Genomic DNA, 57,671 nt, shown 5'->3' with positions numbered 1-57,671 from the left:
TGTTTTTAGCGTAATAAACCGACGTAAATCCATCCGCACCAACCCATCGAAAATATCGAACTCAGAATGCAAAAACATTCATTTTTTTAAATGTTTTATCTCGGGTACTGTCTACCAAAACAGAGGAGATAACAAGTGACCCCCACCCTTTTAAGTGCATTCTGGACCTATACATTGATTACCGCGTTAACTCCCGGGCCAAACAACATCCTTGCGCTCAGTGCCGCAACGTCACACGGTTTTCGTCAGAGTACGCGCGTTCTGGCCGGAATGAGTCTTGGTTTTTTAATCGTCATGCTGATGTGCGCCGGGATTTCGTTTTCGCTGGCGAATATAGACCCGGCCATCATCCATTGGCTCAGTTGGGCCGGAGCCGCTTATATTCTGTGGCTGGCGCTGAAGATTGCCACCAGCCCGGCGACAAACGATGGTTTACAGTCAGAACCCATTAGCTTCTGGGCGAGTTTTGGCCTGCAGTTTGTTAACGTCAAAATTATTCTGTACGGCATTACCGCGTTATCCACATTTGTATTGCCGTATACGCAGGACGCGCAGTGGTTGATTGGAGTGAGTCTTCTTCTGGCGCTTATCGGCACCTTCGGGAATGCCTGTTGGGCGCTGGCGGGCCATCTTTTTCAGCGCATCTTTCGCCGTTACGGTCGGCAGCTGAATATCATTTTGGCATTACTGTTGGTGTATTGTGCGGTGAGGATTTTTTACTAACGGATATAAAAAAGCGGAAGACGCACTGGCATCTTCCGCTTATAGATTCTCTGCTGGACGGGGTTATTCCCCGTGAACCTTACAGGCTCTCAGTAAAGGTACGGGCAATAACGTCGCGCTGCTGCTCTGGAGTCAGAGAGTTGAAACGCACTGCATAACCTGAAACACGAATGGTCAGCTGCGGATATTTTTCCGGATGCTTAACCGCATCTTCCAGCGTTTCACGACGCAGAACGTTTACGTTCAGATGCTGACCACCTTCCACACGGACTTCCGGCTGTACGTCTACCGGTACTTCACGGTATTCGATTTCACCCAGTTTGCTGACGGCAACGACTTCATCGGCATTGAAACCTGCTTTCGCAACGATGCAGCGTGCTTCGCCTTTTTCGCTGTCCAGCAGCCAGAAAGAGTTCAGCAGGTCGTCGTTTGCAGCTTTAGTAATCTGGATACCTGTAATCATTTGATGCCTCCCCGGCAAAATTATTTGATCTCGGTTGGCCGTCATCCGGCCAATTGGTAAAACCATTGTTGCTTGAGTGTATATATACCCCTCACCCACCCTTGAATCTTTGATTTAAATCAACAAAAACCACACATCAAAAGTGGTGATAGGTGGATTTTATTGTTTTACATCAACTTACGCCTTATTCAGCACTAAACTTTTTACATAAATTTTCAACTATCCTTAAGGGGTAGCCCCTTGAGAAACGTACAGAATTTTGCGACGCCGAAAGAAGCAGTTAAGCTAGAGGGATTGAAAATTCGCAGGAGAGCGAGATGGCCACCGAATTAACCTGGCACGATGTGCTGGCTGAAGAAAAACAGCAGCCTTATTTTGTTAACACGCTGCATACAGTAGCGGGCGAGCGTCAGTCGGGTATGACTATTTACCCTCCGCAAAAAGATGTATTTAACGCATTTCGCTTTACCGAACTTGGCGACGTTAAAGTCGTCATTTTGGGACAAGACCCCTACCACGGTCCAGGCCAGGCACACGGTCTCGCGTTCTCTGTTCGTCCGGGGATTGCCACTCCGCCTTCGTTGCTGAACATGTACAAAGAGCTGGAAGCAACAATTCCCGGCTTCACCCGCCCCACGCACGGATATCTGGAAAGCTGGGCACGCCAGGGCGTACTGTTACTCAACACCGTGCTTACCGTCCGCGCCGGCCAGGCTCATTCGCATGCCAGTCTCGGGTGGGAAACATTTACCGATAAAGTGATTAGCCTGATTAATCAACATCGGGAAGGCGTGGTTTTCCTGCTCTGGGGTTCTCACGCACAGAAGAAAGGCGCGATTATAGATGCGCAGCGTCACCATGTGTTGAAAGCGCCACACCCATCACCGCTCTCTGCGCATCGCGGGTTCTTTGGTTGCAATCACTTTGTACTGGCTAATAAATGGCTGGAACAACGAGGTGAAAAACCGATTGACTGGATGCCGGTATTACCCGCAGAAAGCGAGTAAAAAAATGCCAGCGATTCGCTGGCATTTTTATTATCAGGCTTTGTTCTGACGCCACCATTCCGCGAGCAGTACGCCGGTCGCGACAGAAACGTTGAGTGTTTCTACCTTGCCGGTACCGTCAATCGCCACGCACAGGTCGTCGGCTGAACATGCCGCTTCTGGCAGAGCTTCACGCTCACGCCCTAATACCAGCACCATTTTTTCCGGCAGCGTGGTCGTAAACAGCGGTTTGCCTTTCACGCTTGAGGTCATCACTACCGTGTAACCTGCGTTACGGAAATCGTCCAGCACATCGACAATACTGTCACCGGTAATCGGCTGAACGTGCTCTGCTCCACCTTCAGCAGTACGGATAGCCGCACCCGATTCCAGCAGCGCCGCATCCTGCACCACCACGCCTTTCACACCAAAGTGCGCACAGCTACGCATCATGCCGCCCAGGTTATGCGGGTTGGCGATGTCTTCCAGCGCCAGTACGCAATCCTGCGCCCCCGCCTGACTCACCCACTGCTTAACGGTAGTACCGTTACGTTTTTTGATCAGGAAACAGACGCCACCATGGTGTTCAGTGCCGGAAGCTTTCGCCAGTTCGGCTTCGTCAACCACGTGGTAGGCTTTGCGGTTTGCCGCCATCCAGCGTAATGCTTCTTTAAAACGCGGGGTTACGCTCTGAACAAACCAGGCGCGGACGATAGCGTCCGGACGACTCTGGAACAGAGCCTGGCAGGCATTCTCACCGTAAACGCGCGTTTCTTCCGCGCGCTGGCGACGTAATACTTCCGGATCGATAAAGCTTTTGCCGCTGATACCGCCGTGATCGGCTTTTTCCGGTGCATCATCACTCGGTGCGCGGGACACGGTACGCCATGGTGAATCTTCACGTCTGCGGTCGCGTTCTACATCGCGGTCACGGCCACGTTCACGGCCTCGTTCGCTGTTCGGACCCTTTCTGTCATCACGGGCAGGGCGACGACCGCCTTCGGCTCGGGAAGTACCGGGGCGACCGCCGCCTTTACCAGTACGTGGATTTTGGGTGCGTTTGTCCGAGTCATCGTCACTGCGGACGTACATCACTTTGACCTTGCCGTTTTTGTTCTTCAGTTCGTCGCTCATGTTTTTCTCCACCTGCTCTGCGCGAAGCGCGCAGATTACCCGATGTGCACGTCGTTAGCCATTATTTCATTTAAAAGCTAAGGACTATTGTACTCATTGAATAAAACGCATTGTTGTTTAGAACAGACTCCCTGATAATATGTAACATAATAGAAACATACTGGCATTACTGCCGGGAAGTCCACTCCACTCATCCAGAGGTTAGTTATGAATACCGTTTGTACCAGCTGCCAGGCTATCAACCGCATCCCCGACGATCGTGTCCAGGAAGCGGCTAAATGCGGACGCTGTGGTCACGATCTGTTTGATGGGGAGGTGATCAATGCGACCGGTGAAACACTGGATAAACTGTTAAAAGACGATCTCCCGGTGGTGGTTGATTTTTGGGCCCCCTGGTGTGGTCCATGCCGCAACTTCGCCCCAATTTTTGAAGATGTCGCGGAAGAGCGTAGCGGTAAAGTACGTTTTGTGAAAGTGAATACGGAAGCCGAACGTGAGCTCAGCGCCCGTTTCGGTATCCGCAGCATTCCGACCATCATGATCTTCAGAAAAGGTGAAATCGTCGACATGCTTAATGGTGCCGTACCTAAGGCCCCGTTTGATAGCTGGCTTAACGAATCATTATAAACTCTGCGGGGCACATCTTGTGCCCCGTTTTGTCCTTTGAGACAATAGCATTTTTCAACGTGCTTCCCCATGACCAATAACGCCGTTCTCCAGTTACGTGCCGAGCGTCTTGCGCGCGCCACGCGCCCTTTTCTTGCCCGAGGTAATCGCATCCGTCGCTGTCAGCGCTGCCTGCTACCGCTGAAACTGTGCCTGTGTGAAACGCTGACACCAGCTCAGGCGAAAAGCCGTTTTTGCCTGGTGATGTTTGATACTGAACCGATGAAACCCAGCAATACCGGGCGTTTAATTGCCGATATCCTCCCCGAAACAACGGCTTTTCAGTGGTCACGTACCGAGCCACCGCAGGCGCTGCTGGAACTGGTGAAAAATCCGGATTACCAGCCGATGGTTGTATTCCCGGCCTCCTATGCGGGTGAAGAGCGTGAAGTGATTTTCACGCCACCAGCCGGTAAGCCCCCATTGTTTATCATGCTCGACGGCACCTGGCCTGAGGCACGCAAAATGTTTCGCAAAAGCCCGTACCTTGATAACCTGCCGGTGATCTCCGTCGATTTGTCACGCCTTTCCGCTTACCATCTGCGCGAAGTTCATGCCGAGGGGCAATATTGCACTGCCGAAGTGGCAATCGCTTTACTGGATCTGGCAGGCGATACGCAGGCAGCCGAAGGATTAGGTGAGCACTTCACGCGTTTTAAAACACGCTACCTGGCAGGAAAAACGCAACATCAGGGAAGCGTCACAGCAGACTCGTCAGAAAGCGTTTAGAATCATTCGGTCACTGGTGTCATTAAGGAAGCCGATATGAGTCAGCGTGGTCTGGAAGCACTCCTGCGACCGAAATCTATTGCGGTGATTGGGGCATCAATGAAGCCTAATCGCGCGGGTTACCTGATGATGCGTAATCTGCTTGCAGGTGGTTTCAACGGACCTGTTTTACCTGTGACGCCCGCCTGGAAAGCGGTGTTGGGCGTACTGGCCTGGCCCAATATCAGCAGCCTGCCTTTTAGCCCCGATCTCGCTGTGTTGTGCACCAATGCCAGCCGCAACCTGACGTTGCTCGAAGCGCTTGGCGAGAAAGGCTGTAAAACCTGCATTATTCTCTCGGCTCCCACGACGCAACACGCGGAGCTGCTGGCCTGCGCTTCACGCTACAACATACGTCTGTTGGGTCCCAACAGTCTGGGGCTTCTCGCTCCCTGGCAGGGGCTTAACGCCAGCTTTTCCCCCGTCCCCATCAAGCGCGGTAAGCTGGCATTTATTTCCCAGTCGGCGGCGATTTCTAACACCATTCTGGACTGGGCACAGCAGCGCGACATGGGTTTTTCCTGGTTTATCGCGCTGGGTGACAGCCTGGATATCGACGTTGATGAGTTGCTTGATTACCTTGCCCGCGACAGCAAAACCAGTGCGATCTTGCTGTATCTCGAACATTTAAGCGATGCCCGCCGCTTTGTCTCCGCCGCACGTAGCGCGTCGCGCAACAAACCCATTTTGGTGATCAAAAGTGGTCGCAGTCCGGCGGCTCAGCGCCTGCTGCATACCAGCGCAGGGATGGATCCGGCGTGGGATGCAGCTATTCAGCGCGCCGGTTTATTACGCGTACAAGACACTCACGAGCTGTTCTCAGCAGTGGAAACCCTGAGCCACATGCGCCCGCTGCGTGGCGACAGGCTGATGATCATTAGCAATGGAGCCGCGCCTGCCGCACTGGCATTAGATGAACTGTGGTCAAAAAATGGCAAGCTGGCGACATTGAGTGAAGATACCTGCCAGAAATTACGCGATGCGTTACCTGAACACGTTGACATCGCCAACCCGCTGGATCTGCGGGACGACGCCAGCAGCGAGCACTATGTTAAGACAGTGGATATTTTGCTTGCCAGCCAGGATTTCGACGCGCTAATGGTGATTCACTCACCCAGCGCAGCCGCCCCAGGAACCGAAAGCGCGCAAGCGTTGATCGAAGCAGTAAAGCATCATCCGCGCGGCAAGTTCGTCTCGTTGCTGACCAACTGGTGCGGAGAGTTTTCCTCACAGGAAGCACGCAGACTGTTTAGCGAAGCCGGATTACCAACCTACCGCACGCCAGAAGGCACCATCACGGCGTTTATGCATATGGTGGAGTACCGGCGCAACCAGAAGCAACTGCGTGAAACGCCTGCGCTGCCCGACAATCTGACCACCAACACCGCCGAAGCGCATAATCTGTTACAACAGGCGATTGCAGAAGGCGCAACGTCGCTGGATACCCATGAAGTGCAGCCAATTTTACAGGCCTATGGCTTACACACACTGCCGACATGGATCGCCAGCGACAGTGCAGAGGCCGTACACATCGCGGAGCAAATCGGCTACCCAGTGGCGCTCAAGCTGCGTTCTCCTGATATCCCGCATAAATCGGAAGTTCAGGGGGTAATGCTCTACCTGCGTACAGCAACAGAGGTGCAGCAGGCAGCCAATGCGATTTTTGATCGAGTGAAAATGGCCTGGCCGCAGGCACGCATTCACGGTTTATTAGTACAAAGTATGGCAAATCGCGCTGGCGCTCAGGAGCTACGCGTTGTCGTTGAACACGACCCGGTATTTGGCCCGTTGATTATGCTGGGCGAAGGCGGAGTTGAGTGGCGACCAGAAGAGCAAGCCGTGGTGGCTTTGCCGCCATTGAACATGAATCTGGCGCGTTATCTGGTTATCCAGGGAATCAAAAATAAAAAGATCCGCGCTCGCAGCGCACTACGCCCGCTGGATATCGCCGGGTTAAGCCAGCTTCTGGTGCAGGTCTCCAACCTGATCGTCGATTGTCCGGAAATTCAGCGGCTGGATATTCATCCGCTGCTGGCCTCCGCCGGTGAATTTACCGCCCTGGATGTCACACTGGACATTGCCCCTTTTACGGGGGACAACGAAAGCCGACTGGCTGTCCGTCCCTACCCCCATCAGCTTGAAGAATGGGTGGAGTTGAAAAACGGGGAACGCTGCCTGTTCCGTCCCATTTTACCGGAGGACGAACCTCATCTGCAGCAGTTCATATCTCAGGTAACCAAAGAAGATCTTTATTATCGCTATTTCAGTGAGATCAACGAATTTACCCATGAAGATTTAGCCAATATGACGCAGATCGACTACGATCGGGAAATGGCCTTCGTTGCAGTACGCTGTAAAGATAATCAGCAAGAGATCCTCGGCGTAACGAGGGCAATCTCGGATCCTGATAACGTTGACGCCGAGTTTGCCGTGCTGGTACGTTCAGATCTCAAAGGGCTCGGGCTGGGTCGTCGGTTGATGGAAAAGTTAATTTCATATACCCGAGATCACGGACTTATACGTTTGAATGGTATTACGATGCCAAACAATCGTGGGATGGTCGCCCTGGCCCGAAAACTCGGGTTTGTCGTTGACGTCCAACTCGAAGAGGGAATTGTTGGGCTAACGCTTGATCTGGCCCAATTCGAGGAATCGTGAGTAAGGTACTGGAAATGTTGACCACATTAATGGGTACTGGTGGTATCATTGCCCGCTTATGTCGTCTGCATAGCACAGAGGACCCTCCAATGAACAGAGAAGAAATGCACTGTGATGTTGTCAAAATTTAAGCGTAATAAACATCAACAACACCTTGCCCAACTACCCAAGATTTCTCAGTCAGTTGATGATGTAGATTTCTTTTATGCTCCCGCTAATTTCAGGGAGACTCTGCTGGAAAAAATAGCCAGCGCGACGCGACGGATCTGCATTATAGCGCTGTACCTGGAACAGGATGACGGTGGCAAAGGCATTCTCGACGCGCTCTATGCGGCAAAACGGCAGCGTCCAGAGCTGGATGTACGGGTGCTTGTCGACTGGCACCGAGCCCAGCGTGGACGTATTGGTGCCGCGGCATCGAATACCAACGCTGACTGGTATTGCCGAATGGCGCAGGAAAATCCGGGTATTGATATCCCTGTCTACGGCGTTCCGATTAACACCCGCGAAGCGCTTGGCGTCCTGCATTTCAAAGGCTTTATCATCGATGATAGCGTCCTGTACAGCGGGGCCAGTCTGAACGATGTTTATCTGCATCAGCATGATAAATATCGCTATGACCGTTATCAGTTGATTCGCAACGCACAAATGGCCGATATTATGTTCGATTGGGTTACGCAGAACCTGATGAACGGTCGTGGCGTTAATCGCCTTGATGATATCAATCGCCCTAAAAGCCCGGAAATTAAAAATGACATCCGCCTGTACCGTCAGGAACTGCGTGATGCGTCATTCCATTTTCAGGGGGATGCGGATAATGAACAGCTTTCGGTTACGCCTCTGGTGGGCCTTGGAAAATCCAGTCTGTTAAATAAGACCATTTTCCACCTTATGCCCTGCGCGGAGCACAAGCTGACAATCTGTACCCCTTATTTCAACCTGCCAGCTATACTGGTGCGCAATATCATTCAGCTGCTGCGTGAAGGGAAAAAGGTCGAAATTATTGTCGGTGATAAAACCGCCAACGACTTTTTCATTCCCGAAGATGAGCCATTTAAGATCATCGGCGCGCTGCCTTATCTGTATGAAATTAACCTACGCCGTTTCCTGAGCAGACTGCAGTATTACGTGAATACCGACCAGCTGGTCGTGCGCTTATGGAAAGATGATGACAACACTTATCATCTGAAAGGCATGTGGGTTGATGATAAATGGATGCTGCTGACTGGCAACAACCTTAACCCTCGCGCCTGGCGTCTGGATCTGGAAAACGCCATTCTTATCCACGATCCTAAGCAAGAGCTGACTCCCCAGCGCGATAAAGAGCTGGAGCTCATCCGCACGCATACCACCGTCGTTAAGCACTATCGCGACCTGCAGAGCATTGCCGACTATCCAGTCAAAGTACGTAAGCTCATCCGTCGACTACGCCGTATTCGTATCGACAGATTAATTAGCCGTATTCTGTAACCAAGACCCCGTCCAGTGACGGGGTTTTTCCTATGGAGGCCACGGTGCGTCTGTTGATTCTTACCAGTATCCTGGTCATTTCTGGCTGCAGCCACATGGCTAACGACCGCTGGAGTGGGCAAGACAAGGCTCAACACTTTATCGCCTCCGCCATGCTTGCCGCAGCCGGAAACGAATATGCCCAACATCAGGGCAACAGCCGCGATCGCAGTGCGGCTATCGGCCTGATGTTTTCAGTCAGCCTGGGCGCGTCAAAAGAGCTGTGGGACAGCCGCCCCGCAGGGAGTGGCTGGAGCTGGAAGGACTTCGCCTGGGATGTTGCTGGCGCGTCTACCGGCTATGCGGTCTGGCAATTGGCACATTACTAGAGGCGCAGACCTTTCCCCTTCCCATGCAGCATCAATGATACCAAAAATGCGACGACTGCCAGCGCAGTAACGTACCAGAAGAATGTCGTTTCCATACCGACAGACTTCAGGGATAACGCAACATATTCGGCTGAACCACCAAACAGGGCATTAGCCACCGCATAAGATAACCCAACCCCCAGAGCGCGCACCTGCGCTGGGAACATTTCAGCCTTCAGAATACCGCTGATTGATGTATAGAAGCTCACGATCAACAAGGCACACATCACCAGAGTAAACGCCATGTACGGGGACGTCACGCTTTGCAATGCTGTCAGAATGGGAACAGTAAAAATCGCGGCCAACGCGCCGAAGCACAGCATTGAAGTACGTCTGCCAATCTTATCTGACAGAGCACCAAACAGCGGTTGCACCAGCATAAACACGCACAGCGCGGCTGTCATAATCCCACTGGCTACGTTGGCATGCATGCCGGCGGTGTTAACCAAATATTTTTGCATGTAGGTTGTGAACGTGTAAAAACACAGCGAGCCAGCAGCGGTAAAGCCAAGCACCATGATAAACGCTTTACGATTACGCCACAGACCTTTCAGAGATCCCGCTTCTTTCAGCGCGCGAACATCCTGTTTCGAGGTTTCATCCAACTGGCGACGCAACCATAGCGCAACAATAGCCAGCACGGCTCCCAGCGCAAAGGGAATACGCCACCCCCACGCTCTTAGGGCTGAATCTTCTAACGTTTGCTGTAATATGACCACAACCAGCAATGCCAGTAACTGCCCGCCAATTAACGTCACATACTGGAATGAAGCATAAAAACCTTTCTTACCTTCAACGGCCACTTCACTCATATAAGTTGCACTGGTTCCGTATTCCCCCCCGACAGACAGCCCCTGAAAGAGTCTTGCCAGCAGCAATAGCGCAGGAGCCCATGTGCCGATGGTTTCATATCCCGGAAGACAAGCGATCACCAACGATCCCATACACATCATACAAACGGACAGTAGCATAGATTTTTTACGCCCATGCTTATCTGCGATGCGGCCAAACAGCCAACCGCCAATCGGTCGCATCAGAAAACCTGCAGCAAAAACGCCGGCGGTTTGTAAGAGTTGCGTTGTGGTGTTTCCAGATGGAAAAAAGATATGAGCAAAGTAGAGAGAGCAGAAAGAATAAATATAGAAATCAAACCATTCGACCAGATTCCCTGATGATGCTCCGACAATCGCCCATATACGGCGACGGGTATCGCCGTCTGTCAGCGCCCCGTTATCAGTTACACTGCTATCAGCCATTAAAATTGTACCCCTGCCAACGATCGCATGAATTTATCAATGATGGTTGTGTATTTTTTGGTGAATCAAATGTTATACATTTGTTATGCTTTATTGTGCGAGAAAGATCACGGTTTTAATTAGCAGAGAAAGGATTCAGATATGTTCGAGGAATAGATCCGAGTTATCGATCAGATATAGTGCGGACTTTTGTGGGCCGGATAAGGCAGGCACGCCGCAGCCGGCGGATTTCACGGCGCACAGACGCAAAAAAGCCCATCCGGCAGGATGGGCTTCTTCACTTTATTTGATGCCTGGCAGTTCCCTACTCTCGCATGGGGAGACCCCACACTACCATCGGCGCTACGGCGTTTCACTTCTGAGTTCGGCATGGGGTCAGGTGGGACCACCGCGCTACAGCCGCCAGGCAAATTCTGTTTATCAACACACTTTTTAGTCTGTCGATGTCATCTGTAATCAGGCTGAATCTTGTGTCTGTCTCTTCGCCAAAACATCTTCGGCGTTGTAAGGTTAAGCCTCACGGTTCATTAGTATCGGTTAGCTCAACGTATCGCTACGCTTACACACCCGACCTATCAACGTCATCGTCTTTAACGTTCCTTCAGGAGACTTAAAGTCTCAGGGAGAACTCATCTCGGGGCAAGTTTCGTGCTTAGATGCTTTCAGCACTTATCTCTTCCGCATTTAGCTACCGGGCAGTGCCATTGGCATGACAACCCGAACACCAGTGATGCGTCCACTCCGGTCCTCTCGTACTAGGAGCAGCCCCCTCAATTCTCCAGCGCCCACGGCAGATAGGGACCGAACTGTCTCACGACGTTCTAAACCCAGCTCGCGTACCACTTTAAATGGCGAACAGCCATACCCTTGGGACCTACTTCAGCCCCAGGATGTGATGAGCCGACATCGAGGTGCCAAACACCGCCGTCGATATGAACTCTTGGGCGGTATCAGCCTGTTATCCCCGGAGTACCTTTTATCCGTTGAGCGATGGCCCTTCCATTCAGAACCACCGGATCACTAAGACCTGCTTTCGCACCTGCTCGAGCCGTCACTCTCGCAGTCAAGCTAGCTTATGCCTTTGCACTAACCTCCTGATGTCCGACCAGGATTAGCTAACCTTCGTGCTCCTCCGTTACTCTTTAGGAGGAGACCGCCCCAGTCAAACTACCCACCAGACACTGTCCGCAACCCGGATTACGGGTCCACGTTAGAACACCAGCCATTAAAGGGTGGTATTTCAAGGTTGGCTCCACGCAGACTGGCGTCCACGCTTCAAAGCCTCCCACCTATCCTACACATCAAGGACCAGTGTTCAGTGTCAAGCTATAGTAAAGGTTCACGGGGTCTTTCCGTCTTGCCGCGGGTACACTGCATCTTCACAGCGAGTTCAATTTCACTGAGTCTCGGGTGGAGACAGCCTGGCCATCATTACGCCATTCGTGCAGGTCGGAACTTACCCGACAAGGAATTTCGCTACCTTAGGACCGTTATAGTTACGGCCGCCGTTTACCGGGGCTTCGATCAAGAGCTTCTCCTTACGGATAACCCCATCAATTAACCTTCCGGCACCGGGCAGGCGTCACACCGTATACGTCCACTTTCGTGTTTGCACAGTGCTGTGTTTTTAATAAACAGTTGCAGCCAGCTGGTATCTTCGACTGATTTCAGCTCCATGAGTAAATCACTTCACCTACATATCAGCGTGCCTTCTCCCGAAGTTACGGCACCATTTTGCCTAGTTCCTTCACCCGAGTTCTCTCAAGCGCCTTGGTATTCTCTACCTGACCACCTGTGTCGGTTTGGGGTACGATTTCGTGTTACCTGATGCTTAGAGGCTTTTCCTGGAAGCAGGGCATTTGTCACTTCAGCACCGTAGTGCCTCGTCATCACACCTCAGCGTTAAAAGGTACCGGATTTACCTGGAACCTCCGCCTACATGCTTAAACCGGGACAACCGTCGCCCGGCCGACATAGCCTTCTCCGTCCCCCTTCGCAGTAACACCAAGTACAGGAATATTAACCTGTTTCCCATCGACTACGCCTTTCGGCCTCGCCTTAGGGGTCGACTCACCCTGCCCCGATTAACGTTGGACAGGAACCCTTGGTCTTCCGGCGTGCGGGTTTTTCACCCGCATTATCGTTACTTATGTCAGCATTCGCACTTCTGATACCTCCAGCATGCCTCACGACACACCTTCAACGGCTTACAGAACGCTCCCCTACCCAACAACACATAGTGTCGCTGCCGCAGCTTCGGTGCATGGTTTAGCCCCGTTACATCTTCCGCGCAGGCCGACTCGACCAGTGAGCTATTACGCTTTCTTTAAATGATGGCTGCTTCTAAGCCAACATCCTGGCTGTCTGTGCCTTCCCACATCGTTTCCCACTTAACCATGACTTTGGGACCTTAGCTGGCGGTCTGGGTTGTTTCCCTCTTCACGACGGACGTTAGCACCCGCCGTGTGTCTCCCGTGATAACATTCTTCGGTATTCGCAGTTTGCATCGGGTTGGTAAGTCGGGATGACCCCTAGCCGAAACAGTGCTCTACCCCCGAAGATGAGTTCACGAGGCGCTACCTAAATAGCTTTCGGGGAGAACCAGCTATCTCCCGGTTTGATTGGCCTTTCACCCCCAGCCACAAGTCATCCGCTAATTTTTCAACATTAGTCGGTTCGGTCCTCCAGTTAGTGTTACCCAACCTTCAACCTGCCCATGGCTAGATCACCGGGTTTCGGGTCTATACCCTGCAACTTAACGCCCAGTTAAGACTCGGTTTCCCTTCGGCTCCCCTATACGGTTAACCTTGCTACAGAATATAAGTCGCTGACCCATTATACAAAAGGTACGCAGTCACACCCGAAGGTGCTCCCACTGCTTGTACGTACACGGTTTCAGGTTCTTTTTCACTCCCCTCGCCGGGGTTCTTTTCGCCTTTCCCTCACGGTACTGGTTCACTATCGGTCAGTCAGGAGTATTTAGCCTTGGAGGATGGTCCCCCCATATTCAGACAGGATACCACGTGTCCCGCCCTACTCTTCGAGTTCACAACCTGTGCATTTTGGTGTACGGGACTATCACCCTGTACCGTCGGACTTTCCAGACCGTTCCACTAACACACAAGCTGATTCAGACTCTGGGCTGCTCCCCGTTCGCTCGCCGCTACTGGGGGAATCTCGGTTGATTTCTTTTCCTCGGGGTACTTAGATGTTTCAGTTCCCCCGGTTCGCTTCATTACGCTATGTATTCACGCAATGATAGTGTGACGAATCACACTGGGTTTCCCCATTCGGAAATCGCCGGTTATAACGGTTCATATCACCTTACCGACGCTTATCGCAGATTAGCACGTCCTTCATCGCCTCTGACTGCCAGGGCATCCACCGTGTACGCTTAGTCGCTTAACCTCACAACCCGAAGATGTTTCGTAAAACACCATCGTGTTGCGAAAATTTGAGAGACTCGAACACACCCTTTTTCATTTCTTATTACGGAGAAATGAAACAGTGTGTCGTTTCAATTTTCAGCTTGATCCAGATTTTTAAAGAGCAAATATCTCAAACGTCACCCGAAGATGAGTTTTGAGATATCAGGGTACGCGTCTTTCACTCACGAACCAGCAAGTGGCGTCCCCTAGGGGATTCGAACCCCTGTTACCGCCGTGAAAGGGCGGTGTCCTGGGCCTCTAGACGAAGGGGACGTGTAAGTCTCAATCGCAAGACGCCTTGCTATTTACTTTTCATCAGACAATCTGTGTGAGCACTACAAAGAACGTTTCTTTAAGGTAAGGAGGTGATCCAACCGCAGGTTCCCCTACGGTTACCTTGTTACGACTTCACCCCAGTCATGAATCACAAAGTGGTAAGCGCCCTCCCGAAGGTTAAGCTACCTACTTCTTTTGCAACCCACTCCCATGGTGTGACGGGCGGTGTGTACAAGGCCCGGGAACGTATTCACCGTGGCATTCTGATCCACGATTACTAGCGATTCCGACTTCATGGAGTCGAGTTGCAGACTCCAATCCGGACTACGACATACTTTATGAGGTCCGCTTGCTCTCGCGAGGTCGCTTCTCTTTGTATATGCCATTGTAGCACGTGTGTAGCCCTACTCGTAAGGGCCATGATGACTTGACGTCATCCCCACCTTCCTCCAGTTTATCACTGGCAGTCTCCTTTGAGTTCCCGGCCTAACCGCTGGCAACAAAGGATAAGGGTTGCGCTCGTTGCGGGACTTAACCCAACATTTCACAACACGAGCTGACGACAGCCATGCAGCACCTGTCTCAGAGTTCCCGAAGGCACCAAGGCATCTCTGCCAAGTTCTCTGGATGTCAAGAGTAGGTAAGGTTCTTCGCGTTGCATCGAATTAAACCACATGCTCCACCGCTTGTGCGGGCCCCCGTCAATTCATTTGAGTTTTAACCTTGCGGCCGTACTCCCCAGGCGGTCGACTTAACGCGTTAGCTCCGGAAGCCACGCCTCAAGGGCACAACCTCCAAGTCGACATCGTTTACGGCGTGGACTACCAGGGTATCTAATCCTGTTTGCTCCCCACGCTTTCGCACCTGAGCGTCAGTCTTTGTCCAGGGGGCCGCCTTCGCCACCGGTATTCCTCCAGATCTCTACGCATTTCACCGCTACACCTGGAATTCTACCCCCTCTACAAGACTCTAGCCTGCCAGTTTCGGATGCAGTTCCCAGGTTGAGCCCGGGGATTTCACATCCGACTTGACAGACCGCCTGCGTGCGCTTTACGCCCAGTAATTCCGATTAACGCTTGCACCCTCCGTATTACCGCGGCTGCTGGCACGGAGTTAGCCGGTGCTTCTTCTGCGAGTAACGTCAATTGCTGAGGTTATTAACCTCAACACCTTCCTCCTCGCTGAAAGTACTTTACAACCCGAAGGCCTTCTTCATACACGCGGCATGGCTGCATCAGGCTTGCGCCCATTGTGCAATATTCCCCACTGCTGCCTCCCGTAGGAGTCTGGACCGTGTCTCAGTTCCAGTGTGGCTGGTCATCCTCTCAGACCAGCTAGGGATCGTCGCCTAGGTGAGCCGTTACCCCACCTACTAGCTAATCCCATCTGGGCACATCCGATGGCAAGAGGCCCGAAGGTCCCCTCTTTGGTCTTGCGACGTTATGCGGTATTAGCTACCGTTTCCAGTAGTTATCCCCCTCCATCGGGCAGTTTCCCAGACATTACTCACCCGTCCGCCACTCGTCACCCAAGGAGCAAGCTCCTCTGTGCTACCGTTCGACTTGCATGTGTTAGGCCTGCCGCCAGCGTTCAATCTGAGCCATGATCAAACTCTTCAATTTAAGTTTGATGCTCGTGAATTAAACTTCGTAATGAATTACGTATGTTCACTCAGAGACTTGGTATTCATTTTTCGTCTTGCGACGTTAAGAATCCGTATCTTCGAGTGCCCACACAGATTGTCTGATAAATTGTTAAAGAGCAGTGCCGCTTCGCTTTTTCTCAGCGGCGCGGGGTGTGCATATTACGCCATCCCGCTACGAAGTCAAGCATTTAATTGTGCTTTCTTCGCCGAAGTTCTCAGTGGAACCCCGCTGACCCGGCGGCTTGTAATCCGTTGTTCCGTGTCAGTGGAGGCGCATTATAGGGAGTTATTTGAGGCTGACAAGTTAAAAATACAAAAAACTTATCAAGCGATTACTTTTCAATCGATCACTCTGTTTTTGCCTGGTTATTAAACAAAAACGAGCCCCGCAGGGCCCGTTTATGGTCATTTAGTGACTTACTGCACTGCCACAATGCGATCGTCGTTAACTTCCAGGCGAATCGTTTTGCCAGGAATCAGCTCACCAGACAGGATTTGCTGAGCCAGCGGGTTTTCGATCTGTTGCTGGATAGCGCGTTTCAATGGACGTGCGCCATATACTGGATCGTAACCATTCGCGCTCAGCAGTTTAAGCGCCTCGTCAGAGATGTGAATTTCATAACCACGCTCTTCCAGACGTTTATACAGACGCTGCAGCTGGATCTGAGCAATAGAAGCAATGTGCTGCTCACCCAATGGATGGAATACAACGACCTCATCTATACGGTTGATGAATTCCGGACGGAAGTTATGGCTCACAACGCCCAGCACCATATCCTTCATGTGGCCATAATCCAGCTCCCCGAAGCGTTCCTGAATCAGGTCCGATCCCAGGTTTGAGGTCATGATGACAACCGTGTTACGGAAATCGACCGTTCTCCCCTGCCCGTCAGTCAGACGACCATCGTCAAGCACCTGCAACAGGATGTTGAACACATCCGGATGCGCTTTCTCCACTTCATCGAGCAGGATGACAGAGTAAGGACGACGGCGTACCGCTTCCGTCAGATACCCACCTTCCTCATAGCCGACATATCCCGGAGGCGCCCCGACCAGACGAGAGACAGAGTGTTTCTCCATAAACTCGGACATATCGATACGCACCATTGCGTCGTCGCTGTCGAACATAAAATTAGCCAGCGCCTTACACAGTTCGGTTTTACCGACACCGGTTGGGCCAAGGAACAGGAATGAACCAATCGGACGATTCGGGTCGGACAACCCTGCACGGCTACGACGGATGGCGTTAGAAACCGCTTCCACCGCTTCATTCTGGCCAATCACGCGGCTGTGCAGTTCCTGCTCCATACGTAACAGTTTTTCCCGCTCGCCTTCCAGCATGCGGGCAACCGGGATCCCGGTCCAGCGCGCCAGCACTTCTGCAATTTCTGCATCCGTCACTTTATTACGCAGCAGACGCATGGTTTTGCCTTCAGACTGGGTGGCGGCTTCGAGCTGTTTTTCCAGTTCAGGAATTTTGCCATACTGCAGTTCGGACATCCGCGCCAGATCGCCGACACGACGCGCCTGTTCAATGGCGATTTTCGCCTGTTCCAGCTCAGCCTTGATAGTTTGCGTTCCAGAAAGGGAAGCTTTTTCAGCTTTCCACTCTTCTTCTAACTCAGAATACTGGCGCTCTTTATCATCCAGCTCTTCGTTGAGCATATCGAGACGTTTTTTACTCGCCTCATCAGACTCTTTCATTAATGCCTGCTGTTCCAGTTTGAGCTGGATAATACGGCGGTCGAGTCTGTCGAGTTCCTCCGGCTTGGAGTCAATCTGCATACGAATGCTGGATGCCGCTTCGTCAATGAGGTCGATAGCTTTATCAGGCAACTGACGATCGGCAATATAGCGGTGAGACAGCGTAGCTGCCGCGACAATCGCCGGGTCAGTAATCTGCACGTGGTGGTGCAGTTCATAACGCTCTTTCAGACCACGCAAAATCGCGATGGTATCTTCTACTGAAGGTTCGGCCACAAACACTTTCTGGAAACGACGTTCCAGCGCAGCATCTTTTTCGATGTACTGGCGATACTCATCAAGCGTTGTTGCGCCTACACAGTGCAGTTCCCCACGTGCCAGTGCAGGTTTCAGCATATTTCCGGCGTCCATTGCGCCATCGGCTTTACCCGCCCCAACCATGGTGTGTAACTCATCAATAAACAGGATGACATTGCCTTCCTGTTTAGAAAGATCGTTCAGCACACCTTTTAAGCGTTCTTCAAACTCACCACGATATTTGGCTCCAGCCACCAGCGCACCCATATCCAGCGCCAGCACACGGCGGCCTTTTAAGCCTTCCGGCACTTCACCATTGATGATGCGTTGAGCCAGCCCTTCAACAATCGCGGTTTTACCGACCCCGGGCTCACCGATTAACACCGGGTTGTTTTTAGTACGACGCTGCAGCACCTGAATGGTGCGGCGAATTTCTTCATCACGACCGATAACCGGATCGAGTTTGCCCTGCTCGGCACGTTCGGTCAGATCGACGGTATATTTTTTCAAGGCCTGACGTTGGTCTTCAGCCCCCTGGTCATTCACGCTTTCACCTCCACGCATTTGTTCAATTGCCTGAGTGATATTGGCGGTCGTCGCGCCTGCTGATTTTAATAAATCGGTCAGCGTACCGCGTGACTCAAGCGCTGCCAGAACGAACAGTTCTGACGAAATAAAGTTGTCCCCACGTTTTTGCGCCAGCTTGTCGCAAAGATTCAGAACACGCACCAGATCCTGAGAAGGCTGCACATCACCACCGGTACCTTCTACCTGCGGCAAACGGCTCAACGCCTGGTCAATAGCTGTACGTAACTGGCCAGCATTAATGCCAGCGGACGTTAATAAAGGACGTACCGATCCCCCTTCCTGATTCAGCAAGGCGCTCATTAGATGAAGTGGTTCGATGAATTGATTGTCGTGCCCCAATGCGAGTGACTGGGCATCGGCAAGAGCAAGCTGGAATTTATTGGTAAGACGATCCAGACGCATAACTCCTCCCATAACAGGTCAAAATTGCTACTGGAGATTAAATGAGGTCATCCCTCAATTATTCAAGGTTAATGACCTGAATTATGTGAAAAGAAAATTACACGTACCGGATCGTCTTGATTCTTTAGGTTATATCAGCCAAATAAAACTTGCCATACGCCCCGTGGTATTGTCGCGACGATAAGAGAAGAACGTCTCACTTTCGCTGAAGGTGCAACGGTCGCCGCCGTAAAGGTTCTCCACACCGACATTTGCCAGACGTTGGCGCGCAAGCTGATAGATATCCGCCAGATATTTGTCATCACGCGGGACAAATGCGATGTCCGCTTGCGGATCTTTCTCCATAAACGCTTCGCGGACTTCTGCTCCCACTTCAAACGCGTCCGGGCCAATCGCCGGGCCTAGCCAGGCGATAATGTTTTCAGGTTTGTCGGCAAAACACGCCACCGTCTCTTCCAGCACACCTGCGCATAATCCTCGCCAACCCGCATGGGCCGCCGCAACCTCCGTTCCTGCGCGATTGCAAAACAGCACCGGCAAACAGTCAGCCGTCATCACCGCACACACGGTGCCCGGCATGTTGCTGTATGAAGCATCTGCACGTTTGGAGGCGTAAGGCTCGCCAGTCAGTTTCAGAACGTCCTTACCGTGGACCTGTTCCAGCCAGACGGGCTTTGCAGGCAGATTGCCCGCAGCAAACAGCCGCATGCGGTTCTCCTCAACATGCTCCGGGTTATCACCGCAATGGGCCCCCAGATTCAGCGAATCGTAAGGCGACATACTGACACCGCCAATACGAGTAGAACTACACGCCGCGACACCCTGCGGTATCGGCCACTGCGGGACAATTAGCTTACTCATAGCCAGGCAATATCATCCTTATGTTCTTCGAAATCAGCACGCATCACTTCAATCAACTGCACCATATCTTGTGGAATTGGCGCGTGCCATTCCATTTCGATACCGGAAATTGGGTGATACAAACGCAGCATGGTCGCGTGCAGCGCCTGACGATCGAACTTACGCAATACGGAGATAAATTCGTCAGAAGCGCCTTTCGGTGGACGCGGACGACCGCCGTAGACCTGATCGCCCACCAGCGGATGGGTGATATGCGCCATGTGCACGCGGATCTGGTGCGTACGTCCGGTTTCCAGACGCAACCGCAGACGCGTGTGCACACGGAAGTGTTCCATGATGCGATAGTGCGTCACCGCAGGTTTCCCCATCGGGTGTACCGCCATGTGCGTACGCTTAGTCGGGTGACGGCTAATCGGCTCCTCAACGGTTCCGCCTGCCGTCATGTGACCAATCGCCACGGCTTCGTACTCACGGGTAATTTCACGCAGCTGCAGCGACTCCACCAGTCGCGTTTGCGCAGGAACGGTTTTTGCCACCACCATTAATCCCGTCGTGTCTTTATCCAGACGGTGCACAATACCGGCACGAGGAACATCCGCGATCGGCGGGTAGTAATGCAGCAATGCATTCAAAACCGTGCCATCAGGATTACCGGCGCCCGGATGCACCACGAGATCACGGGGTTTGTTGATGACAAGAATGTCGTCATCTTCATAAACGATATCCAGCGGGATATCCTGAGGTTCAAAACGCACCTCTTCGTCAATTTCTGCATTGATGGAGACGCGTTCTCCACCCAACACTTTTTCTTTCGGTTTATCGCAAAGATTGCCATTTACCAGCACGCGCTGATCAAGGATCCATTCTTTTATGCGCGATCGTGAATAATCAGGGAACAATTCGGCCAAAGCCTGATCTAAGCGTTGACCGAGCTGATTTTCGGAGACTGTTGCGGTGAGTTCTACTCGTTGTGCCATAAACTGCTTCTTCGTTTAACGTTGGGTTTTACGGCTTTGCCGTTTAATATAGTGTGCTATTGTAGCTGGTCTTAACCGGGAGCAGGAACAGAGAATCTCCCGTAATACATTTTGAGGAAAGTCAAAACGTCATGACGCGCATGAAATATCTGGTGGCAGCAGCCACGTTGAGCCTGTTTTTGGCGGGTTGCTCTGGTTCAAAGGAAGAGGTGCCCGATAATCCGCCAAATGAAATCTACGCGACTGCTCAGCAAAAGCTGCAGGACGGTAACTGGAAACAGGCAATAACGCAATTGGAAGCGTTGGATAACCGTTATCCATTTGGACCGTATTCTCAGCAGGTGCAATTAGATCTCATCTACGCCTACTACAAAAACGCCGATCTGCCGCTTGCTCAGGCTGCCATCGATCGTTTTATCCGTCTTAATCCGACACACCCTAACATTGATTATGTCATGTATATGCGTGGCCTGACCAATATGGCGTTGGACGATAGCGCACTGCAAGGGTTCTTTGGTGTTGATCGCAGCGATCGCGATCCGCAACACGCCCGAGCTGCGTTTAATGACTTTTCCAAACTGGTACGTGGCTATCCGAACAGCCAGTACACTACTGACGCCACCAAACGTCTGGTATTCCTGAAGGATCGTCTGGCGAAGTATGAATACTCCGTTGCGCAATACTACACTGCCCGCGGAGCATGGGTCGCTGTGGTAAACCGTGTGGAAGGTATGCTACGCGACTACCCTGATACTCAGGCAACACGTGATGCTCTGCCGTTAATGGAAAAAGCTTATCGCCAGATGCAGATGAATGCGCAGGCAGAAAAAGTAGCGAAAATCATTGCCGCTAACAGCAGCAATACCTGATTTACCTCAGAATGCAAAACGGCAGCCCTTGGGCTGCCGTTTTTTTACCCGTTAACGCCACAACTGAAGCGGTTTAGCTGCAACGCATCTCATCAAATATGGCCTGCTTTCTGGTATTCCTCAAGTAAAATATCGCCTGTTCCTGCTGTGCCTCACAAAAAGGTTTTCTTGACAAAAAGCGACAAAATAATGTGATTTAAATCACACATTTTGACATTAGGAACGGTATGCTGGAATCACCAAGACGGGAAAGACAAGAGGTAAAATTTATGACAATGAACATTACCAGTAAACAAATGGAAATTACTCCGGCAATTCGCCAGCATGTCGCAGACCGTCTCGCCAAACTTGAAAAATGGCAAACTCATCTGATTAATCCACATATCATTCTGTCTAAGGAGCCACAGGGTTTCATTGCTGATGCCACCATCAATACACCGAACGGACATCTGGTCGCCAGCGCAAAACACGAGGATATGTACACCGCAATTAACGATTTGATCAACAAGCTGGAACGGCAGCTCAATAAAGTGCAGCACAAAGGCGAAGCCCGTCGTGCAACAGCTTCAGTAAAAGACGCCAACTTCGTCGAAGCAGAAGAAGAGTAGTCCCTTACATTGAGTGTATCGCCAACGCGCCTTCGGGCGCGTTTTTTGTTGACATGGTGAAAACAGTACGGGTACTTTACTGATATAGCCAAAGGAAAATTACATGAAACTTGTCCCGTTCTTCTTCGCATTCTTTTTTACCTTCCCCTGAATGGGAGGCGTTTCGTCGTGTGATAAAGAATGCGAAGACGAACAATAAGGCCTCCCACAACGGGGGGCCTTTTTTATTGATAACAAGAAAGGCAACACTATGACATCGGAAAACCCATTGCTGGCGCTGCGCGATAAGATCAGCACGCTGGATGAAAAATTACTGGCCCTGCTGGCTGAGCGACGTGGACTGGCCGTAGAAGTTGGCAAAGCAAAACTGCTTTCGCATCGTCCGGTTCGTGATATCGACCGTGAGCGCGACCTGTTAGACCGCCTGATTCAGCTTGGCAAAGCACATCATCTTGATGCTCATTATATTACTCGCCTGTTCCAGCTGATTATCGAAGACTCCGTCCTGACACAACAGGCACTGCTCCAGCAGCATCTGAACAAAATCAATCCGCACTCTGCGCGCGTAGCCTTCCTCGGCCCAAAGGGTTCATATTCTCACCTCGCCGCCCGTCAGTATGCCGCCCGCCACTTTGAACAATTTATTGAAAGCGGCTGCGCAAAATTTGCCGATATCTTTAATCAGGTTGAAACCGGACAAGCTGACTACGCGGTGGTTCCGATTGAAAACACCAGTTCCGGCGGGATTAACGACGTTTACGACCTGCTACAACACACCAGCCTGTCTATCGTTGGCGAGATGACCATCACAATTGACCACTGTGTGTTGGTATCCGGCACAACGGATCTCGAGACTATTGAAACTGTTTACAGCCATCCGCAGCCGTTCCAGCAGTGCAGCAAATTTCTGAGTCGCCATCCACACTGGAAGATTGAGTACACCGAAAGTACCTCTGCGGCAATGGAAAAAGTTGCGCAGGCTAACTCGCCGCGCGTGGCGGCTCTGGGGAGCGAAGCCGGAGGCGTACTGTATGGTTTGCAGGTTCTTGAGCACATTGAAGCTAACCAGACGCAAAACATCACCCGCTTCGTGGTACTGGCGCGCAAAGCAATCAATGTTTCTGACCAGGTTCCGGCAAAAACCACGCTGCTGATGGCGACAGGACAACAGGCGGGTGCGCTGGTTGAAGCGCTGCTGGTATTGCGCAACCATAATCTGATTATGACCAAACTGGAGTCACGCCCAATTCACGGCAATCCGTGGGAAGAGATGTTTTACCTGGATATTCAGGCCAACCTGGAATCGCCTCAGATGCAAAAAGCATTGAAGGAACTGGGTGAGATTACGCGTTCGATGAAAGTACTTGGCTGCTATCCAAGTGAAAATGTGGTGCCGGTCGATCCGAGCTAACGTTTTATAATGCCGGATAGCGCTAAGATTATCCGGCATTCTATTTACTGGCGGCTATCGTTAGCCTGGCGCAACAACGTACGGCTTTCGCTCTGAAAGCGCTGAGCGTAATCGCCAAACCAGTGCTCCACCTTACGGAAGCTGTCGATAAACGCTTGCTTATCGCCCTGCTCCAGTAAACCGATCGCCTCACCAAAACGTTGGTAGTAGCGTTTGATCAGCGCAAGGTTGCTCTCAGACGACATAATAATATCAGCATAGAGCTGCGGATCCTGGGCAAACAGACGTCCTACCATCGCCAGCTCAAGGCGGTAAATCGGCGAAGAGAGCGCCAGCAACTGTTCCAGTTGAACATTCTCTTCCGCTAGATGCAGACCGTAAGCAAAAGTCGCAAAGTGACGTAGTGCCTGAATAAACGCCATATTCTGGTCGTGTTCAACGGCGCTGATCCGATGCAACCGCGCCCCCCACACCTGAATCTGTTCGAGAAACCACTGATAAGCTTCCGGCTGACGTCCGTCACACCAGACGACGACTTGCTTGGCCAGACTGCCGCTGTCCGGACCAAACATCGGATGCAATCCCACCACCGGGCCATCGTGCGCCGCCAGCATCGCCTGCAAAGGACCATTTTTCACCGAAGCCAGATCCACCAGGATACAGTCAGAAGGCAGGCGCGGTAATTTGGCGATCACCTGCTCGGTGACGTGGATCGGCACACTGACGATCACCATGCCGGCATCAGAGACGATCTCCGGCGCGCGATCCCAGTCCTGCTGTTCCAGGATCCGCACCTGGTAACCTGACAAGGTGAGCATTTTTTCGAACAGACGTCCCATCTGACCACCACCACCGACGATCACCACCGGGCGCAGAGAAGGACAAAGTGTTTTAAACCCTTTGTCATTTTCGCTGGAGTAGGACTCACGCATAACCCGACGCAACACATCTTCAATCAGGTCCGGTGGCACGCCCAGAGCTTCCGCCTCTGCCCGGCGGGAGGCCAGCATAGAGGCTTCCCGCTCCGGTACGTAGATCGGCAGCCCAAAGCGGCTTTTTACTTCACCGACTTCGGCAACCAACTCCAGGCGGCGTGCCAGTAAGTCCAGCAACGCCTTGTCGACTTCATCAATTTGATCGCGTAATGCGGTCAATTCAGCAACCATAACCAACCTCTTATGCTACACGCGCCGACAGCTGACCGTTTAAATCCTGGCTAATTTCACGCAACAGCGCATCCGTCATTTCCCAGCTAATGCAGGCATCGGTTACGGACACGCCGTATTTCATTTCGCTGCGCGGCTGTTCAGAAGACTGGTTGCCTTCGTGAATATTACTTTCGATCATCAAGCCAATGATCGAGCGATTGCCATCTTTGATTTGTGCAATCACAGATTCAGCCACGGCAGGCTGGCGGCGGTAATCTTTATTGGAGTTACCATGACTGCAATCTACCATCAGAGAAGGTCGTAGTCCCGCCTGCTCCATCTCTTTTTCGCACTGGGCGACATCTGCCGGACTGTAGTTCGGCGCTTTACCACCACGCAGGATCACGTGACCGTCCGGATTCCCCTGAGTTTGCAACAGCGCAACCTGCCCGGCCTGATTAATACCAACAAAGCGGTGCGACTGTGCCGCCGCTCGCATGGCATTAATGGCGGTCGCAAGACTACCGTCAGTACCATTCTTAAAGCCGACCGGCATGGAAAGACCGGAAGCCATTTCGCGGTGAGTCTGCGATTCCGTGGTACGGGCTCCGATTGCGGACCAGCTAAACAGATCGCCCAGGTATTGCGGACTATTTGGATCCAGCGCTTCAGTTGCCAGCGGCAGTCCCATATTCACCAGTTCAAGCAGCAGTTGACGCGCAATTTTCAGTCCTGCTTCAACATCAAAAGAGCCATCCATGTGAGGATCGTTAATTAACCCTTTCCAGCCGACGGTGGTACGGGGTTTTTCAAAATAGACGCGCATCACCAGGTAGAGGCTATCGCTGACCTCTGCGGCAAGGGCTTTAAATCGACGAGCGTACTCAATAGCCATTTCAGGATCGTGAATGGAGCATGGACCACATACCACCAGCAAACGCGGATCGCGACCGGAGATAATATCTGAAATGATTTTACGCGACTGGGAGATTTGCGCTTCTTGCGCCTGGCTCAGCGGAAATTCAGCTTTCAGCTGCTCCGGAGTCATCAGAACCTGTTCGTCGGTAATATGTACGTTGTTCAGCGCGTCTTTTTGCATGATGGTGATCCTGTTTAGCTCGTTTGCGATAGTTAATCCTCAGCGAGGAGGAAATAACGATACCACAACAGGTAAAGATTTCAATCCACAATCCGTAAATTTTAATTTACAACACGCAATTTATCAGCAGAAAAAGCCGTTAATAATGTACAATTAAATTTACACCATTCAATATTCAAATCCGCTATGCTTAAAAAAACAAGGGAGCACGGGCAATGAAGCAACTCATCAGCACCTTATTTCTATTCCTTCTTAGCGGTTGTCAAATAGATCCCTATACCCACGCCCCCACCTGGACAGGGACCGACTGGTACGATGCCGGTATACAAGATGCCATTTCGGGCTATGCCGTTAAAGATAATGAAACTCTTGCCGACAACTTCAATGATCCCGACGTCGATCGTACGAAATATCTTAAGGGTTTCGCCGAGGGGCAACGTAAAATCTGCCAGCAGGATTTTGTTTACGCCAGGGGGCTGGCCGGGAAAACCTTTCCCCAAAGTTGTGATACGGTCGAAAATGTAGACCAGTTACATAATGCCTGGCAAAAAGGAGCAAATGAAGGCTCCGCCTCAATAAGATTAAATTAAACAATGAGTTAAACTTTACAATCAACTAGGATTTAACTTAAATCACCAGCAGCTTTATCCCTGGAATAATGACGACTTAGGAAAATAATGTTATTTTGTCCTAAACAATTTTGAATGTATTTCGACGCTTTACGGCAAATGCTGGTAGGTAACTATTCATGAGCTATTCTTACCGACTCATACTTCTACTGGCACTGCTCCTGACCGGGTTACCGCTGTACGCCCAAAGCATTACAGAAGAAGCAAAATCTGTACGTGCTATGGTTTCCGGTATCGTTAGTTATACACGCTGGCCTGCACTTTCCGGGCCGCCCAAACTGTGTATTTTCTCTTCATCGCGTTTTTCCAGTGTTCTGGAAGATACCAGTACTGGGGCATTACCCTATCTTCCCGTCATCATTCGTACGGAACAAGAAATATTAGTTTCGCAGTGTGACGGTTTTTATTTTGGAAAAGAATCACCTACTTATCAGGTGGAATTAAAGAATAAATATCCGACTAAGGCATTGTTATTAATTGCCGAACAGAATCCCGAATGCGTTATTGGCAGCGCCTTTTGCCTCATAATTAAAGATGAAGATGTGAGATTTTCCGTAAATATGGATTCCCTTTCACGCAGTGGCGTAAGGGTCAGTCCAGACGTATTGATGCTTGCACGGAATAATAAGCATGGATAAGGGCCATTCTCCTGTAACACGCCCGACGTTTAAGCGGACATTACGGCGTATCAGCATAATCAGTGTCCTGGTGACGATGACGTTGATCTGGTTGCTGCTCAGCATTTCTTCCGTGCTGGCATTGAGACAGTATGCGCAAAAGAACCTGGATTTGACCGCTGCAACCATGACCCGTACGCTTGAAGCTGCGCTCGTTTTTTCTGATAGCGTCGCGGCAACGGAAACGCTGGCTGCACTGGGCCAGCAAGGGCAATTTTCCGTTGCGGAAGTTCGTAATAAAAACCAAAAGGCGATCGCCACCTGGCGTTATAACGCGCAGGACACCACGGAGAAGATCAGCGGACTGATCAGCCACTGGCTGTTCCCACAACCGGTCACTAAGCCTATTTTGCATAATGGCAACGTCATCGGCGAAGTACGATTGACCGCGCGCGATAGCGTCATTAGTCATTTCATTTATTTGTCGCTGGCCGTTCTTACCGGGTGCATTCTGTTGGCATCAGGCATTGCATTAATGCTCACTCGCTATTTACACAATGGCGTCGTGGAAGCCCTGCAAAATATAACTGAAGTGGTACATGATGTTCGTACCAACCGTAATTTTTCACGACGTGTATCCGAAGAGCGCATTGAAGAGTTTCATCTTTTTGCCCAGGATTTTAATAGTCTGCTGGACGAGATGGAGGAGTGGCAACTTCGACTGCAGGCAAAGAACGCTCAGCTTTTGCGTACTGCACTCCATGATCCTCTGACGGGCCTGGCGAATCGTGCCGCATTTCGTAGCAGTATTAACGCGCTGATGAATGACGATGTCACCCACAGCAGTTCCGCATTGTTATTTCTTGATGGTGATAATTTTAAATTTATTAATGATACCTGGGGCCACGCTGCGGGGGATCGGGTTCTGATTGAAGTCGCAAAAAGGCTGTCCGAGTTTGGCGGTAATCGACATTCGCCATACAGACTTGGCGGCGACGAGTTCGCGATGGTGCTATATAGCGTTCATTCTGAATATGAGGTTCAGCGGATCTGTGCTGCACTTTCACAAGAGTTTGACCGACCTTTTGACCTGCATAATGGTCATTTAGCAAGCATGACACTCAGTATCGGTTTTGCGCTGACGTGGGAACATGCCTCTGCCGAGAAATTACAAGAACTTGCCGATCAAAATATGTATCAGGCCAAACATATGCGTTCTGAACGCACTATTATTAAATAAGGAATCACACACATGCTAAAACGCTTATTATCCCCATTTCTTTTGCTTTTACTGGTTGTGGCAGGCTGTCAGGCTCCTCAGGGAAAATTTACCCCAGAGCAAATTGCAGCCATGAAATCGTACGGATTTACTGAAGCTTCCGGAGACTGGTCTCTTGGCCTGTCTGACAACATCCTGTTTGATAAAAACGACTACAAGCTCCGCCCCGAAAGCGAAAAACAGATCCAGGAAATGGCTTCCAAACTGGCTGCTACCGGGCTTAACCATGCGCGCCTGGACGGTCATACCGATAACTACGGCGAAGACAGTTACAACGAAGCTCTGTCGCTCAAACGCGCGAATGTGGTTGCCGATGCCTGGGCACAGGGCGCCAATATTCCCCGCGCCAACCTGACAACTCAGGGGCTTGGGAAGAAATACCCGATCGCAAGCAACCAGACGTCAAAAGGTCGTGCTGAAAACCGTCGCGTTGCAGTCGTGATCTCGACGCCGTAATGAATATTCAACTGACTGCGCGCCGCGCAGTCATCTAATAACAAAAAACAAATGAATAAAGGTCGGAATAAAAAAAGGGCCAGCCTTTCGGCCAGCCCTTTTCTAACAGGATGTCGCTTGCGCGAATCTTAGTTAAGACGCTCTTTGATACGAGCAGACTTACCAGTGCGCTCACGCAGGTAGTACAGTTTAGCTTTACGAACAGCACCACGACGTTTAACAGCAATGCTGTCAACTACCGGAGAGTGAGTCTGGAAGACACGCTCAACGCCTTCGCCGTTGGAAATTTTACGAACAGTGAATGCAGAGTGCAGACCGCGGTTACGAATAGCGATAACCACGCCCTCGAATGCCTGCAGACGTTTTTTGGAACCTTCAACAACCCATACTTTCACTTCCACGGTATCACCCGGACGGAAGGAAGGTACGTCCTGCTTCATCTGTTCTTGTTCAAGTTGCTTAATAATGTTGCTCATAATTTAATCTCTTATCCTGGGTAAACTGATATTGGGGGCTTACGCCTGCCCATCATGTTTATGTTGCTGTTGCGCGTGTTCCTTTTTGAACTCCGCCAGCAACCTTGCTTGCTCTTCAGTCAGAGCCAGGTTTTCCAGAAGTTCAGGTCTTCTAAGCCAGGTCCGGCCCAGCGACTGCTTCAAACGCCAGCGACGTATCTCAGCATGGTTTCCTGACAGTAACACTGCCGGTACTTCCATCTGCTCTAACACTTCAGGTCGGGTATAGTGTGGGCAATCCAGCAATCCATCAGCAAACGAATCTTCGATTGCTGAAGCCTCATGACCCAGAACCCCCGGAATAAACCGGGAAACGGAGTCTATCAGCGTCATTGCTGGTAACTCACCACCGCTGAGGACGTAATCGCCGATTGACCATTCTTCGTCAATTTCGGTTTGAATCACGCGCTCATCTATTCCTTCATAGCGACCACACACCAGAATCAGCTTTTGATTCGTGGCCAGTTCGCTAACGCCCGCTTGATCAAGCTTGCGTCCCTGAGGTGAGAGATAAATCACCTTTGCGCCTTCACCAGCCGCAGCTTTCGCTGCATGAATGGCGTCCCGTAAGGGTTGCACCATCATTAACATCCCCGGTCCGCCGCCGTAAGGACGATCGTCCACGGTACGGTGCCGGTCATGAGTAAAGTCACGAGGACTCCAGCTCTGGATGTTTAGCAGGCCATTTTTTACTGCCCGGCCAGTTACCCCGTAATCGGTAATTGCGCGGAACATTTCTGGAAACAGGCTAACGATACCTATAAACACAAGCCAATCCCCATAACGCCGACTTTTACCGTTTATCCGGTGGTTTAAAAACCAGGATCCCAATCTACTTCGATAGTTCGAGTAGCGAGATCGACTTTCTTGATAACCTGCCCATCGAGGAACGGCACAAGACGTTCCTTGATACCAAACGCATCTTTCAGGTTTGCCTTGATGACGATGACGTCATTCGAACCGGTTTCCATCATATCGACGACTTTACCGAGATCGTAGCCTTCAGTGGTCACTACCTGGCAGCCCATAAGGTCTTTCCAGTAGTAAGAACCATCTTCCAGCGCTGGCAACTGCGAGGAATCCACGACAATTTCGCAATTAGTCAGTAGATTCGCCGAATCACGATCGTCAACGCCTTTCAGCTTGATGATCAGATCCTGATTGTGGTGCTTCCAGCTTTCCAGCTGTACTTGCTGCCACTGACCCGCCTTCTGGATAAACCAGGGCTGATAGTCAAAAATGCTTTCGGCGTCTTCAGTGGAAGAAAACACTCTGAGCCAACCACGGATACCGTAAGAAGACCCCATTTTCCCCAAAACAATGGGTTCCACAGGAGCCTGTGCGGCGAGTTGCTTGCTCATCATGACCACCGTGACAGATTAAGCTGCTTTGTTTGCTGCTTTGATCAGCGTAGCTACGCGATCAGAAATAGTCGCGCCCTGGCCAACCCAGTGAGCGATGCGATCCAGATCCAGGCGAGTGCCTTCTTCTTTTTCGCTAGCGATTGGGTTAAAGAAGCCAACGCGCTCGATGAAGCGACCGTTGCGTGCATTACGGCTGTCGGTAACAACAACCTGGTAGAACGGACGCTTTTTAGCGCCGTGACGAGCTAAACGAATAGTAACCATAACATCCTCTTGTGTGAATAAAACACCCAGGCCCCATCGAGGAACGGAGCCCGGGTGTCATATTAAAAGCCCGAAAATTTTACTGATTTCTGGGGAAAATGCAATCAGCAGTTGATAACTCTGCTATAAAAGGCCGTCGGCAGTGCCGTCAGCCTCCTGAGCGTACACGCAGTACGTGAGCATTTACTCGCTCCGCTCGCCCTTCGGGCCGCCCTAAAGGGCGTTCAAAACACTACAGTGTTTTGTCGAGCACACTCCGGTGTCAAAATGGCAAATAAGGTAGCCCGATATATTTATCTACCGGGGAAGCCGGGCGGCATCATCCCCTTCATACCACGCATCATCTTAGCCATACCGCCCTTCTTCATTTTCTTCATCATGCGCTGCATGTCGTCGAACTGTTTCAGAAGGCGGTTTACGTCCTGTACCTGCATACCGCAACCAGCAGCAATACGGCGTTTACGGGAACCTTTGATGATTTCTGGCTTAGCGCGTTCTTTCATCGTCATCGAGTTGATGATGGCTTCCATACGCACCAGCACTTTATCGTCCATTTGCGATTTCACGTTGTCAGGGATCTGACCCATGCCCGGTAGCTTGCCCATCAGACTTGCCATACCGCCCATGTTTTTCATCTGGTTGAGCTGCTCAAGGAAATCGTTGAGATCGAAGCCATCGCCTTTTTTCAGCTTGCTGGCTAATTTCTCGGCCTGCGCGCGATCAACTTTGCTTTCGATATCTTCGATAAGCGACAGCACGTCGCCCATGCCGAGAATACGTGAAGCAATCCTGTCCGGATGGAACGGCTCCAGTGCTTCAGTTTTCTCCCCGACGCCGAGGAATTTAATCGGCTTGCCGGTGATGTGGCGAATAGAGAGCGCGGCACCGCCACGAGCATCACCATCAACTTTAGTCAGCACCACACCGGTTAACGGCAGCGCTTCGTTAAAGGCTTTGGCGGTATTTGCAGCATCCTGACCGGTCATGGCATCGACCACAAACAGCGTTTCTACCGGCTTGATAGAAGCGTGAACCTGTTTGATTTCGTCCATCATCGCTTCATCAACGTGCAAACGACCGGCGGTATCCACCAGCAGCACGTCGTAGAATTTGAGTTTGGCTTCTTTCAGCGCGGCGTTAACGATATCAACCGGCTTCTGGCCGACATCCGACGGGAAGAAGTCCACACCGACCTGCTCGGCCAGCGTTTCCAGCTGTTTGATCGCCGCCGGACGATACACGTCTGCGGAAACCACCAGCACTTTCTTCTTGTGCTTCTCACGCAGGAACTTACCCAGCTTACCGACGCTGGTGGTTTTACCCGCACCCTGCAGGCCCGCCATCAGCACAACGGCTGGCGGCTGTGCAGCCAGATTCAGGGTCTGGTTTTCTTCGCCCATTGCCGCAACCAGTTCGTTACGGACAATCTTGACGAACTCCTGACCCGGCGTCAGGCTTTTGTTAACTTCATGACCAACCGCTTTCTCTTTTACGCGATTGATAAACTCACGCACTACCGGCAGCGCTACGTCAGCCTCCAGCAGCGCCATGCGCACTTCGCGCAGCGTTTCTTTAACGTTGTCTTCAGTAAGGCGTCCACGGCCACTGATATTGCGCAGCGTGCGCGACAAACGATCGGTTAAATTATCAAACATTGTCTCTCGCCTGGGGTGGAAACGGTCGGTCGCGACAGCGACACATCAACAGAAATTTGTCGCAGTATAACATGAAGCCGCCTTTGTTGTTATGCAACGGTTGGAGCAGCGGTCACGTAACGCTATACTGCTTTTCTTTATCACTGGCCAACTGTCGACACCTATATGCCCGTTTTTGCTCTGCTCGCCCTTGTCGCCTACTCAGTCAGCCTTGCGCTGATTATTCCCGCTCTGCTGCAAAAAAACAGCGGCTGGCGGCGTATGGCTATTCTCTCTGCGGTCGTCGCGCTGGTGTGCCATGCTGTCGCTCTGGAAGCACGTATTCTACCCGGCGGTGAAAGCGGACAAAACCTGAGTCTGCTGAACGTTGGCTCGCTGGTGAGTCTGATGATCTGTACCGTGATGACCATCGTCGCGTCGCGCAACCGCGGCTGGCTATTGCTGCCCATTGTCTACGCCTTTGCGCTAATCAATCTCGCCTTTGCCACGTTTATGCCTAACGAGTTCATCACCCATCTCGAAGCTACGCCGGGCATGATGATTCACATCGGGCTGTCGCTGTTCGCTTATGCCACGCTGATTATCGCCGCGCTCTATGCGCTACAGCTGGCATGGATTGACTACCAGTTAAAAAACAAAAAATTGGCCTTCAGCAATGAAATGCCACCGCTGATGAGTATTGAGCGGAAAATGTTTCATATCACCCAAATCGGCGTGGTTCTGCTGACGCTCACCCTGTGCACCGGCCTGTTTTACATGCACAACCTGTTCAGCACGGAGAACATTGATAAAGCCGTCCTCTCTATCGTGGCATGGTTTGTCTATATCGTTCTGTTGTGGGGGCATTACCATGAAGGCTGGCGCGGACGTCGCGTCGTATGGTTTAACGTCGCAGGCGCAGGCATTCTGACGCTGGCCTATTTCGGCAGCCGTATCCTGCAGCAGTTCGTGAGTTAAATCTTTAAGGAACCCTACGTGGAACACATCTCCACCACCACACTCATTGTCACGCTTCTCATCATGGTGGTCATATCCGCCTATTTTTCCGGTTCTGAAACCGGAATGATGACCCTGAATCGCTACCGTCTACGTCATCGGGCCAAGCAGGGAAATCGTCAGGCGAAACGCGTTGAAAAGTTACTGCGCAAGCCGGACCGTCTGATAAGTCTGGTACTCATCGGGAATAACCTGGTGAATATTCTGGCCTCCGCGCTCGGTACCATTGTCGGTATGCGCCTGTATGGCGATGCGGGCGTCGCCATTGCCACCGGGGTATTGACGTTTGTAGTGCTGATATTTGCCGAAGTACTGCCAAAGACCATTGCCGCGCTTTATCCGGAAAAAGTCGCCTATCCAAGCAGCGTCCTGCTGGCCCCACTGCAGATTCTGATGATGCCGTTGGTCTGGCTACTCAATACCATCACGCGGCTGCTAATGCGCATGATGGGCATTAAAACGGATATCGTGGTGAGCGGTTCGTTGAGCAAAGATGAACTGCGAACGCTGGTGAATGAATCGCGCTCGCAAATTTCACGCCGTAACCAGGATATGCTGCTGTCCGTGCTGGATCTGGAAAAAGTCAGCGTCGATGACATCATGATCCCGCGTAACGAAATCATCGGTATTGATATTAACGATGACTGGAAGTCTATCGTACGTCAGCTTTCGCACTCTCCGCACGGCCGCATTGTGCTGTACCGAGACTCGCTGGACGATGCTATCAGTATGCTGCGCGTGCGTGAGGCCTGGCGATTAATGGCAGAAAAAAAAGAGTTCACCAAAGAGACCATGTTACGCGCCGCCGACGAAATCTATTACGTCCCGGAAGGTACACCACTTAGCACCCAGCTCATTAAGTTTCAGCGAAATAAAAAGAAAGTGGGTCTGGTCGTTAATGAATATGGCGATATTCAGGGACTGGTCACGGTTGAGGATATACTGGAAGAGATTGTCGGCGACTTCACCACCTCAATGTCACCCACGCTTGCCGAAGAAGTAACGCCGCAAAATGATGGCTCAGTGATCATTGACGGCAGCGCCAACGTTCGTGAAATCAATAAGGCGTTTAACTGGCACCTGCCGGAAGATGACGCCCGGACCGTGAATGGTATTATTCTTGAAGCACTGGAAGAGATCCCGGTTGCCGGTACGCGTGTGCGTATTGGGCAGTATGATATCGATATTCTCGACGTCCAGGACAATATGATTAAGCAGGTGCAGGTCTTGCCGGTCAAACCGCTACGGGAAAGCGTGTCGGATCAGTGAGCGTAATTCAGGCCGGGTAGCGCGTGAGCATTACCCGACCTGAAAGCTGATTAGCCTTTGGCTTTCGCCACAGAGACCATCGCGGCGCGAATGGTACGTCCGTTCAGGGTATAACCTTTCTGCATAACCATCAGCACATTACCGGCGGCAACGTCGTCAGACTCTACCATTGCAATGGCCTGGTGCACGTTCGGGTCCATCGGCACATCAATATCCGCCACCACCTGTACGCCAAACTTCGCCACAACATCCAGCATTGACTTACGGGTCAGCTCAATACCTTCAACCATCGCCGCCATCGCGTCATTATCTTTGTCCGCCACTTCCAGCGCGCGGTCCAGGCTATCCAGCACCGGCAGCAGTTCGTTGACGAATTTTTCCAGCGCAAATTTATGCGCTTTTTCTACGTCCAGTTCGGTACGACGACGCAGGTTTTCCATTTCCGCTTTGATACGCAACACGCTGTCGCGCTCGCGAGTTTCGGCTTCAGCAAGCTGAGCTTCCAGATTCGCAATTTTTTCATCGCGCGGATCCACCTGCTCAGCAGAAGCGTTTGATTCAACCGCCTCAACTTCTTCGTGCTGATCCATGATAATTTCTTCCGGGGCTTGCCCCTCAGGCGTTTTCTGTTCTTTACTACTCATGAATTTCTCCGCGTTTTTTCGCATTCATCTCGCTAACCTGGATTATTATGGGGATAAGATTCTGGGTTTCAAGGGAAGTACTCACATTGTCACTAATCTTCGTTACAAGGACCTCGAGAAAATGAACAAACATTTCAAGTGTATTGGCATTGTGGGGCATCCACGTCACCCCACTGCACTGACCACACATGAAATGCTCTACCGCTGGCTTTGCGCCAAAGGTTATGAGGTTATCGTCGAGCAACAAATCGCCCACGAGCTGCAGTTGAAAAATGTGAAAACCGGTACGCTCGCAGAGATTGGCCATCAGGCAGACCTCGCCGTGGTCGTTGGCGGCGATGGCAATATGTTGGGTGCGGCACGCACTCTGGCACGTTATGACATCAAGGTTATCGGGATTAACCGCGGCAACCTCGGTTTCCTGACCGATCTAGACCCTGACAATGCCCAGCAGCAGTTAGCTGACGTGCTGGAAGGCCACTACATCAGCGAAAAGCGCTTTCTACTCGAAGCCCAGGTGTGCCAGCAAGATTGCCAAAAGCGCATTAGCACGGCCATCAATGAAGTTGTGCTGCACCCCGGAAAAGTGGCGCACATGATTGAATTTGAAGTCTACATTGATGAAATCTTTGCCTTCTCTCAGCGTTCTGACGGGCTAATTATCTCCACCCCTACCGGCTCTACCGCCTATTCGCTCTCTGCCGGAGGCCCAATTCTGACGCCTTCTTTAGATGCTATTACGCTGGTACCGATGTTCCCGCATACGCTTTCTGCGCGACCGCTGGTGATCAACAGTAGCAGCACGATTCGCCTGCGCTTTTCACATCGCCGGAACGATTTGGAGATCAGCTGTGACAGCCAGATCGCCCTGCCTATCCAGGAAGGTGAAGACGTATTGATTCGCCGCTGTGATTATCATCTGAACCTGATACACCCCAAAGATTACAGCTATTTCAATACATTAAGCACTAAGTTAGGCTGGTCAAAAAAATTATTCTAATTTAACGCCAACCTCTTTACTGTATAAAAAACCAGTTTATACTGTATGTAATTACAGTTATGGTTTTTCATACAGGAAAACAGCTATGTTGGCACAACTGACCATCAGCAATTTTGCTATCGTTCGTGAACTTGAGATCGATTTTCAGAGCGGAATGACCGTCATTACCGGCGAGACTGGTGCGGGTAAGTCCATTGCCATTGATGCCCTCGGTTTGTGCCTGGGCGGCAGGGCCGATGCCGACATGGTGCGTACAGGCGCCACCCGAGCCGACCTGTGCGCCCGTTTTGCCTTAAAAGACACCCCCGCGGCCCTGCGCTGGCTGGAAGAAAACCAGCTTGAGGAGGGTCGTGAGTGTTTGCTGCGTCGCGTAATCAGCAACGATGGCCGCTCCCGAGGCTTTATCAACGGCACCGCCGTTCCCCTGTCGCAACTACGCGAGCTGGGACAACTGCTTATTCAAATCCACGGCCAGCACGCGCACCAACTCCTGACGAAATCTGAACACCAAAAATCCCTGCTTGATGGTTATGCCAATGAAGTGTCCCTGACTCAGGAAATGGCCGCGCGCTACCAGCTGTGGCACCAGAGCTGTCGCGACCTCGCCCATCATCAACAACAAAGTCAGGAACGCGCAGCCCGGGCGGAACTATTGCAATACCAGTTAAAGGAACTGAACGAATTCAACCCGCAGCCGGGCGAGTTTGAGCAAATTGATGAAGAGTACAAGCGTCTGGCTAACAGCGGGCAATTGCTCACCACCAGCCAGCAGGCGCTGGCTATCCTGGCGGATGGTGAAGACATCAATTTGCAAAGCCAACTGTACACCGCAAAGCACCTGGTTACTGAACTGGCAGGCATGGACGGTAAGCTCTCCGGTATTCTGGACATGCTGGAAGAGGCGACCATCCAGCTCAGTGAAGCCAGCGACGAGCTTCGCCACTATTGCGATCGTCTGGATTTAGACCCTAACCGCTTGTTCGAACTGGAGCAACGTATTTCCAGACAAATCTCGTTGGCGCGTAAGCATCATGTTGCCCCTGAAGCACTGCCACTGTTCTACCAGTCATTGCTGGATGAGCAACAACAACTGGACGATCAGGCAGACTCACTCGAAACATTAACCCTGGCGGTGAACAATCATCACCAGCAGGCGCTGGAAACGGCAAAAATGCTGCATCAGCAGCGTCAACATTATGCTCAGGAACTGGGACAACTTATTACAGAGAGCATGCATGCTCTCTCGATGCCGCACGGTGTCTTTTGTATTGATGTGAAATTTGAGGAACACCATCTGAGCGCAGACGGTGCCGATCGCGTGGAATTTAAAGTTACCACTAACCCCGGTCAGCCGTTACAGCCCATTGCGAAAGTCGCTTCTGGCGGCGAGCTGTCTCGCATTGCGCTGGCTATTCAGGTCATCACCGCACGTAAAATGGAAACCCCTGCCCTGATTTTCGATGAGGTGGATGTCGGTATTAGCGGCCCGACTGCTGCTGTGGTGGGTAAAATGCTGCGTCAGCTAGGTGAGTCAACCCAGGTTATGTGTGTGACTCACCTGCCGCAGGTTGCTGGCTGCGGTCATCAACATTTCTATGTCAGCAAAGAAACTGACGGCGCAATGACCGAAACACACATGCAGCCGCTTGATAAACGCGCTCGTCTGCAGGAATTAGCCCGCCTGCTTGGCGGGAGCGAAGTGACGCGCAATACCCTCGCAAATGCAAAAGAACTGCTGGCGGCATAAACTTTTTTACCTTGTGAAGGTCTGAGTTCAACATAAAATCGCCGACCGACCCGACAGCAAAAGGTTTTAAAGTGGTGAAAGGTCTATTATCATCGGCATATTACATATGAGCCGCGTACTGCTCGGGCCCGAAAAGGAATCAAATCACTATGCGCTGTAAAACGCTGACTGCTGCTGCAGCAGTACTACTGATGTTGACTGCAGGCTGTTCCACTCTGGAGCGAGTGGTTTACCGCCCTGACATCAACCAGGGAAATTATCTGACACCTACCGATGTCGCCAAAGTGCGTACAGGTATGACGCAACAGCAAGTTGCTTATGCTCTGGGTACACCAATGATGTCCGATCCTTTTGGTACTAACACCTGGTTTTATGTGTTCCGTCAGCAGCCTGGGCATGAAGGTGTAACACAGCAAACGCTGACGCTGACCTTTAACAGCAGCGGCGTATTGACCAACATTGATAACAAACCCGCTCTGACCGACAACAAGTAGGTTTGAGAGATCAAAAAAAGGTGCTCAATGAGCACCTTTTTTATTGTCTGTTATTTTTTAGCGGATTTCTCTGCTCGCTGCCTGCGCAGTTCTTTTGGATCAGCAATCAATGGCCGATAAATTTCCACCCGATCGCCGTCATGAAGAACATCGGCTAGCTTAACCGGACGGCTGTAGACGCCCACTTTATTTTTACTGAGATCGATATCGGTACGTAATTCCAGCAGCCCGGAAGCACGAATAGCCTCTTCCACCGTTGCACCCTGCTGCAGCGTGACGCGCTGTAAATACTGTTTCTCGGGCAGCGCGTACGCTACTTCAACAACAATTTTAGCCGACGCTGACACTGTAAACCTCTTTCGCGCGAAGCGTGAAGGCCTGCACCATGTTAGAAGCCAGCTCTTTAAAGATGCGGCCAAACGCCAGCTCGATTAACTTATTGGTGAACTCAAAATCGAGATGAAACTCAATACGACACGCTTCATGGCTTAGTGGCGTAAACTTCCAGCCGCCAATCAGTTTCTTGAACGGTCCATCGACCAGATGCATCAGGATGCTCTGATTGCTGGTCAGTTGATTGCGCGTGGTGAACGTTTTGCTGATCCCTGCTTTCGAGACATCCACAGCGGCCGTCATTTGTCCTGGAGTCGACTCCAGCACGCGGCTACCGGTGCAACCCGGTAAAAACTGGGGATAGGATTTAACATCATTCACTAGCTGATACATCTGTTCCGCACTGTAAGGTACTAAAGCGGTCCGGCTAATCTGAGGCATAACAATTTCCATCAATATCAATCACGCAAATAATACCATTTATCCCCTGCTAAAAAAAACGCTATAGCCTAACTCGTGCTAAGATAGCGCCTTGCGCCCCGCTGGATGAAATGGGGTGTTTTTCGATTCCAGATTACCTATACTGAGCGGCATTATGACGAAGAAAAAAGCACACAAACCTGGCTCAGCCACAATCGCGCTTAACAAGCGCGCACGACACGAATACTTTATTGAAGAAGAGTTCGAAGCAGGCCTCGCCTTGCAGGGTTGGGAAGTCAAATCCCTGCGCGCGGGTAAAGCTAACATCGGCGACAGCTATGTCATTCTTAAAGACGGCGAAGCGTTCCTGTTTGGCGCCAACTTCACGCCGATGGCGGTGGCCTCAACGCACGTAGTATGCGATCCCACTCGCACCCGTAAGTTGTTGTTAAACCAGCGCGAGCTCGACTCCTTGTATGGTCGAATGAATCGTGATGGTTATACCGTTGTTGCGCTTTCGCTGTACTGGAAAAATGCCTGGTGCAAAGTGAAAATTGGCGTTGCAAAAGGTAAGAAACTGCACGACAAACGCTCTGATGTCAAAGAACGCGAATGGCAGTTAGATAAAGCGCGTATTATGAAAAATGCTGGCCGCTAAACGCCACTCCACTGCAACCAGTCTCTCATCTTGAGGCTGGTTCTTATTTTTTAGTTATTGAACCCGCCCAATACATTCACCCAACTTATAGTATATTTATGCTGAATCGTCCAAAGATGAAATAACCCCTCTATCATTATGGTAGCTGTCTATAGTCTAATAATATAAAAGTTCAAGATCATAAATTCGTATTTTATTTTATTGAATAACACTATTATTACTGGCGTTTATTATATTATATAAAATCCAAATAAAGACAATTAATACAACAGGTTAACAAGTAAACCTCCGTTAAAATCATACTGGAAAGAATCCTTTTCAAATGACTAAATAGTTTTTTAAAATGGATAAGTTGCAGAATAGTTTCTTTCTGACTATATCATGTAATACGAAAGAACTATTCAGCCAAAAGGGCCCAAACGCAATACGTCAATAAAATAACATCTGCTTGACCTAATCAATGTAATTACATGTGTAAATTCATTTTTATGATGAACCGGGCCCCTGTCTGCTCATTTTCCCAGCGCTGTTGCGGATTAATACTCCCGGCATGCCATCAGGAGTGAACATATGCGTCTACTCGCCGTTGTATCAAAATTAACTGGCGTTTCCACAAATGTTGAAACCTCTGAAGTTACGCTCAGTTCACCTTCTATAGTGAAACTGTCGGTGTCGCGTGAGGAAGTAAGCCAACTGACACGCGTTAATCAGGATCTGGTTGTCACACTCCATTCAGGTGAAACCATCACCATTAAAAACTTCTACGTCGGAAAAGGTGATGCGCAAAACCAGCTTGTTCTGGAAGACAGCAATGGCGCGCTGTGGTGGGTCCAGGATACCGATGGCGCTTTCCACTTCCAGCATTTAGACGATCTCACTCCGCTGATGACAGCCGAAGGTGGTCATGAAGGTGGAGCTGTCTGGCCCTGGGTTCTTGGTGGGATCGCGGTTGTTGGTGGAATAGGCCTTGCTGCAGGAGGCGGTGGCGGTGGTGGCAGCGGTGGGAGTGATAACAATGCCGGAAACGGTAATAGTGGCAACAGCAACGGCAACGGCAATGGCAATGGCAATGGCAATGGCAATGGCAACGGTGATGGTGATGGTGATGGTAACGGCGATGGCGGCACTCCGCCAACGACAACACCTAACATACCAGGCGTGCCCGTTATTACCAGCGTAATCGATAATCAGGAGCTGATTACAGGTCCTGTCAATCAACAGGAATCTACCAACGATAATACGCCTACTCTCCAGGGCACCGGCCCCGCTAATGCCACCTTACATATTTTTGATAACGGTGTCGAAATAGGCCAGGTCACTATCGATGCCAACGGCAACTGGTCGTTTACGCCATCATCTCCGCTCGCGGACGGTACCCACCAGTTTACCGTCAGCGCCTCAGACAGTACGGGCAGCAGTGGAATGTCGGACAGTTGGGAAATTACTGTTGATACGCTTGCCCCCGACGCCCCTGTAGCGACAGAAGTCGCTGATGATTTTGGTTCAATCACCGGTCTTATCGCCAATAATGGCGTAACCGACGATGCCACACCAACGATCACTGGCACCGGCGAAGCAGGCAGTTTCATTAGTGTATCTGATAAAGGTATTCTGATAGGCATGGTCCAGGTGGATGACAATGGTTTCTGGACGTTTACACCGGACACGCCGCTCAGCGACGGTGTTCACAACCTGACGCTGACGCAAACAGATGCCGCAGGTAACGTGAGCGCGGAAACAACCGTGCCAACATTTACCGTTGATACGACTCCGCCTGCCGCCGCGATCATTTCTTCCGTTAATCCGGAAGGTACAACGGTAACCGGTAGCGCGGAAGCTGGAAGCCTGGTCATTATCATCGGCAGTAATAATCAGGTTTTAGGTTCTACAACGGTCGACCAAACCGGCAATTTCTCCATCGCGATTTCACCGTCACAGACGCACGGAGAAGCGCTGATAGCGAAGATCCAAGATCAGGCAGGTAATATCGGGCCAAATACGTCCTTCAATGCCACCAATTCAGGCTACCCGGGCGTACCCATTATCGTCAGCGTTATGGATGATGTCGCCCCCTCAACCGGGCCATTGAGCAACAATCAGGCTACCAATGACCCGACGCCCACGCTCTCAGGTATCGCAGACGCCAACAGCACGGTAAACATTTATAACAATGGCAGCCTGCTGGCGAGCGTTACTGCTGATGCTAACGGAAACTGGAACTGGGCTTCGCCAACCAACCTGCCTGATGGTCCTCACGCCTTTACCGTCGATGCAACGAACGCATCAGGAACCGGAGGAATGTCGGCAGCATTCACTATCAACATTGACACACAACCACCGTTGCCACCGGATGATCTGAGTGTATCCGCTGATGGCACTGTCGTCACCGGAACCACCGAGCCCGGCAATACCGTGGTTATCACCGACGCTGGCAATAATCCTATCGGCAGCGGTGTCGCCGGACCCGATGGCTCATTTTCTATCACTATTAACCCGCCGCAGACCAATGGCGAAACCATTACCGCTGTCGCTACCGACCCGGCAGGAAACCTAAGCCCATCGGAAACGGCGCTCGCGCCAGACATCACGGCCCCGCAGCCGCCTGCTAATCTGGTGATTAATCCCACTGGCGATCAAGTGACCGGCACCGCAGAACCCAACAGTACGGTGCATATCCTGGCTCCCGGCGGCGCGATTATTGGAACAGCAACCGCAGGCTCAGGTGGGAGTTTCACCGCCACGCTGGTTCCACCACAGACCAATGGAGAACATCTCGTCGCCAACGCGACGGACGCGGCAGGTAATACCAGCGCCAACAGCCCAGTTACCGCACCGGATACCACTGCGCCTGATGCGCCAACTGGCGTCACCGTCTCAGGAGACGGCAGTTCTGTGAGTGGACATGCTGAAGCGGGGAGCACCGTCACCGTCAAAGACAGCAACGGTAACCAGATTGGCGTAGGCCAGGCTGACAGCGGCGGCAACTTCGCCGTGTCTATAACACCGTCGCAAAAGAACGGCGAAACGGTAAACGTCACCGCAACGGACAGCAGCAATAACGAGAGTCTGCCGACTTCCGCGTTGGCGCCGGATATCACCGCCCCCGACACCCCGATCATTACCGCCGTGACGGATGACCAGCCCATGTACCAGGGCCCTCTCAATAACGGCGACGTCACCAACGATAGCAAGCCTAAACTGGAAGGCACCGCCGAAGCGGGTTCTCAGGTCAAAATTTACGATAACGGCACCCTGCTAACAACCATTACCGCTGATATCAACGGTAACTGGAACTATACACCCACCTCTGCGTTGGGCCAGGGGGCGCACGTATTTACAGTGACGGCAACCGATGCCGCCAACAATACCAGCAGCGCGGCAAGCTGGAAAATCATTGTCGATAGCATCGCGCCGACAGCACCCGCCATTACATTGGTGAACGACGATGTCGGGACGATAACCGGCAATGTCGCCAACAATGGCGGCATCACCAATGACAACACGCCGACGATTTCAGGTACCGGTGAACCCGGTTCGTTGGTCAGTTTGTTTGATAATGGCGTTTTGCTAAATACTGTCCTGGTCACCAGTTCCGGCACATGGCGCTATACGGTGCCGGATAGCGCTCCACTCACTGATCGGGTGCATAATTTCACGGTATCGGCCACGGACATGGCAGGTAACGTCACCACCTCACCAATCGTGGTGTCTGTTACGGTGGATACGCAAGCGCCCGCCGCACCTGTCATTGTCAGTATGACGGATGATGTCGGTAGCATCCAAAGCGATCTGCCCACCAACAAGAGTACGGACGATACTCTGCCAAAACTGAACGGTACGGGGGTTGCAGGTTCAACCGTCACGCTCTATGACGGTACGACGCCTGTTGGCAGCGTGGTAGTGCCGCCTGGAGGTAACTGGAGCATCCAGTTGACTCAACCGCTAAGCGAAGGGCCACACACTCTGACAGCCGTGGCGACGGATGCCGCAGGTAATGCCAGCGCGCCGGGAAGCTTTACGTTAACCATTGATACCACCCCACCAGCGGCTCCGGTGATTACCGTCGGTGAAGGAATCGTGGGCAACACCACCGTTGCTCTGGCGAACGGAGGTAGTACGAAAAGTACCGCACCGGCCCTCTCCGGTACGGGTGAGACGGGCGCAACCATTACTATTTTTGACAATAACGCCAGTATTGGTATCGCCACCGTTCAGCCAAATGGCACCTGGACATTTACCCCGGCCCCCGTACTCATAGAGGGTCCACACAAATTTACCGCCACGGCAACTGACGCTGCAGGTAATACGGGGATCCCATCGGCTAGTTTCACTCTGACGGTAGACAACACCCCTCCCGCTCAGCCTGGTGCCCCCATCATTACTGACGATGCGGCTCCGATAACAGGCGTAGTCACGAATGGCAATACCAACGACACCACGCCTACCTTTAGCGGCACCGGCACGGCTGGTGATGTGATCTCGGTGTATCTCGACGGTAGTGCCACGCCGCTGGGCACCACAAAAGTTGGCGCAGATGGCACCTGGAGCTTTACACCAACCACACCTATTAATCCGGACACTTATCAGGTTACCGTTACCGCAACCGATCCAGCGGGCAACGTCAGCCAGGCTTCGACTCCTGTTACCCTGAACATTGATATTACCCCTCCCGCAACGCCCACAATCCTTGCCGCAAATGACGACGTAGGCGCTGTTCAGGGAGACATCGCAGCAAACGGCACTACCGATGACAGCACACCAACTGTGCGCGGAACCGGCGAAAGCGGCTCGATCATTACGCTGTATAACGGCACGACGGTTATCGGCACCACCACCGTCGTGAATGGTTTGTGGAGCATCACACCGACGACGGCGCTCTCCAATGGCACCTACACGCTGACGGCGGTTGCCACCGATGCCGCTGGCAACCCCAGCAATGCATCAAATAGTATCTCGTTTACGGTGAATTCGACGCCGCTTACCGCCCCGCTGGTGACAGATATCGAGGATAACGTCGGCGTGATTACCGGTACACTCGGCAGTGGCAGCGTGACGGACGATCTCTCACCGACCGTCAGCGGTACCGGAACGCCGGGTAGTACGATCCTAATCTATGATAATGGCAATCCCATCCCGCTGATCATCACAATGGTGGGAGCCGATGGTAAGTGGAGCGTGGACGTCCCACTCTCGGCCAACGTGAAACACACGCTGACCTTTGGCGCGCAGGATGCAGCAGGTAATAGCCTCCCGGCGGCCAACCCGATCGTTATAACAACCGATACGCAAGCGCCGGGCGCCCCCGCTGTAGACACCATAGATAATAGCGGTACGCTGGTGAGCGGGACAGCCGAACCGGGCAGCACCGTCATCATCAGAAACGGTACAACGGTGCTGGGCCAGGCCGTCGCAGATAGCATTACCGGCGCTTACACCGTCACAATTTCACCGGCACAGACGGCGGGTGAATCATTGAACGCAATTGCCCAGGATCCAGCGGGTAACCAAAGCGGAGAAACACCGTTTACCGCCTCAATCTCGGGCCTTCCGCATCCGCCAACTCTGCAAATTATCGACGATGTTGCCCCCGGAACAGGTGATATTGGCAACGGGAAAACCACCAATGACACGCAGCCAACCTTACAAGGCGTGGCAACCGCCGGAGCTGATGTAAATATCTACCAAAACGGGCTCCTGCTGACCACCGTCCCGGCTGACGCGAGTACCGGTGCCTGGAGCTACACCCTCCCCACTGCGCTGGCAGACGGCACAACCTGGAGCTACGCTGTGTCGCAAACGGTGGGAAGTGACACCAGCGGCAAGTCGCCAAACTATGTCATTACTATCGATACCACCGCGCCGCTTGCGCCGAGCATCACCGCCGTTACTGATGACGTCGCCCCTGTAACGGGTAACGTCGGCAGTGGACAAAGCACCAACGACGCGCGTCCAACACTGAGTGGTTCAGGCGAGATTGGCGCGACCATTACGGTTTATGACGGTGGCGTATCCATCGGTACCACTACCGTTAACAGCAGCGGAAACTGGAGCTTTACCCCGCAGAACGCCCTGAATGACGGCTCTCATACTTTCACCGTACGCGCCACCGACGCCGCCGGAAATCAGGGGCTCGCATCAGCCCCCTATCCGATAACGGTTGATACAGGCCTGCCTTCAGCACCGGTCATTGTGTCGGTAACCGATGATGTAGGTGTAACATCCACGCTCATTTCCGGGCAGACAACCAACGATAATACGCCAACCCTGGCAGGTACCACCGAAGCCAATAGCCTGGTCACTCTTCGCGATAACGGCACGGTGATTGGCACCACCACCAGCGACGGAAGCGGCAACTGGAGCTTTACGCCTTCTCCGGCACTCGGCGAAGGCAATCACGCGCTGACCGCCACGGTCACGGACGCTGCTGGCAACGTTAGCCCGGCGACAGCGCCGTTCTCGCTGTTGGTCGACACACTCCCGCCAGCAGTACCAACGATTGTGTCAGTCATCGACGATCAGCCGGGAAGCACGCTGTTGACCAACGGCCAACTGACTAATGATGCCCAACCCACGCTGAGTGGCACGACCGAAGCTAATGCTATTGTCACCATTCGTAGTAACGGAACGATCATTGGCACCGCAAATGCCGATGGCTCCGGTAGCTGGAGCTTCACCCCAACAAACGCGCTGGCGCAGGGGGAAAATATCTTTACGGTGACCGCGACGGATGCAGCGGGCAACACCAGCGGAGCTTCTGCCTCGTTCACCGTTTTGGTCGATTCGATTGCGCCGACAGCACCGATAATTCTGACCGTTCAGGACAACACAGCCCCGACAACCGGGCCTATCTCTAACGGGCAAATCAGTAACGAAAGTCGCCCGGCGCTCAGCGGTACGGGTGAAGTTGGCGCGACCATTACTGTCCTGAGCGATGGCCAACCCATTGGCACCACTATCGTCGGCGCGGGTGGAACCTGGAGCTTTACACCCTCAGCAGCGTTAGGTAACGGCCTGCATACGCTGACCGCCACGGCGACAGATAGCGCAGGCAATACCAGCCTTCCTTCAGGTGGCTTTACCTACACCGTCGACACGCTGGCACCGACAGCACCAGCTATTACTCAGGCCGCCGATGATTTCGGGTCGCAGCAAGGGAACTTAACCAACGGTCAGTCAACGGATGACGCACGCCCCGCCTTGAGCGGCACGGCCGAAGCCAATGCCACGGTGAGAATTTACGATAACGGAGCGTTTATCGGTTTAACCACAGCAGATGGCACGGGCGCCTGGAGCTTCACGCCGGGAACCGCGCTTGGCAACGGGAATCACACGCTGACAGCGACAGCAACCGACGCGGCTGGAAACGTAAGCCCAACGTCCGCTGGATTTAACATCGTTGTTGATACCGTGGCCCCGCTAGCGCCAACAATTATCCAGGCTTTTGATGACGTACTGCCAGGTACCGGAACGCTGTCGAACGGTGCTTACACCAATGATACCCGTCCCGTACTGAACGGTTCGGCGGAAGCCGGTGCCCGGATAACTATCTACGATAATGGCACGCTGCTGGCAACAGTAACTGCGGCGATAGACGGCAGCTGGGAATATCTGCCGGCTACGCTGAGCAACGGTCAGCACGTGTTTACCGCTATCGCCGCCGATGCCGCCGGGAACGTGAGCCCCATATCAGGCGGGTTTACTCTTAATGTCGACACCATTGCGCCTTCCGTCCCGCTGCTGGTCTCAGTGGTAGATGATGTCGCAGGCGGCGTGTTCAATGCGGCGCTCAGCAACGGACAACTGACCAATGATGCACGCCCGACTCTAAACGGTACCGCTGAGGCAGGCAGCACTGTCAGCATCTATGACGGCAGCACCCTGCTGGGCACGGCGCTGGTGCAAAGCAATAACAGCTGGTCGTTCACCCCCACCACACCACTGGCGAATGGATCGCACACGTTCACCGTCACCGCCACCGATGCGGCGGGCAACACCAGCGGTGCGACGGCAGGCTTTAACGTGGTGGTCGACACCACGGCACCGGCGCAGCCTTCAATCAGCAATATTATTGACGATGTTGGACCAAACACGGGGGCGATTGGCAGTAATCAGCCAACCAACGACGCACGCCCAACGTTAAACGGCACCACCGAGGCCAACGCGCGGGTCGATATTTATGATAATGGCACCTTTGTCACCAGCGTGACAGCGGACGGCAGCGGCAACTGGAGCTACACCCCGGCTACCGCACTGGCACAAGGTACCCACTCGTTTACCATCACCGCAACGGACAGTGCGGGGAATACCAGTGGTACATCGTCTGCGGCAGCGATTGTGGTCGATACCGTCGCCCCGGGCATCCCTACGGGGCTGGCGGTCAACGCCAACGGCACCACGCTTACTGGCATTGCCGAACCAAACAGCACGGTCATTATTACCTCCAGCGGCGGAACGGTGATCGGTACGGCAACCGCCAACGGCTCCGGTAATTTCACTTTCACGCTGAATCCACCCCAAATCAGTGGGCAAACGCTGCTGGTTAGCGCACAGGACGCCGCAGGCAACATCGGCACGGCGGGTAACGTGCTCGCACCGTTTACCGGCGTACCGCCTGCGCCGGTTATTGCCAGCGTGTTCGATGACGTCGGCACGATCACGGGGCTGGTCGCGGCCGGAAAAACCACCAATGATACCCTGCCTACGCTCAGCGGAACGGCACAGGCTAACGCCATCATCAATCTGTACAACAATGGCGCGCTCATGGGCACCACGACCGCAGACGGTAACGGGCTCTGGAGCTTTACGCCATCCGGCGCGCTCAGCGAAGGCAGCCACGCGTTTACCGCCACGGCAACAAACGTCAACGGCGCAAGCGGGTTGTCCAGTTCGTTCAGCGTGATTGTGGATACCACGCCACCGACCGCGCCAACGATACTGATCAGCGCCGATGGCGGTACCGTCAGCGGCGTCGCCGAAGCGGGAAGCACGGTCACCATCTCTCTACCCGGCGGCACCAGCGTGACAGCAATCGCCAACGGCAGCGGTGTTTACAGCGTCAACCTGCCGGTTCGCCAGATTGAAGGGCAGTCGCTGTCCGCCACGGCAACCGATGCAGCGGGAAATACCTCATCGCCAACAAGCGCTATCGCGCCGGTATTGCCGCTGCTGGCTGAAGACAATGTCACCAGTCTGCCACTACAAACCGATGTGATCGTCAGCACCGAGCATCAAAGCGATTATGGCTTCCTGTTGGTTAATGCGCTGGGAAATGTCGCCAACGTGCTGGGGAACGATACAGCAGCCGTCAATTTCAGCATCGCCCCTGGCGGCAGCGGATCCATTACGATCAATGCCGCCGCCACCGGCGTGGTCCTGTCGCTGCTGAGCACCATGGAAATTGTCATCCAGCGCTTTGACACCGCGCTGAATGCCTGGGTAACGGTGGTGGATACCGGTAAACCAGACTTTGCCAGCCTGCTCACCCTGGGCGCCTCAGGGGTTACGCTCAATTACAGCGGACTGACTGGTGGTGATTACCGTGTGGTCAGCTACAACACCAACCTGCTGGCTACCGGGGCATACACCAGCCTTGATGTCTCGGTGGTGAAAGCCAGCGCAGGGACCATCATTGGCGGTACCACAGAATCCGGCAACATCATCACGGATACCGATCCCGCTAACGGGCAAGATAATGCACCTTCCGGCACGCTGGTCACCGCCGTTACTGACGGTAACGGCAACGTCGTGAACGTCCCGGCGGGCGGCATTGATGTGCAGGGGAAATACGGCATTCTGCATATCAACCAGAATGGTAGCTACACCTATACCCTGACCAATACGTCAATCTCAGTGTATGGACGTTCCGAAAGCTTCACCTACACGCTAAAGCATGGCAGCGATCACTCCTCGGCAAAACTGGTGGTCACGCTGGGTCAGGCCCCAACCACCAGTACGGTAACGGCGGCAGACGATGTGGCTGCGCTGACTTACGGGACGCAGGTCATCGCAGTTGATCATGGCTCATCCCAACAAACCGGCTTCACCCTCGCCAGCGTTGGGCTCGGCAATGTGCTGGACGTGAGTCTGGTCAACGGTCTGACTAACCCGATTAAGTTCAACGTTGACGATGGCGCAACCCGCACGTTAACTGTCAAGGCCAGCGTTCTTGGCGTAACGGTGGGCGGTTTTGATCTCTATGTTTATCGTTTCAACGAATCTATTCAGCAGTATGAACAGTTCCGCGTGAAGCCCAATTGGGTCACGGCGCTGTTGGGTGGCAACTCAACGGACTACACCATCACCCTGCCGGGCGGTGACTATCTGTTCCTGCTTAACGCTTCCGGCGGCCTGACGCTGCTGACCGGCTATACCCTGAATATTCTGGCCGATCATACCTACGCCGTTGACAGCCTGAGTGCGGCAACCAATGGAAATCTGCTGGCCAACGACTCGGCTCCGGCTAATAGCGTTATCACCGAAGTGAACGGTGTCACCGTGAATGGGACGGGCACGACCACGATTAATGGGCAGTACGGCACGCTGACTATTGATGCAAAAGGGAACTATACCTACACGCTGAAAAGCGGACTGGGCGCAGACGGTATCAACACGCCGGACAGCTTCGTGTATAAGGTCAGGGCACCAAATGGCGATACCGGCAGCGCGTCACTGAACATTACAGCAACCCCGCAGGCGCTGGATGCCGTAAACGACATCAGCAGTCAAATGGCAGTCACCACGCAGGCGGATACTTCCCGGTCGTTCACCGATAGCAGCGTTGGGAGTGCCAGCTGGAACGCCCAACTCCTTTCACCTACCTCACAAAATGGTACCGGCGTCATTGAGGTCGCGACGGGAACGGCGGTGCAAAACGCCATACTGCATTTTAACGTTGCTTCAGGTCTGACGCTGGGCGGGCTAACCGTCACCTGGGCGCTGTATGACAGCAACAACGTCAAGGTTGCCGGCAGCTCATTCAATGGTGGATTACTGGTTGGCGGCAATATCGATATTGCCCTGAGCGGGGTAGTGCTGCACCCCGGCAACTATCGCCTCGACTACACCGGCAGCGTCGGGGCTCTGGGGGTGGGGAATATCACCATCACCCCCAGCGTAAAAGGCACGATAATCGACCTGCAGAACTTCGAGACTTCCGCAGCAAACAGCGTCACTGGCAATATTTATGACGGAGACCATATTGCCAGCGTACATACTCTGCTGACGGTGAACGGCGCGGGCGGTAGCACCGCCACGCTGGATCCGCTGAGCAGCACGACCAGCGCCATCATTAACGGGCTATACGGCAAACTGACCATTGGAATTGATGGTCATTACACCTACGCCCTCAACAGCGATGTCTCACTCTCCACCATCATCACCAAAGAGACATTTACCTACACCCTTAACGACCAGAATGGTCATACCGATACCGCAACGCTAACTATCAACATGAATCCGCAGGTGGTGAGCACCGTCGATGCCGATCGTTTTACCGGCAGTGTCTACGGCGATACGCTGATTTATCACCTGCTTAATGCCAACGACGCTACCGGTGGTAACGTTGGCAATGTTGGCGTTGGACCTACCGACACCTGGACCAACTTCTCGCTGGCCCAGGGCGACAAAATCGATATCGGCGACCTGCTGGTGGGCTGGAACGGACAGAACGCGACGCTCGGTAACTACCTCACCGTGACCACTAACGGTAACAACACGGTAATTGCCATCGACCGCGACGGTACGGGCAACACTTATCACTCAACCAATCTCATAACGCTGGAGAACGTACACACCACGCTCGATGAGCTGGTGCAACAAAATCACATTGTGCCCTGACGTTAACGTATAGCGTTAAAGCGCCATAACTACAGCCCCGGATGCCATGACGTCCGGGGCAATAACAGTCGTCGCTGCCGTATTTTGTAAGGGATAATCTATGAGAAATGTCGCGCCTGTTGCCTTGCTGCTGGCATTAACGCTCTGTGCCATGCGGGTGAATGCCGAAGATGAACCGCAAATTATTACGCCGGAAGGTCTGGCCACCAGCCAGATGCTTCCCTCGCTGGACGGCGCGGTTGCCGATCTGCCGCTTAGTGCCGCCGCTCCCGGCAGCCTGACGCTCAATGACGCGGTGAGTCGCGCCGTGAGCTGGCATCCTTCTATTCGTGAATCCATCGGCAAGCTGCTCTCACAAAATGAGCAGATCGACGTGGCGAAATCAAAATATTATCCGCAGGTTTCTGCCGGAATGAACAACGGTTACAGCAATACTTACACCGACCACGGCTTTAGCCCGGCGCTGGTAATTTCGGTGTCGCAAATGCTGTACGACTTCGGCAAAGTGGCAAGCCAGGTCCGCGCTGAAACTGCCGGAGCCGCACAACAGCAGGCGAATGTGCTACTCAGTATTGATACCATCGCTCATGCCACCGCCAATGCGATAGTCCAGGTGCAGACGTGGCAGCAAATGGTGGACGCCGCCGAAGAGCAACTTAACGCCCTGAACGGCATTGGCCGACTGACCCGCCAGCGTAATGATGAAGGGGCAACCTCACTGTCGGACGTGGTGCAAACCGATGCGCGTATCGAGTCCGCACGTTCTCAACTGGCGCAGTATCAAGCCAATCTCGACAGCAGCAAGGCAACGCTGATGAGCTTCCTCGGCTGGAACTCGCTTAACGGCATCAGCAATGAATTTCCGGTCAAACTGGACAGCAGTTGTGATGTAGTCAAACCAGAAGATAAACTGGTTCCTGCGGTGCTGGCGGCATGGGCGCAGGCGAATGTGGCGCAGGCAAACCTCGACTACGCCAACGCGCAGATGACGCCCACCATCTCTCTGGAGCCTTCGGTTCAGCACTATCTCAACGACAAATACCCCAGCCATGAGGTACTCGACAAAACCCAGTATTCTGCATGGGTAAAAGTTGAAATGCCGCTGTATCAGGGAGGCGGACTCACCGCCAGACGCAACGCCGCCAGCCACGCGGTAGAGTCTGCACAGTACTCCATCCAGCGCACCCGACTTGAAGTACGACAGAAATTACTTGAGTCCCGTAGCCAGGCAATGAGCCTCGCCACCGCCCTGCAGATTCTGCGTCGCCAACAGCGGTTGAGCGAACAAACGCGCGAGCTTTATCAACAGCAATATCTGGACCTTGGTTCGCGTCCACTGCTCGACGTGCTTAACGCTGAGCAGGAGGTATATCAGGCCCGTTTTGCCGAACTTCAGACTCAAAATCAGCTGCGCCAGCTACAGCTGAACTGCCTTTATAACACCGGCTCACTTCGTCAGGCGTTCGCCTTAAATAACCGCAGCATTCAATCGGTGGAGATCACGCTATGAGCGACGTCGATTCACATGCTAAAGATGCGATTAGTGAACACGCCCTGAGCCAGTGGGCGCAGGCGATGACGCATATTGCCAGCCACTATCGCGTTACCTGTTCGCCAGGCGCAATCCAGGCCAACGCCCCGTGGTTTGCAGGAAAAAGTCGGGCGATGGCTCTGTCACAGCTGGCGCGGCAGGCGGGACTGTCATTTCATGCGCTGGATACTGCTGCACAGGCGTTCGGTCAGTGGCGTTTACCAGTGATAGCGGAACTGCGCGACGGCCAACTGATGGTGATAGAACATTTCAACGGTGAAGATGTCCTGGATGTTTTTATCATCGTCGATGAGGGCCAGCGTAACCGACTCGCGGTTGCAGAACTTTTGCCAGAGATCGTAAGCATTACCGCACTGCGTCCGCTGTCGGCGCTGAAGGATAGTCGGGTTGACCGCTATATTTCGCGCTTCAAGCCCGACTGGATGCGCGAACTGGTATTACAGGACATCCGCCCTTACCTGCCGGTCATGATTGCCGCCTTTCTGATTAACGTCCTGTCGCTCGCCGGGATTATCTTTTCGATGCAGGTTTATGACCGGGTAATCCCCGCCCAGTCTTATCCAACGCTGTATGTTCTCTCAACCGGCGTTCTGGTCGCAGTACTGTTTGGTTTTCTGCTGCGCGAAGCGCGTACCCACATAATGGACCTGCTCGGCAAACGCGCCGATATGCGCATTTCCGATCGCGTGTTTAGCCACGCCTTGCGGCTGCGCAACAGCGCCGTCCCCCGTTCGACAGGGAGCTTTATTTCTCAACTGCGCGAGCTGGAACAGGTTCGTGAGATGATCACTTCCTCGACTATGTCGACCATTGTCGATCTGCCGTTTTTCTTTCTGTTTATCGTAGTGCTGGCCTGTATTGCCCCGCCACTAGCGTGGATAGCCCCCGTCGCTGCCTTGTTGATGATTCTGCCTGGCTTGCTGTTACAGAAAAAGCTGGCAGTGCTTGCCAACCAGGCTGCGCATGAATCCACTCTGCGCAACGCGGTGCTGGTCGAGAGCGTTCAGGGGCTGGAAGACATCAAGCTGATGCAGGCGGAAAACCGCTTTTTACAGCAGTGGAACAGCTATATCCGTATTACTGGAGAGTCAGGGCTGCGCACGCGTAAGCTCACTCAGGGGCTGATTGGCTGGGGCATGTCGGTGCAAAGCCTGGTCTACGCCGCCATCATTATGTTCGGCGCGCCGATGGTCATTGAAGGTACGATGACCACCGGGGCCGTGGTGGCGGCATCGATGCTCGGTTCCAGAATGATTGCCCCAATGGCTAACCTGTGCGGTGTGCTGGCCCGCTGGCAACAGGTGAAGGCGGCGAAGGTGGGGTTGGACAGCATCATGCAGCTCCCCACCGAAACGCAGTACGATGAAGACCGCGTGCATCAGGAGACTTTTCACGGCCATTATCTGTTTGAAAACGCACACTTCCGCTACCACAGCGACGATCAGCGCGTTCCACTGCGGATCTCGCGTCTGGAGGTCATGCCCGGCGAACGGGTGGCGATCCTCGGGCGTAACGGCGCCGGAAAATCAACGCTGCTACAGGCCATGGCAGGTGGCGTGGAGATTATCCAGGGTGATGTCCGGCTCGATAACCTGAGCCTGGCACAAATCGACATGGCCGATTTACGCCGTAACATCGGTTTTCTCAGCCAGAATGCGCGGCTGTTTTTCGGTACCTTGCGCGAGAACCTGACCCTCGGCGCACCGCATGCCAGCGACGCACAGATCTTCGACGCGCTGGAGGTCAGCGGCGCGGCGGCTTTCGTTAAACAGCTCGCCAAAGGACTAGCGCATCCTATTATGGAAGGCGGCAGCGGTTTATCCGGCGGCCAACGGCAGTCGATCCTGCTGGCAAGAATGCTGCTGCGCTCACCCAATATTGTGCTGCTCGACGAACCCAGCGCCTCGTTAGATGAACATACCGAACGGGAGTTTATTCAGCGCCTGAACCTGTGGCTGGGCAACCGCACATTGATTGTTGCAACCCATCGCGTTCCGGTTCTGGAACTGGTCGAACGCGTGGTGGTGTTGAAAGAAGGCCAACTGGTCATGGATGCCCCGAAAGCGCAGGCGTTGAATGCGAGCCGGGCACCTGCCCCAACTCACGGTCGGGAGTGGAAAAATGAAAACCAATCCGCATGACGCCGCCATGGACGACCTCGATATTCGCCGCGAGCACCGTTTTTCCGGGGCCAGCCGCATTATTCTGCTCAGCACGCTACTGTTTGCTGTCCTGGGGATCTGGGCGTATTTCGGCAAGCTGGATGAAGTCTCGACCGGCAGCGGGAAAGTGATCCCCAGCTCGCGTGAACAGGTCTTGCAGTCACTGGATGGCGGTATTCTCGCCGAGCTGACAGTCCGTGAGGGAGATAAAGTTCAGGCCAATCAAATTGTGGCGCGCCTCGACCCCACCCGTTCGGAGTCCAACGTTGGGGAAAGCGCCGCCCGCTATCGTGCCTCGCTGGCTTCCAGCGCAAGGCTCAATGCCGAAGTTAACGATCTGCCACTGGTCTTTCCCGATTCACTGCGCGCCTGGCCGGAACTTATCGCTTCCGAAACGCGTTTGTATAAAAGCCGTCGCGCGCAGCTTGCTGATTCTATGGCTGAGCTACAGGATGCGCTGGTTTCGGTAAATAAAGAACTGGCCATTACTCAGCGGCTGGAGAAAAGCGGTGCCGCCAGCCACGTAGAAGTGCTGCGCCTGCAACGCCAAAAAAGCGATCTGGGATTAAAAATCACCGACCTGCGCTCGCAATACTTCGTGCAGGCACGGGAAGCACTGTCAAAAGCCAACGCCGAAGTGGATATGCTGGCGGCTATTTTAAAAGGTCGAGAGGATTCCGTGACCCGCCTGACCGTGCGCGCGCCGATGCGCGGTATTGTAAAAAATATCCAGGTCACCACCATTGGCGGCGTTATTCCGCCTAACGGCGAGATGATGGAGATTGTACCGCTGGACGATCATCTGCTGATAGAAACCCGCCTGTCTCCGCGCGATATCGCGTTCATCCACCCCGGGCAGCGGGCGCTGGTGAAGATAACCGCCTATGATTACGCTATTTACGGCGGTCTGGAAGGCGTAGTCGAAACCATCTCCCCGGACACCATCCAGGACAAAGTGAAACCAGAAATTTTCTACTACCGCGTGTTTATCCGTACCCATCAGGACTTCTTGCAGAACAAACTCGGACGCCATTTCTCCATCGTACCGGGCATGATTGCTACCGTGGATATAAAAACAGGTGAAAAAACCATCGTCGACTATTTAATCAAACCATTTAATCGTGCAAAAGAAGCACTGCGCGAGCGGTAAATCCTTGAGGATTAGGGGTTGCAGGGGCTGGTCACGCGTGTCACAAGTCTGTTATACTTGCTCTCACACATTGGGGCTGATTCTGGATTCGACGGGATTCGCGAAACCCAAGGTGCATGCCGAGGGGCGGTTGGCCTCGTAAAAAGCCGCAAAAAAATAGTCGCAAACGACGAAAACTACGCTTTAGCAGCTTAATAACCTGCTCTGAGCCCTCTCTCCCTAGCTTCCGCTCTTAAGACGGGGATCAAAGAGAGGTCAAACCCAAAAGAGATCGCGTGGAGGCCCTGCCTGGGGTTGAAGCGTTAAATCTAATCAGGCTAGTCTGGTAGTGGCGTGTCTGTCCGCAGGTGCCTGGCGAATGTAAAGACTGACTAAGCATGTAGTACCGAGGATGTAGGAATTTCGGACGCGGGTTCAACTCCCGCCAGCTCCACCAAACATTGATATACTGAAGTTCAGTAAAGTCTACTAAGCCCGCACAGCACAAGCTCTGCGGGCTTTTTTATGTCCATTAACGTCTAGTGAGAATTGCTGGGAACCATAAGTTATGGCACCCTGAATAGGACCCAACACAAAGGGTCCAAAAATCGAGGGTCCCAAAATGGCAAAACTCGCAAAAAAACTCACAGATACAGAAATCAAAAGCACCAAACCTTCAGACAAAGAAACCAACCTGTTTGACGGCGATGGTCTGATGCTACGAATCGCTCCCCTCTCAAGTGGAGGAAAGAAAAATTGGTACTTCAGGTATGCTGTGCCAGTGACCAAAAAGCGAACTAAAGTGTGCT

The 57,671-nt window shown here is 52.6% G+C and carries 43 protein-coding genes, 1 tRNA gene, 3 rRNA genes, 1 other RNA gene and 1 other annotated feature (2 of these 49 cut by a window edge); of the genes, 27 read left to right on the top strand and 21 right to left on the bottom strand.

The window, feature by feature from the left end:
• Positions 1-33 carry the beginning of a LysR family transcriptional regulator gene (locus NMD08_RS06850; protein WP_210904467.1) on the bottom strand. The gene continues 864 nt to the left of window position 1, outside the view, so the window shows 33 of its 897 coding nt (coding positions 1-33); its start codon is at positions 31-33; the stop codon falls past the left edge of the window.
• Positions 34-135: 102 nt separating this feature from the next.
• Between NMD08_RS06850 and eamB the strand changes: the two genes are divergently transcribed.
• A complete protein-coding gene (gene eamB, locus NMD08_RS06845) occupies positions 136-723 on the top strand; it encodes a cysteine/O-acetylserine transporter (protein WP_151217692.1) in 588 nt (195 codons plus the stop codon).
• Positions 724-802: 79 nt separating this feature from the next.
• Here the strand turns inward: eamB and grcA are convergent, their stop codons facing one another.
• Complete coding sequence (gene grcA / locus NMD08_RS06840) at positions 803-1,186, bottom strand: autonomous glycyl radical cofactor GrcA (RefSeq protein WP_003037563.1); 384 nt, start codon at positions 1,184-1,186, stop codon at positions 803-805.
• 317 nt (positions 1,187-1,503) lie between these two features.
• On the opposite strand from grcA, the gene ung reads away from it, so the two are divergent.
• Entirely contained in the window at positions 1,504-2,193 is a 690-nt protein-coding gene (gene ung, locus NMD08_RS06835) for a uracil-DNA glycosylase (RefSeq protein WP_151224102.1), read from the top strand.
• Positions 2,194-2,226: 33 nt separating this feature from the next.
• Here the strand turns inward: ung and NMD08_RS06830 are convergent, their stop codons facing one another.
• Entirely contained in the window at positions 2,227-3,306 is a 1,080-nt protein-coding gene (locus NMD08_RS06830; protein ID WP_151217694.1) for a tRNA/rRNA methyltransferase, read from the bottom strand.
• Positions 3,307-3,513: 207 nt separating this feature from the next.
• On the opposite strand from NMD08_RS06830, the gene trxC reads away from it, so the two are divergent.
• From trxC to NMD08_RS06805, 5 genes are all read left to right on the top strand, one after another.
• Positions 3,514-3,933 (top strand): thioredoxin TrxC, encoded by a 420-nt coding sequence (gene trxC, locus NMD08_RS06825; protein ID WP_003037559.1) that lies wholly within the window; start codon positions 3,514-3,516, stop codon positions 3,931-3,933.
• A gap of 69 nt (positions 3,934-4,002) precedes the next feature.
• Positions 4,003-4,701, top strand: coding sequence for a tRNA-uridine aminocarboxypropyltransferase (gene tapT, locus NMD08_RS06820; RefSeq protein ID WP_187253577.1), 699 nt, complete (start codon positions 4,003-4,005; stop codon positions 4,699-4,701).
• Positions 4,702-4,737: 36 nt separating this feature from the next.
• A complete protein-coding gene (pat, locus tag NMD08_RS06815) occupies positions 4,738-7,398 on the top strand; it encodes a protein lysine acetyltransferase (RefSeq protein WP_286538849.1) in 2,661 nt (886 codons plus the stop codon).
• A 114-nt stretch (positions 7,399-7,512) separates the two neighbouring features.
• Positions 7,513-8,868: a CDP-diacylglycerol--serine O-phosphatidyltransferase gene (pssA, locus tag NMD08_RS06810; protein WP_003835350.1), complete on the top strand. Its 1,356-nt coding sequence runs from the start codon at positions 7,513-7,515 to the stop codon at positions 8,866-8,868.
• A gap of 44 nt (positions 8,869-8,912) precedes the next feature.
• Positions 8,913-9,236 carry a YfiM family lipoprotein gene (locus tag NMD08_RS06805; RefSeq protein ID WP_151217696.1) on the top strand — a complete coding sequence of 108 codons (324 nt, stop codon included), beginning with the start codon at positions 8,913-8,915 and terminating at the stop codon, positions 9,234-9,236.
• Here the strand turns inward: NMD08_RS06805 and NMD08_RS06800 are convergent.
• The 8 genes from NMD08_RS06800 to rluD all read right to left on the bottom strand — a co-directional run bounded on the left by NMD08_RS06800 (position 9,233) and on the right by rluD (position 20,709).
• On the bottom strand, positions 9,233-10,531 hold the full coding sequence (locus NMD08_RS06800; RefSeq protein ID WP_210904466.1) for an MFS transporter: 1,299 nt from the start codon (positions 10,529-10,531) through the stop codon (positions 9,233-9,235). The genes NMD08_RS06805 and NMD08_RS06800 overlap by 4 nt on opposite strands.
• A 291-nt stretch (positions 10,532-10,822) precedes the next feature.
• Positions 10,823-10,938 (bottom strand): 5S ribosomal RNA (rrf, locus tag NMD08_RS06795).
• Between the two features lie 99 nt (positions 10,939-11,037).
• Positions 11,038-13,939, bottom strand: a 23S ribosomal RNA gene (locus NMD08_RS06790).
• Positions 13,940-14,156: 217 nt separating this feature from the next.
• Positions 14,157-14,232 (bottom strand) — tRNA-Glu (locus tag NMD08_RS06785).
• An 85-nt stretch (positions 14,233-14,317) separates the two neighbouring features.
• Positions 14,318-15,857 (bottom strand): 16S ribosomal RNA (locus NMD08_RS06780).
• The 16S, 23S and 5S rRNA genes sit together here with 1 tRNA gene alongside, the layout of an rRNA operon.
• 440 nt (positions 15,858-16,297) lie before the next feature.
• On the bottom strand, positions 16,298-18,871 hold the full coding sequence (clpB, locus tag NMD08_RS06775; RefSeq protein ID WP_187253035.1) for an ATP-dependent chaperone ClpB: 2,574 nt from the start codon (positions 18,869-18,871) through the stop codon (positions 16,298-16,300).
• Between the two features lie 129 nt (positions 18,872-19,000).
• Positions 19,001-19,732 carry a purine nucleoside phosphorylase YfiH gene (gene yfiH / locus NMD08_RS06770; RefSeq protein ID WP_151218105.1) on the bottom strand — a complete coding sequence of 244 codons (732 nt, stop codon included), beginning with the start codon at positions 19,730-19,732 and terminating at the stop codon, positions 19,001-19,003.
• Positions 19,729-20,709 (bottom strand): 23S rRNA pseudouridine(1911/1915/1917) synthase RluD, encoded by a 981-nt coding sequence (rluD, locus tag NMD08_RS06765; RefSeq protein ID WP_003031246.1) that lies wholly within the window; start codon positions 20,707-20,709, stop codon positions 19,729-19,731. The genes yfiH and rluD overlap by 4 nt, the downstream gene beginning before the upstream one ends.
• 131 nt (positions 20,710-20,840) lie before the next feature.
• Between rluD and bamD the strand changes: the two genes are divergently transcribed.
• From bamD to pheA, 4 genes are all read left to right on the top strand, one after another.
• Positions 20,841-21,578: an outer membrane protein assembly factor BamD gene (bamD, locus tag NMD08_RS06760; protein ID WP_151218106.1), complete on the top strand. Its 738-nt coding sequence runs from the start codon at positions 20,841-20,843 to the stop codon at positions 21,576-21,578.
• Between the two features lie 269 nt (positions 21,579-21,847).
• Positions 21,848-22,186: a ribosome-associated translation inhibitor RaiA gene (gene raiA / locus NMD08_RS06755; protein ID WP_151218107.1), complete on the top strand. Its 339-nt coding sequence runs from the start codon at positions 21,848-21,850 to the stop codon at positions 22,184-22,186.
• 102 nt (positions 22,187-22,288) lie between these two features.
• Positions 22,289-22,414: a sequence feature (Phe leader region), on the top strand.
• Positions 22,290-22,337: a pheA operon leader peptide PheL gene (gene pheL / locus NMD08_RS06750; protein WP_100250063.1), complete on the top strand. Its 48-nt coding sequence runs from the start codon at positions 22,290-22,292 to the stop codon at positions 22,335-22,337. It overlaps the preceding feature by 48 nt.
• A gap of 22 nt (positions 22,415-22,436) precedes the next feature.
• On the top strand, positions 22,437-23,597 hold the full coding sequence (gene pheA, locus NMD08_RS06745; protein ID WP_003031243.1) for a bifunctional chorismate mutase/prephenate dehydratase: 1,161 nt from the start codon (positions 22,437-22,439) through the stop codon (positions 23,595-23,597).
• Positions 23,598-23,641: 44 nt separating this feature from the next.
• Here the strand turns inward: pheA and tyrA are convergent, their stop codons facing one another.
• Together tyrA and aroF are read right to left on the bottom strand one after the other, a co-directional pair.
• Positions 23,642-24,763: a bifunctional chorismate mutase/prephenate dehydrogenase gene (tyrA, locus tag NMD08_RS06740; RefSeq protein ID WP_151218108.1), complete on the bottom strand. Its 1,122-nt coding sequence runs from the start codon at positions 24,761-24,763 to the stop codon at positions 23,642-23,644.
• 10 nt (positions 24,764-24,773) lie between these two features.
• A complete protein-coding gene (gene aroF / locus NMD08_RS06735) occupies positions 24,774-25,844 on the bottom strand; it encodes a 3-deoxy-7-phosphoheptulonate synthase (RefSeq protein ID WP_210905266.1) in 1,071 nt (356 codons plus the stop codon).
• 215 nt (positions 25,845-26,059) lie between these two features.
• Here aroF and NMD08_RS06730 point away from each other — a divergent pair, with 215 nt between their 5' ends.
• The 4 genes from NMD08_RS06730 to NMD08_RS06715 all read left to right on the top strand — a co-directional run bounded on the left by NMD08_RS06730 (position 26,060) and on the right by NMD08_RS06715 (position 28,825).
• The gene (locus NMD08_RS06730) at positions 26,060-26,434 is read left to right on the top strand and encodes a DUF2799 domain-containing protein (protein WP_151218110.1); all 375 of its coding nucleotides are present in this window, start codon (positions 26,060-26,062) and stop codon (positions 26,432-26,434) included.
• 158 nt (positions 26,435-26,592) lie between these two features.
• Entirely contained in the window at positions 26,593-27,111 is a 519-nt protein-coding gene (locus NMD08_RS06725) for a YfiR family protein (protein ID WP_151218111.1), read from the top strand.
• Complete coding sequence (gene dgcN, locus NMD08_RS06720) at positions 27,104-28,330, top strand: diguanylate cyclase DgcN (protein WP_187260360.1); 1,227 nt, start codon at positions 27,104-27,106, stop codon at positions 28,328-28,330. The genes NMD08_RS06725 and dgcN overlap by 8 nt, the downstream gene beginning before the upstream one ends.
• Before the next feature lie 12 nt (positions 28,331-28,342).
• Positions 28,343-28,825 (top strand): OmpA family protein, encoded by a 483-nt coding sequence (locus NMD08_RS06715; RefSeq protein WP_151218113.1) that lies wholly within the window; start codon positions 28,343-28,345, stop codon positions 28,823-28,825.
• Positions 28,826-28,953: 128 nt separating this feature from the next.
• Here the strand turns inward: NMD08_RS06715 and rplS are convergent, their stop codons facing one another.
• The 5 genes from rplS to ffh all read right to left on the bottom strand — a co-directional run bounded on the left by rplS (position 28,954) and on the right by ffh (position 32,623).
• Positions 28,954-29,301 (bottom strand): 50S ribosomal protein L19, encoded by a 348-nt coding sequence (rplS, locus tag NMD08_RS06710; protein ID WP_002914145.1) that lies wholly within the window; start codon positions 29,299-29,301, stop codon positions 28,954-28,956.
• Positions 29,302-29,340: 39 nt separating this feature from the next.
• Positions 29,341-30,108 (bottom strand): tRNA (guanosine(37)-N1)-methyltransferase TrmD, encoded by a 768-nt coding sequence (gene trmD, locus NMD08_RS06705; RefSeq protein ID WP_003031232.1) that lies wholly within the window; start codon positions 30,106-30,108, stop codon positions 29,341-29,343.
• 44 nt (positions 30,109-30,152) lie between these two features.
• The gene (gene rimM, locus NMD08_RS06700; RefSeq protein WP_003031230.1) at positions 30,153-30,701 is read right to left on the bottom strand and encodes a ribosome maturation factor RimM; all 549 of its coding nucleotides are present in this window, start codon (positions 30,699-30,701) and stop codon (positions 30,153-30,155) included.
• Positions 30,702-30,719: 18 nt separating this feature from the next.
• Entirely contained in the window at positions 30,720-30,968 is a 249-nt protein-coding gene (gene rpsP, locus NMD08_RS06695; protein ID WP_003031228.1) for a 30S ribosomal protein S16, read from the bottom strand.
• Positions 30,969-31,261: 293 nt separating this feature from the next.
• Positions 31,262-32,623: a signal recognition particle protein gene (gene ffh, locus NMD08_RS06690; RefSeq protein WP_003031226.1), complete on the bottom strand. Its 1,362-nt coding sequence runs from the start codon at positions 32,621-32,623 to the stop codon at positions 31,262-31,264.
• A gap of 165 nt (positions 32,624-32,788) precedes the next feature.
• Here ffh and NMD08_RS06685 point away from each other — a divergent pair, with 165 nt between their 5' ends.
• Together NMD08_RS06685 and NMD08_RS06680 are read left to right on the top strand one after the other, a co-directional pair.
• The gene (locus NMD08_RS06685; protein WP_151218114.1) at positions 32,789-33,580 is read left to right on the top strand and encodes an inner membrane protein YpjD; all 792 of its coding nucleotides are present in this window, start codon (positions 32,789-32,791) and stop codon (positions 33,578-33,580) included.
• An 18-nt stretch (positions 33,581-33,598) separates the two neighbouring features.
• Complete coding sequence (locus NMD08_RS06680; protein ID WP_187253037.1) at positions 33,599-34,888, top strand: HlyC/CorC family transporter; 1,290 nt, start codon at positions 33,599-33,601, stop codon at positions 34,886-34,888.
• Between the two features lie 50 nt (positions 34,889-34,938).
• Here the strand turns inward: NMD08_RS06680 and grpE are convergent, their stop codons facing one another.
• Positions 34,939-35,532 (bottom strand): nucleotide exchange factor GrpE, encoded by a 594-nt coding sequence (gene grpE, locus NMD08_RS06675; RefSeq protein ID WP_210905270.1) that lies wholly within the window; start codon positions 35,530-35,532, stop codon positions 34,939-34,941.
• 121 nt (positions 35,533-35,653) lie between these two features.
• On the opposite strand from grpE, the gene nadK reads away from it, so the two are divergent.
• The 3 genes from nadK (at position 35,654) to bamE (ending at position 38,773) form a co-directional block, all read left to right on the top strand.
• The gene (nadK, locus tag NMD08_RS06670; protein ID WP_151218116.1) at positions 35,654-36,532 is read left to right on the top strand and encodes an NAD(+) kinase; all 879 of its coding nucleotides are present in this window, start codon (positions 35,654-35,656) and stop codon (positions 36,530-36,532) included.
• Between the two features lie 85 nt (positions 36,533-36,617).
• Positions 36,618-38,279, top strand: a complete 1,662-nt coding sequence (gene recN, locus NMD08_RS06665) for a DNA repair protein RecN (RefSeq protein ID WP_370619839.1) — start codon at positions 36,618-36,620, stop codon at positions 38,277-38,279.
• A gap of 149 nt (positions 38,280-38,428) precedes the next feature.
• Positions 38,429-38,773 (top strand): outer membrane protein assembly factor BamE, encoded by a 345-nt coding sequence (bamE, locus tag NMD08_RS06660; RefSeq protein ID WP_003826401.1) that lies wholly within the window; start codon positions 38,429-38,431, stop codon positions 38,771-38,773.
• A 50-nt stretch (positions 38,774-38,823) separates the two neighbouring features.
• Here bamE and NMD08_RS06655 read toward each other — a convergent pair whose 3' ends face one another.
• Together NMD08_RS06655 and ratA are read right to left on the bottom strand one after the other, a co-directional pair.
• The gene (locus NMD08_RS06655) at positions 38,824-39,120 is read right to left on the bottom strand and encodes an RnfH family protein (protein WP_151218118.1); all 297 of its coding nucleotides are present in this window, start codon (positions 39,118-39,120) and stop codon (positions 38,824-38,826) included.
• On the bottom strand, positions 39,104-39,547 hold the full coding sequence (gene ratA / locus NMD08_RS06650) for a type II toxin-antitoxin system RatA family toxin (protein WP_210905271.1): 444 nt from the start codon (positions 39,545-39,547) through the stop codon (positions 39,104-39,106). The genes NMD08_RS06655 and ratA overlap by 17 nt, the downstream gene beginning before the upstream one ends.
• Positions 39,548-39,701: 154 nt before the next feature.
• On the opposite strand from ratA, the gene smpB reads away from it, so the two are divergent.
• The 7 genes from smpB to NMD08_RS06615 form a co-directional block, all read left to right on the top strand.
• Positions 39,702-40,184: an SsrA-binding protein SmpB gene (gene smpB / locus NMD08_RS06645; RefSeq protein ID WP_370619837.1), complete on the top strand. Its 483-nt coding sequence runs from the start codon at positions 39,702-39,704 to the stop codon at positions 40,182-40,184.
• 570 nt (positions 40,185-40,754) lie between these two features.
• Entirely contained in the window at positions 40,755-52,019 is an 11,265-nt protein-coding gene (locus tag NMD08_RS06640) for a BapA/Bap/LapF family large adhesin (protein ID WP_370619835.1), read from the top strand.
• Positions 52,020-52,119: 100 nt separating this feature from the next.
• On the top strand, positions 52,120-53,529 hold the full coding sequence (locus tag NMD08_RS06635) for a TolC family outer membrane protein (protein ID WP_151218121.1): 1,410 nt from the start codon (positions 52,120-52,122) through the stop codon (positions 53,527-53,529).
• Positions 53,526-55,712 (top strand): type I secretion system permease/ATPase, encoded by a 2,187-nt coding sequence (locus NMD08_RS06630; RefSeq protein ID WP_370619833.1) that lies wholly within the window; start codon positions 53,526-53,528, stop codon positions 55,710-55,712. The genes NMD08_RS06635 and NMD08_RS06630 overlap by 4 nt, the downstream gene beginning before the upstream one ends.
• 7 nt (positions 55,713-55,719) lie before the next feature.
• Positions 55,720-56,883 carry an HlyD family efflux transporter periplasmic adaptor subunit gene (locus tag NMD08_RS06625; protein WP_151218389.1) on the top strand — a complete coding sequence of 388 codons (1,164 nt, stop codon included), beginning with the start codon at positions 55,720-55,722 and terminating at the stop codon, positions 56,881-56,883.
• Between the two features lie 72 nt (positions 56,884-56,955).
• Positions 56,956-57,319: a transfer-messenger RNA gene (gene ssrA, locus NMD08_RS06620) on the top strand.
• 165 nt (positions 57,320-57,484) lie between these two features.
• A protein-coding gene (locus NMD08_RS06615; protein ID WP_370619831.1) for an integrase arm-type DNA-binding domain-containing protein crosses the window boundary here: on the top strand, positions 57,485-57,671 show its start. Its footprint extends 1,043 nt past the window's final position; the window shows 187 of its 1,230 coding nt (coding positions 1-187); it begins with the start codon at positions 57,485-57,487; its stop codon lies beyond the right edge, outside the window.

The sequence above is a fragment of the Citrobacter meridianamericanus genome, assembly GCF_041320245.1.
Lineage (GTDB): Bacteria > Pseudomonadota > Gammaproteobacteria > Enterobacterales > Enterobacteriaceae > Citrobacter > Citrobacter meridianamericanus.
The sequence above is the reverse complement of the archived record's forward strand: the minus strand, read 5'-3'. Positions and strand labels throughout refer to the sequence as shown.

Bases quoted from the DNA above. Each gene is read 5' to 3' on its own strand.
- pat (WP_286538849.1), top strand. From the start codon at position 4,738: ATGAGTCAGCGTGGTCTGGAAGCACTCCTGCGACCGAAATCTATTGCG.
- bamD (WP_151218106.1), top strand. From the start codon at position 20,841: ATGACGCGCATGAAATATCTGGTGGCAGCAGCCACGTTGAGCCTGTTT.
- NMD08_RS06635 (WP_151218121.1), top strand. From the start codon at position 52,120: ATGAGAAATGTCGCGCCTGTTGCCTTGCTGCTGGCATTAACGCTCTGT.
- nadK (WP_151218116.1), top strand. From the start codon at position 35,654: ATGAACAAACATTTCAAGTGTATTGGCATTGTGGGGCATCCACGTCAC.
- recN (WP_370619839.1), top strand. From the start codon at position 36,618: ATGTTGGCACAACTGACCATCAGCAATTTTGCTATCGTTCGTGAACTT.
- NMD08_RS06715 (WP_151218113.1), top strand. From the start codon at position 28,343: ATGCTAAAACGCTTATTATCCCCATTTCTTTTGCTTTTACTGGTTGTG.
- tapT (WP_187253577.1), top strand. From the start codon at position 4,003: ATGACCAATAACGCCGTTCTCCAGTTACGTGCCGAGCGTCTTGCGCGC.
- smpB (WP_370619837.1), top strand. From the start codon at position 39,702: ATGACGAAGAAAAAAGCACACAAACCTGGCTCAGCCACAATCGCGCTT.
- tyrA (WP_151218108.1), bottom strand. From the start codon at position 24,763: ATGGTTGCTGAATTGACCGCATTACGCGATCAAATTGATGAAGTCGAC.
- NMD08_RS06800 (WP_210904466.1), bottom strand. From the start codon at position 10,531: ATGGCTGATAGCAGTGTAACTGATAACGGGGCGCTGACAGACGGCGAT.
- pssA (WP_003835350.1), top strand. From the start codon at position 7,513: ATGTTGTCAAAATTTAAGCGTAATAAACATCAACAACACCTTGCCCAA.
- NMD08_RS06685 (WP_151218114.1), top strand. From the start codon at position 32,789: ATGCCCGTTTTTGCTCTGCTCGCCCTTGTCGCCTACTCAGTCAGCCTT.
- ung (WP_151224102.1), top strand. From the start codon at position 1,504: ATGGCCACCGAATTAACCTGGCACGATGTGCTGGCTGAAGAAAAACAG.
- rpsP (WP_003031228.1), bottom strand. From the start codon at position 30,968: ATGGTTACTATTCGTTTAGCTCGTCACGGCGCTAAAAAGCGTCCGTTC.
- pheA (WP_003031243.1), top strand. From the start codon at position 22,437: ATGACATCGGAAAACCCATTGCTGGCGCTGCGCGATAAGATCAGCACG.
- bamE (WP_003826401.1), top strand. From the start codon at position 38,429: ATGCGCTGTAAAACGCTGACTGCTGCTGCAGCAGTACTACTGATGTTG.
- clpB (WP_187253035.1), bottom strand. From the start codon at position 18,871: ATGCGTCTGGATCGTCTTACCAATAAATTCCAGCTTGCTCTTGCCGAT.
- NMD08_RS06625 (WP_151218389.1), top strand. From the start codon at position 55,720: ATGGACGACCTCGATATTCGCCGCGAGCACCGTTTTTCCGGGGCCAGC.
- rimM (WP_003031230.1), bottom strand. From the start codon at position 30,701: ATGAGCAAGCAACTCGCCGCACAGGCTCCTGTGGAACCCATTGTTTTG.
- NMD08_RS06730 (WP_151218110.1), top strand. From the start codon at position 26,060: ATGAAGCAACTCATCAGCACCTTATTTCTATTCCTTCTTAGCGGTTGT.
- aroF (WP_210905266.1), bottom strand. From the start codon at position 25,844: ATGCAAAAAGACGCGCTGAACAACGTACATATTACCGACGAACAGGTT.
- grpE (WP_210905270.1), bottom strand. From the start codon at position 35,532: ATGAGTAGTAAAGAACAGAAAACGCCTGAGGGGCAAGCCCCGGAAGAA.
- trxC (WP_003037559.1), top strand. From the start codon at position 3,514: ATGAATACCGTTTGTACCAGCTGCCAGGCTATCAACCGCATCCCCGAC.
- NMD08_RS06725 (WP_151218111.1), top strand. From the start codon at position 26,593: ATGAGCTATTCTTACCGACTCATACTTCTACTGGCACTGCTCCTGACC.
- yfiH (WP_151218105.1), bottom strand. From the start codon at position 19,732: ATGAGTAAGCTAATTGTCCCGCAGTGGCCGATACCGCAGGGTGTCGCG.
- rplS (WP_002914145.1), bottom strand. From the start codon at position 29,301: ATGAGCAACATTATTAAGCAACTTGAACAAGAACAGATGAAGCAGGAC.
- dgcN (WP_187260360.1), top strand. From the start codon at position 27,104: ATGGATAAGGGCCATTCTCCTGTAACACGCCCGACGTTTAAGCGGACA.
- NMD08_RS06830 (WP_151217694.1), bottom strand. From the start codon at position 3,306: ATGAGCGACGAACTGAAGAACAAAAACGGCAAGGTCAAAGTGATGTAC.
- ffh (WP_003031226.1), bottom strand. From the start codon at position 32,623: ATGTTTGATAATTTAACCGATCGTTTGTCGCGCACGCTGCGCAATATC.
- raiA (WP_151218107.1), top strand. From the start codon at position 21,848: ATGACAATGAACATTACCAGTAAACAAATGGAAATTACTCCGGCAATT.
- ratA (WP_210905271.1), bottom strand. From the start codon at position 39,547: ATGCCTCAGATTAGCCGGACCGCTTTAGTACCTTACAGTGCGGAACAG.
- rluD (WP_003031246.1), bottom strand. From the start codon at position 20,709: ATGGCACAACGAGTAGAACTCACCGCAACAGTCTCCGAAAATCAGCTC.
- NMD08_RS06640 (WP_370619835.1), top strand. From the start codon at position 40,755: ATGCGTCTACTCGCCGTTGTATCAAAATTAACTGGCGTTTCCACAAAT.
- NMD08_RS06630 (WP_370619833.1), top strand. From the start codon at position 53,526: ATGAGCGACGTCGATTCACATGCTAAAGATGCGATTAGTGAACACGCC.
- grcA (WP_003037563.1), bottom strand. From the start codon at position 1,186: ATGATTACAGGTATCCAGATTACTAAAGCTGCAAACGACGACCTGCTG.